At 38.4% G+C, this 57,671-nt stretch carries 52 protein-coding genes and 2 tRNA genes (1 of these 54 cut by a window edge); 22 read left to right on the top strand and 32 right to left on the bottom strand.

What is annotated here, in order from left to right; genetic code table 11:
• From ABDV71_RS13965 to ABDV71_RS13885, 17 genes are all read right to left on the bottom strand, one after another.
• Positions 1 to 325, bottom strand: partial view of an RNA polymerase sigma-70 factor gene (locus ABDV71_RS13965; protein ID WP_343533568.1) — the 5' portion only. The gene continues 266 nt to the left of window position 1, outside the view; the window shows 325 of its 591 coding nt (coding positions 1–325); its start codon is at positions 323 to 325; its stop codon lies off the left edge, out of view.
• Positions 326 to 458: 133 nt separating this feature from the next.
• Entirely contained in the window at positions 459 to 998 is a 540-nt protein-coding gene (locus ABDV71_RS13960) for a DUF420 domain-containing protein (RefSeq protein WP_343533566.1), read from the bottom strand.
• 28 nt (positions 999 to 1,026) lie between these two features.
• The gene (locus ABDV71_RS13955; RefSeq protein ID WP_343533564.1) at positions 1,027 to 1,731 is read right to left on the bottom strand and encodes an SCO family protein; all 705 of its coding nucleotides are present in this window, start codon (positions 1,729 to 1,731) and stop codon (positions 1,027 to 1,029) included.
• Positions 1,732 to 2,088: a cytochrome C oxidase subunit IV family protein gene (locus ABDV71_RS13950; protein WP_343533562.1), complete on the bottom strand. Its 357-nt coding sequence runs from the start codon at positions 2,086 to 2,088 to the stop codon at positions 1,732 to 1,734. It lies immediately after the preceding gene.
• A gap of 21 nt (positions 2,089 to 2,109) precedes the next feature.
• The gene (locus ABDV71_RS13945; protein WP_343533561.1) at positions 2,110 to 2,811 is read right to left on the bottom strand and encodes a cytochrome c oxidase subunit 3; all 702 of its coding nucleotides are present in this window, start codon (positions 2,809 to 2,811) and stop codon (positions 2,110 to 2,112) included.
• Between the two features lie 30 nt (positions 2,812 to 2,841).
• Positions 2,842 to 3,408: a cytochrome c oxidase subunit 3 gene (locus ABDV71_RS13940; RefSeq protein WP_343533560.1), complete on the bottom strand. Its 567-nt coding sequence runs from the start codon at positions 3,406 to 3,408 to the stop codon at positions 2,842 to 2,844.
• 14 nt (positions 3,409 to 3,422) lie between these two features.
• Entirely contained in the window at positions 3,423 to 4,343 is a 921-nt protein-coding gene (gene cyoE / locus ABDV71_RS13935) for a heme o synthase (protein WP_343533558.1), read from the bottom strand.
• Between the two features lie 10 nt (positions 4,344 to 4,353).
• The gene (locus tag ABDV71_RS13930) at positions 4,354 to 5,415 is read right to left on the bottom strand and encodes a COX15/CtaA family protein (RefSeq protein ID WP_343533556.1); all 1,062 of its coding nucleotides are present in this window, start codon (positions 5,413 to 5,415) and stop codon (positions 4,354 to 4,356) included.
• Positions 5,416 to 5,513: 98 nt separating this feature from the next.
• On the bottom strand, positions 5,514 to 7,385 hold the full coding sequence (locus ABDV71_RS13925) for a cbb3-type cytochrome c oxidase subunit I (protein ID WP_343533554.1): 1,872 nt from the start codon (positions 7,383 to 7,385) through the stop codon (positions 5,514 to 5,516).
• A gap of 21 nt (positions 7,386 to 7,406) precedes the next feature.
• Positions 7,407 to 8,627, bottom strand: coding sequence for a cytochrome c oxidase subunit II (locus ABDV71_RS13920; RefSeq protein ID WP_343533552.1), 1,221 nt, complete (start codon positions 8,625 to 8,627; stop codon positions 7,407 to 7,409).
• A 98-nt stretch (positions 8,628 to 8,725) separates the two neighbouring features.
• Entirely contained in the window at positions 8,726 to 9,961 is a 1,236-nt protein-coding gene (locus tag ABDV71_RS13915) for a quinol:cytochrome C oxidoreductase (protein ID WP_343533551.1), read from the bottom strand.
• A gap of 15 nt (positions 9,962 to 9,976) precedes the next feature.
• Complete coding sequence (locus ABDV71_RS13910; protein ID WP_343533550.1) at positions 9,977 to 10,564, bottom strand: cytochrome c; 588 nt, start codon at positions 10,562 to 10,564, stop codon at positions 9,977 to 9,979.
• A complete protein-coding gene (locus ABDV71_RS13905) occupies positions 10,557 to 11,093 on the bottom strand; it encodes a DUF3341 domain-containing protein (RefSeq protein WP_113648413.1) in 537 nt (178 codons plus the stop codon). Before ABDV71_RS13905 ends, ABDV71_RS13910 begins: the two co-directional genes overlap by 8 nt.
• 2 nt (positions 11,094 to 11,095) lie before the next feature.
• Positions 11,096 to 12,568, bottom strand: a complete 1,473-nt coding sequence (nrfD, locus tag ABDV71_RS13900) for an NrfD/PsrC family molybdoenzyme membrane anchor subunit (RefSeq protein ID WP_343533548.1) — start codon at positions 12,566 to 12,568, stop codon at positions 11,096 to 11,098.
• A 25-nt stretch (positions 12,569 to 12,593) separates the two neighbouring features.
• Positions 12,594 to 15,635: a TAT-variant-translocated molybdopterin oxidoreductase gene (locus ABDV71_RS13895; protein ID WP_343533546.1), complete on the bottom strand. Its 3,042-nt coding sequence runs from the start codon at positions 15,633 to 15,635 to the stop codon at positions 12,594 to 12,596.
• A gap of 49 nt (positions 15,636 to 15,684) precedes the next feature.
• A complete protein-coding gene (locus tag ABDV71_RS13890) occupies positions 15,685 to 16,977 on the bottom strand; it encodes a c-type cytochrome (protein ID WP_343533544.1) in 1,293 nt (430 codons plus the stop codon).
• Between the two features lie 255 nt (positions 16,978 to 17,232).
• Positions 17,233 to 18,213, bottom strand: coding sequence for a deoxyhypusine synthase family protein (locus tag ABDV71_RS13885; RefSeq protein ID WP_343533543.1), 981 nt, complete (start codon positions 18,211 to 18,213; stop codon positions 17,233 to 17,235).
• A gap of 190 nt (positions 18,214 to 18,403) precedes the next feature.
• On the opposite strand from ABDV71_RS13885, the gene ABDV71_RS13880 reads away from it, so the two are divergent.
• Positions 18,404 to 19,615, top strand: coding sequence for an MFS transporter (locus ABDV71_RS13880; protein ID WP_343533540.1), 1,212 nt, complete (start codon positions 18,404 to 18,406; stop codon positions 19,613 to 19,615).
• Positions 19,616 to 19,724: 109 nt separating this feature from the next.
• Here the strand turns inward: ABDV71_RS13880 and ABDV71_RS13875 are convergent, their stop codons facing one another.
• From ABDV71_RS13875 to ABDV71_RS13845, 7 genes are all read right to left on the bottom strand, one after another.
• The gene (locus ABDV71_RS13875) at positions 19,725 to 20,708 is read right to left on the bottom strand and encodes an FAD:protein FMN transferase (RefSeq protein WP_343533538.1); all 984 of its coding nucleotides are present in this window, start codon (positions 20,706 to 20,708) and stop codon (positions 19,725 to 19,727) included.
• Positions 20,709 to 20,752: 44 nt separating this feature from the next.
• The gene (locus tag ABDV71_RS13870) at positions 20,753 to 22,075 is read right to left on the bottom strand and encodes a Gfo/Idh/MocA family oxidoreductase (RefSeq protein WP_343533536.1); all 1,323 of its coding nucleotides are present in this window, start codon (positions 22,073 to 22,075) and stop codon (positions 20,753 to 20,755) included.
• A 29-nt stretch (positions 22,076 to 22,104) separates the two neighbouring features.
• Entirely contained in the window at positions 22,105 to 23,052 is a 948-nt protein-coding gene (locus ABDV71_RS13865) for an SUMF1/EgtB/PvdO family nonheme iron enzyme (protein ID WP_343533535.1), read from the bottom strand.
• A 288-nt stretch (positions 23,053 to 23,340) separates the two neighbouring features.
• A tRNA-Val gene (locus ABDV71_RS13860) sits at positions 23,341 to 23,415 on the bottom strand.
• Between the two features lie 40 nt (positions 23,416 to 23,455).
• A tRNA-Val gene (locus tag ABDV71_RS13855) sits at positions 23,456 to 23,533 on the bottom strand.
• A 64-nt stretch (positions 23,534 to 23,597) separates the two neighbouring features.
• Complete coding sequence (recO, locus tag ABDV71_RS13850; protein WP_343533534.1) at positions 23,598 to 24,323, bottom strand: DNA repair protein RecO; 726 nt, start codon at positions 24,321 to 24,323, stop codon at positions 23,598 to 23,600.
• Entirely contained in the window at positions 24,324 to 24,671 is a 348-nt protein-coding gene (locus ABDV71_RS13845; RefSeq protein WP_343533533.1) for a diacylglycerol kinase family protein, read from the bottom strand.
• A gap of 157 nt (positions 24,672 to 24,828) precedes the next feature.
• Here ABDV71_RS13845 and ABDV71_RS13840 point away from each other — a divergent pair, with 157 nt between their 5' ends.
• From ABDV71_RS13840 to ABDV71_RS13830, 3 genes are all read left to right on the top strand, one after another.
• Complete coding sequence (locus tag ABDV71_RS13840) at positions 24,829 to 27,186, top strand: MMPL family transporter (protein ID WP_343533532.1); 2,358 nt, start codon at positions 24,829 to 24,831, stop codon at positions 27,184 to 27,186.
• A 3-nt stretch (positions 27,187 to 27,189) separates the two neighbouring features.
• Positions 27,190 to 27,702: a DUF4269 domain-containing protein gene (locus ABDV71_RS13835; RefSeq protein WP_343533531.1), complete on the top strand. Its 513-nt coding sequence runs from the start codon at positions 27,190 to 27,192 to the stop codon at positions 27,700 to 27,702.
• Positions 27,703 to 27,859: 157 nt separating this feature from the next.
• Entirely contained in the window at positions 27,860 to 29,275 is a 1,416-nt protein-coding gene (locus tag ABDV71_RS13830; protein ID WP_343533530.1) for a WG repeat-containing protein, read from the top strand.
• On the opposite strand, the gene ABDV71_RS13825 is transcribed toward ABDV71_RS13830, so the two are convergent.
• The gene (locus ABDV71_RS13825) at positions 29,272 to 30,786 is read right to left on the bottom strand and encodes a WG repeat-containing protein (RefSeq protein WP_343533529.1); all 1,515 of its coding nucleotides are present in this window, start codon (positions 30,784 to 30,786) and stop codon (positions 29,272 to 29,274) included. The genes ABDV71_RS13830 and ABDV71_RS13825 overlap by 4 nt on opposite strands.
• Positions 30,787 to 30,887: 101 nt before the next feature.
• A complete protein-coding gene (locus ABDV71_RS13820) occupies positions 30,888 to 31,157 on the bottom strand; it encodes an isoleucyl-tRNA synthetase (protein WP_343533528.1) in 270 nt (89 codons plus the stop codon).
• A 280-nt stretch (positions 31,158 to 31,437) separates the two neighbouring features.
• Between ABDV71_RS13820 and ileS the strand changes: the two genes are divergently transcribed.
• From ileS to ABDV71_RS13805, 3 genes are read left to right on the top strand one after another with little or no spacing between them, the layout of a single operon-like run.
• Positions 31,438 to 34,830, top strand: coding sequence for an isoleucine--tRNA ligase (gene ileS, locus ABDV71_RS13815; protein WP_343533768.1), 3,393 nt, complete (start codon positions 31,438 to 31,440; stop codon positions 34,828 to 34,830).
• Positions 34,831 to 34,834: 4 nt separating this feature from the next.
• Positions 34,835 to 35,218: a TraR/DksA C4-type zinc finger protein gene (locus ABDV71_RS13810; protein WP_113663021.1), complete on the top strand. Its 384-nt coding sequence runs from the start codon at positions 34,835 to 34,837 to the stop codon at positions 35,216 to 35,218.
• On the top strand, positions 35,218 to 35,820 hold the full coding sequence (locus ABDV71_RS13805; protein WP_343533524.1) for a lipoprotein signal peptidase: 603 nt from the start codon (positions 35,218 to 35,220) through the stop codon (positions 35,818 to 35,820). The genes ABDV71_RS13810 and ABDV71_RS13805 overlap by 1 nt, the downstream gene beginning before the upstream one ends.
• 393 nt (positions 35,821 to 36,213) lie before the next feature.
• On the opposite strand, the gene ABDV71_RS13800 is transcribed toward ABDV71_RS13805, so the two are convergent.
• Both ABDV71_RS13800 and ABDV71_RS13795 read right to left on the bottom strand, forming a co-directional pair.
• Positions 36,214 to 36,756, bottom strand: coding sequence for a hypothetical protein (locus tag ABDV71_RS13800; protein ID WP_343533522.1), 543 nt, complete (start codon positions 36,754 to 36,756; stop codon positions 36,214 to 36,216).
• Positions 36,756 to 37,667, bottom strand: coding sequence for a hypothetical protein (locus ABDV71_RS13795; RefSeq protein WP_343533520.1), 912 nt, complete (start codon positions 37,665 to 37,667; stop codon positions 36,756 to 36,758). The genes ABDV71_RS13800 and ABDV71_RS13795 overlap by 1 nt, the downstream gene beginning before the upstream one ends.
• Positions 37,668 to 37,825: 158 nt before the next feature.
• Between ABDV71_RS13795 and ABDV71_RS13790 the strand changes: the two genes are divergently transcribed.
• From ABDV71_RS13790 to ABDV71_RS13750, 9 genes are all read left to right on the top strand, one after another.
• Positions 37,826 to 38,818, top strand: coding sequence for an SIMPL domain-containing protein (locus tag ABDV71_RS13790; protein ID WP_343533518.1), 993 nt, complete (start codon positions 37,826 to 37,828; stop codon positions 38,816 to 38,818).
• Between the two features lie 35 nt (positions 38,819 to 38,853).
• Positions 38,854 to 39,663, top strand: a complete 810-nt coding sequence (locus ABDV71_RS13785; RefSeq protein ID WP_343533516.1) for a hypothetical protein — start codon at positions 38,854 to 38,856, stop codon at positions 39,661 to 39,663.
• 59 nt (positions 39,664 to 39,722) lie between these two features.
• Positions 39,723 to 40,424 carry a DUF1080 domain-containing protein gene (locus ABDV71_RS13780; RefSeq protein ID WP_343533514.1) on the top strand — a complete coding sequence of 234 codons (702 nt, stop codon included), beginning with the start codon at positions 39,723 to 39,725 and terminating at the stop codon, positions 40,422 to 40,424.
• Between the two features lie 169 nt (positions 40,425 to 40,593).
• Entirely contained in the window at positions 40,594 to 41,304 is a 711-nt protein-coding gene (locus ABDV71_RS13775; protein ID WP_343533512.1) for an SIMPL domain-containing protein, read from the top strand.
• Between the two features lie 76 nt (positions 41,305 to 41,380).
• The gene (locus tag ABDV71_RS13770) at positions 41,381 to 41,689 is read left to right on the top strand and encodes a hypothetical protein (RefSeq protein WP_343533510.1); all 309 of its coding nucleotides are present in this window, start codon (positions 41,381 to 41,383) and stop codon (positions 41,687 to 41,689) included.
• A gap of 77 nt (positions 41,690 to 41,766) precedes the next feature.
• Positions 41,767 to 42,075, top strand: coding sequence for a hypothetical protein (locus ABDV71_RS13765; RefSeq protein WP_343533508.1), 309 nt, complete (start codon positions 41,767 to 41,769; stop codon positions 42,073 to 42,075).
• Positions 42,076 to 42,236: 161 nt separating this feature from the next.
• The gene (locus ABDV71_RS13760) at positions 42,237 to 42,839 is read left to right on the top strand and encodes a YceI family protein (protein ID WP_343533506.1); all 603 of its coding nucleotides are present in this window, start codon (positions 42,237 to 42,239) and stop codon (positions 42,837 to 42,839) included.
• Positions 42,840 to 42,863: 24 nt separating this feature from the next.
• On the top strand, positions 42,864 to 44,129 hold the full coding sequence (locus ABDV71_RS13755; protein WP_343533504.1) for a hypothetical protein: 1,266 nt from the start codon (positions 42,864 to 42,866) through the stop codon (positions 44,127 to 44,129).
• A gap of 207 nt (positions 44,130 to 44,336) precedes the next feature.
• Positions 44,337 to 44,927 carry a hypothetical protein gene (locus ABDV71_RS13750; RefSeq protein ID WP_343533502.1) on the top strand — a complete coding sequence of 197 codons (591 nt, stop codon included), beginning with the start codon at positions 44,337 to 44,339 and terminating at the stop codon, positions 44,925 to 44,927.
• Here the strand turns inward: ABDV71_RS13750 and serS are convergent.
• Positions 44,924 to 46,195 carry a serine--tRNA ligase gene (gene serS / locus ABDV71_RS13745; RefSeq protein WP_343533501.1) on the bottom strand — a complete coding sequence of 424 codons (1,272 nt, stop codon included), beginning with the start codon at positions 46,193 to 46,195 and terminating at the stop codon, positions 44,924 to 44,926. The two genes, ABDV71_RS13750 and serS, sit on opposite strands and share 4 nt — an antisense overlap.
• A gap of 108 nt (positions 46,196 to 46,303) precedes the next feature.
• Here serS and rsmI point away from each other — a divergent pair, with 108 nt between their 5' ends.
• The 4 genes from rsmI (at position 46,304) to lspA (ending at position 50,443) form a co-directional block, all read left to right on the top strand.
• Positions 46,304 to 47,029, top strand: a complete 726-nt coding sequence (gene rsmI / locus ABDV71_RS13740; RefSeq protein ID WP_343533499.1) for a 16S rRNA (cytidine(1402)-2'-O)-methyltransferase — start codon at positions 46,304 to 46,306, stop codon at positions 47,027 to 47,029.
• A gap of 54 nt (positions 47,030 to 47,083) precedes the next feature.
• On the top strand, positions 47,084 to 47,731 hold the full coding sequence (locus ABDV71_RS13735; protein WP_343533497.1) for a PH domain-containing protein: 648 nt from the start codon (positions 47,084 to 47,086) through the stop codon (positions 47,729 to 47,731).
• A 489-nt stretch (positions 47,732 to 48,220) separates the two neighbouring features.
• A complete protein-coding gene (lnt, locus tag ABDV71_RS13730; protein WP_343533495.1) occupies positions 48,221 to 49,834 on the top strand; it encodes an apolipoprotein N-acyltransferase in 1,614 nt (537 codons plus the stop codon).
• Positions 49,835 to 49,888: 54 nt separating this feature from the next.
• Entirely contained in the window at positions 49,889 to 50,443 is a 555-nt protein-coding gene (gene lspA / locus ABDV71_RS13725; RefSeq protein WP_343533494.1) for a signal peptidase II, read from the top strand.
• Positions 50,444 to 50,689: 246 nt separating this feature from the next.
• Here the strand turns inward: lspA and ABDV71_RS13720 are convergent, their stop codons facing one another.
• Entirely contained in the window at positions 50,690 to 52,330 is a 1,641-nt protein-coding gene (locus tag ABDV71_RS13720) for an NAD+ synthase (protein ID WP_343533493.1), read from the bottom strand.
• A 75-nt stretch (positions 52,331 to 52,405) separates the two neighbouring features.
• Positions 52,406 to 53,056, bottom strand: a complete 651-nt coding sequence (locus ABDV71_RS13715) for a porin family protein (protein ID WP_343533492.1) — start codon at positions 53,054 to 53,056, stop codon at positions 52,406 to 52,408.
• Between the two features lie 99 nt (positions 53,057 to 53,155).
• On the opposite strand from ABDV71_RS13715, the gene gldB reads away from it, so the two are divergent.
• On the top strand, positions 53,156 to 54,193 hold the full coding sequence (gldB, locus tag ABDV71_RS13710; RefSeq protein ID WP_343533489.1) for a gliding motility lipoprotein GldB: 1,038 nt from the start codon (positions 53,156 to 53,158) through the stop codon (positions 54,191 to 54,193).
• A 59-nt stretch (positions 54,194 to 54,252) separates the two neighbouring features.
• Entirely contained in the window at positions 54,253 to 55,065 is an 813-nt protein-coding gene (locus tag ABDV71_RS13705) for a patatin-like phospholipase family protein (RefSeq protein WP_343533488.1), read from the top strand.
• On the opposite strand, the gene ABDV71_RS13700 is transcribed toward ABDV71_RS13705, so the two are convergent.
• Positions 55,048 to 57,573, bottom strand: a complete 2,526-nt coding sequence (locus tag ABDV71_RS13700; RefSeq protein WP_343533487.1) for a phospholipase C, phosphocholine-specific — start codon at positions 57,571 to 57,573, stop codon at positions 55,048 to 55,050. The two genes, ABDV71_RS13705 and ABDV71_RS13700, sit on opposite strands and share 18 nt — an antisense overlap.
• Positions 57,574 to 57,671: the final 98 nt, after the last annotated feature.

Raw genomic sequence — 57,671 nt, 5'->3', positions numbered from 1 at the left:
CGGCTTGATCTTCCGTAAATTCATCAGCAATTTTCTGATGATGTTGCTCTAAATTCCGTTGCCTATTTATATAATTAATGGAGGAATTGATTACCGAGCGGTATAAATAGGATTTAATGGATTGAATTTGAGTAAAATCGGCTGAACGTTCCCATATTTTCAGAAAAACATCTTGGACAATTTCCTCGGCTACATAAATATCTTTTACATATTTATCGCTTTCAATGATTAGCCTCTTAAAATATTGGGTATAGAAGTCTGTAAAGGCTTTTGTATTGCCTTTTTCCAACATTAGTTGTAAACTTTCTACAGTTCCTTTGCCCACACTTCTGAATAATTAATAGTTGCTATGTTCTAAGATAAGAATTAAAGCAAAAAGCTATAGATTTTTTACAAAATCATACGCTAAAAATTCAGTTTACCGTGTTATAAAGGACTTAGAGTTGTATGATAATGCCCTAGTGTACGTAATAAGGAGAAATCATTAAATAAACAATTACTCCGGTAACGGCCACATATAACCACATTGGGAAAGCAATCTTCGCTATTTTCCTATGTTTATCAAAACGTTGGGCCAATGCCTTTACGTAAGTGATCAACACAAACGGAATGATGATGATAGATAATAAGATATGGCTAATTAAAATGAAGTAGTAAACGTATTTAATAGCCCCTTCGCCACCAAACTTTGTAGAATCAGAAGTCATGTGATAGGCTACGTACATGCCCAAGAACAATACAGATAATACGATAGCAAATTTCATCAGATTTTCGTGAAGCTTACGTTTGCCATTTTTGATAGCCCAAATGGCTACAAGTAATACCACTGCTGTAACGCCATTGATGGTAGCATAAATAGGAGGCAAAAAGCTTAGCGGCTGTACATCATATCCTAATTTTTTCAAATTAACACCAAACAACAAAGCCACTAATAGCGGAATAGCTACCGAAAGGACTACAATCCATTTGTTATATTTTTGTTCTAATGTATTTTCCATCTTTATTTAATCCTTACGCTTTATTCTTTTATCTGCCGTCTTTGATATTTCTTAGTTCTTCGGCAATGAGTACTTTAATTTCGTCGTCTAATTTAGATAAGGCTTCTTGATTGCTGGCTTCGTAGAAACCTCTGATGCGGTGCTGAGAGTCCAACAGGACAATTTTATTGCTGTACAGAAATTTCCGTTCGCTTTGAGTGCTATTGTCAACCGCATCCAATAGCAGTGAGTGTTTCACCAATTGATTTAAGGATGCGGTATCCCCTATCAAAAAGTCCCATTTCCGAGCTACCGCATTTTGTACCCTAGCAGCATTGGAAATAGCCTTAAGATCATCTTTGCTATCTACACTGATGGTAGCCAAGTGTACCATATGGTTATTTTGGTACATCTCATTAAAACCTTGCATGGCTTTCATTGACATTTTAGCACCATCAGAATTCACCTGTGTATAAAAAAGGTTCAGCACTACTACTTTCCCTTTCCATGCTTGCAAATTAACTGTATCTCCGTTTTGGTTAGTCAGGGCAAAATCATCCACTAAATGATAAATAGTATCTGGAATTTGCTTTCCTCTTACAGAGTGAAAAGTTGACGCTACCTGTTTTGGACCATAAATAGGTAAAGGTTTATATCGGTTTTTACCTTTGTCCTGTAGTAAATAATATAAAAATCCCGGTACCGCTAATATGGTGACCAGGATTAATATCTTTTTGATATGATTATACTTCATCTATACTTTTGGCATGTGCAAATGAAGATAGCCGCCTTCAATTAGCATCAATACAATAAAGTAAATGATAAAAACGAAGGAAACGGTTAGCGATAATTGCAATCCCAATTTCTCGTATTTAAGGTGCATAAAATACGCCACAATGTAAAAGGCTTTCAATAGGGTTAGCAAAATGTAAACATAATTACCAACCGATTGCGACATATGGCCTCCAGGGATTGCCCATAATGCTATAATAAACTCAATTACGGTAATGAACAAAAGGATGAAAAACACTTTCCAAATTTTGCCTTTCGACATTGAAGCATGCTCTCCGTGGCCGTGTTCTTCTGATGTATGTGTGTGATGTTCTGACATAATAAATCTCTTTAAAACTAATTAAACCAAATAGAAGAAGGTAAATACGAATACCCAAACTAAGTCTACAAAGTGCCAGTAAAGACCTACTTTTTCAACCATTAGATAATGTCCGCGTCTTTCGAAAGTACCGTTAATTACCATACATAGGATAATGATATTGATGACCACACCACTAAATACGTGGAAACCGTGGAAACCTGTAATGGTAAAGAACAAGTTAGCGAATTGTTGTGCAGATACTGCGGAGACCTCTCCATCAAAGAATTGTCCTAATTCCTTAGGGATTTGGCCCCACCAGAAACCTTCGTGGTGTAAGTGAGTCCACTCAATAGCTTGACAGCCTAAGAACATGAAACCACCGATGATGGTTGCTACCATCCACCAAATTACTTCTCTTTTAGACCTTCTGTGCCCTGCTTCTACGGCTAATACCATAGTTACAGAACTCATGATCAATATAAAAGTCATTATACCTACGAAAACCAAAGGATAACCGTGGTCTGCGAAACCAGGGATAGATTGGAAAACCAAATCCGGATCTGGCCAAGCAAACTTGCTAAATCTTTGCGCTCCATAATAAACCAATAACGATGAGAATGTGAAGGCATCTGACAACAAGAAAAACCACATCATTATTTTACCATACTCTACCGACCACGGCGAACGACCGCCGGCCCATGGGGTTGTTTTAACTTGGTCTAACTTCGATAATGAATCCATTTAATATTAGTATAATAGTTTGTTAAAAAATTAACTGTTCAAAAGTAAAAAAACATATAGATATATCCATAAGATATCTATAAAATGCCAAAATATTGAGGTAACGTCCTGACGATAGGTAGCTACCTCTGGAGAAACCTTTTTATAATTGCCTATAAGGCTGCTGGTCACAAAGCCTAAACCTGCTACAATATGTAAAAGGTGAAAACCTGATACGACATAAATTATGGAAATAGCCGCATTATTGTTCACCAATACTGCTCCAGTTTGGTAAAGGCCTACCCAACCTTGAAATTGCAATACGCCAAAAACAATACCTAAAACAAAAGTAAGCCATAATAACATTCTTTGCTTACCGGTATCGCCGCTTTTTAATGCTCTTGCAGCCATGAACAAACATACACTGCTAAGAACTAGCACGCCAGTGCTGTAGGTAAAAACTTCTGGTAAAACTAAACCATGCCCCTTACCTTTTGAGGCCATAAAAACAAGGTAATAACTGGTCCATCCGCCAAACATAATGGTAGAAGAAACCACAAACAACCAAACCACAAATTTTTTGGGTTTGAAGTTGAACGCTACGTTCTCTTGCTGCATTGTACTCACCATCTTTATACTACTAAATCAAACAATAAAATTAACTGTACCAAAGGGATGTAAAAGAATGAACAAAACATCACTTTTCTGGCACTTGCCAAATCCATTTTCACCACCAACTGATAGGCATACCAGCTGAACAATAATCCAAGTACTACTGAAACACCAGCAATATAATAGCCGCCAAAACCGTAGAAAGTTGGCAACAAACTTACTGGAATTAATATCAGTGTACTGGCAAAGGTAAAAATTGCACTAGTTTTATCTCTTTTTTTGGTTGGCAACAACCTAAATCCTGCTTTGCTGTAATCTTCATCCAAAACCCAAGCAATAGACCAAAAGTGCGGGAACTGCCATACAAATTGGATAAGGAATAAAATCAGTGCGATTTGTAAATCAATCTGCGGGCTATCTTTTGGTAGCACAAATTCTATACCTTCGCTACCTAATCCCGCAAAATAACCAATTAGCGGAGGTAACGCTCCTGGAATGGCACCTACAAAAACCGCAATTGGCGACTTTCTTTTTAGTGGCGTATAGGCAAAGGCATAAAGTAGGATGGAAAAAACGGAAAGTAAACCGGTTTCTAAGTTCAGTTTACCTAATAACCATGTACCTAAAATTCCCATGACCAACCCTGAAACCAAACCCTGTCCTGTGGTCATACGACCTGCTGGCATTGGTCTGTCTTTGGTTCTAGTCATCAACCTATCCAAATCAACCTCAATAATTTCGTTAAAGCAATTTGCTGCACCAGTCACCAAGAAACCACCTACAATCAAAATCAACCAGTTTTCCCAATTGATCCCGTCGGCCATGTCTCTTGAGATCTGAATCTTTTGAGCAATTAAAAACGTAACAGACGCAGAAAACACCACTAAGAATGTTAGTCGGAATTTTATGAGTTTTGAAAAATCTGAAAAAAACTGTTTCAATTTTTAATATTTAAGCGGCTTTATAGGTTTTCGTCCTATAAACCAACAAGTACAAATAATATTGCAGACTAAACATAATGGTCGAAAACAAAATGTGTACCGCCTGCGCATAAGGTGGTAAACCTAGGTAGGATAACAAAAACCCAGAAACAATCTGAACAATTAATGTTACCATTAGGTAGTTGGCCGTAATTAACGGCCAAGCTTTGCCGCTAAAGCGGTCAATCACCATTTTATAAACAATAAAATTGCTAATACCTACCAAAATAGCCAAGTCTCTGTGGTAAGAGAACACACTGCCTATTTTAGCTACCCACGTATTCCTTCCATTGTATTGAAGCGACTTTGCAATGCTGTCCACTGCTTCCCTAACCTCCGTTCCTAAAATAATTTGTAGAACAGAAATAACGATAGTAAACAACAAAAACCCCTTCAACCACATGATACGATACATGATTACCGTTGGTTCTTTGTGTAACTGCTTAGCGTAATTGTAGGTATAGATGGCAATTCCCAAAATAACCAGAGCCAACAGCATATGTACTGTTACTACCCATTGTGTTAAATTGGTAGATACCACAATGGAACCCAACCAAGCTTGATAGCCCACTACAAAGATATTCAACCAGCTGAGTACAATAATTCGTTTGGCCTTCTTCTTATATGCAAATGAAAAAATTGCAGTTAACAAAAGAAAGATTCCCAAGATTGCACCGGTAAGCCTGTTGACATATTCTGTCCACGTTTTTGCGGCATTAAACTCTTCATGCACCAATATAGACCGATCATTTCTAATGCTATCAGCTAGTTGATGCTTGCCCATACTTTCCAAGTATTTGGCGAACTTCTCGTTTTTCTTCTTCCTTCCTTCTACGTATTTCGTTTCGTAATCGGGAGGAAGCTGTTTTACGGAAGTAGGTGGAATATATTGATCAAAGCACTTAGGCCAGTCTGGACATCCCATACCTGAACCAGTACTACGAACAATACCTCCCGCCAAAATAACCACCAATGTGGCTATGATGGTAATTAAGTTTATTCTAATAAATCTACTTTCAGATTTAGCAATCATTGAATGTGTGATAGATTTATAAAAATAAGGTACCTGTAAATGTTAAAACACTTTGCAGATACCTTATTACATATTTTAGACAAAGTTCGGCGCAGTGCTTATTCCTTCACTGGCTTATTTGCAGCTTCCCATTCTTTTTGTATGCGCTCTGCTTCTTCGTTACCCTCAAAGTCATGAGGTAAGTTAGAGCTCATTGTTTGAGAGAAAGGAACTGTTTGAGGAATAAAATCTTCCTCGGCTCCTGGCTTACTATAGTCATATGGCCAACGGTATACTGTAGGAATTTCCCCTGGCCAGTTTCCGTGCAAATGTTCTACTGGAGTAGTCCACTCTAAAGTGTTAGCATTCCAAGGATTTTGAGGAGCTTTTTTACCTCTAAAAATCGAATAGAAGAAGTTAAATAAGAAAGCTACTTGAGCTAAAGCTGCAATAATAGCAGACCACGTTACAAATACGTTAACTGTTAACCATTTGTTCATGAACTCAAACTCGGTAAATGCATAGTAACGACGAGGTACACCATCTAAACCTAAGAAGTGTAGAGGGAAGAATACCAAGTAGGCACAGATGAAAGTTACCCAGAAATGCAAGTAAGCTAATTTAGCATTCATCATTCTGCCAAACATTTTAGGGAACCAGTGATAAACACCAGCCAACATCCCAAAAATGGCCGCAGAACCCATTACCAAGTGGAAGTGAGCTACTACAAAGTAAGTATCGTGTAAGTTAATATCTAATGAAGCATTACCCAAGAAAATACCGGTCAAACCACCAGAGATGAAGAAAGACACCAAACCAATAGCGAACAACATCGCTGGCGTAAATCTGATGTTACCTCTCCATAAAGTAGCTAAATAGTTAAAGGTTTTTACCGCCGAAGGTACCGCAATAATCAACGTAGTGATCATAAACACCCCACCCAATAATGGGTTCATACCTGTTACGAACATGTGGTGACCCCAAACGATGAAAGATAGAATAGTAATACCCATCAATGAATAAACCATCGCATGGTAACCAAAAATCGGCTTTCTAGCATTTACAGAGATGATCTCAGAAGAGATACCCAAAGCTGGCATGATTACGATATATACTTCAGGGTGGCCTAAGAACCAGAATAAGTGTTGCCACAAAATTGGAGAACCACCTTCGTTAGGTAAAATCTGAGTACCAAATACTAAATCTGATAAATAGAAACTTGTACCAAAGCTACGGTCGAATACTAAAAGTACCACACCAGCTACCAATACCGGGAATGACAAAATACCTAAAACTGCAGTTAGGAACAAAGCCCAAATGGTTAAAGGCATTTTCCAAAGGTCCATACCTTTTGTACGCATGTTCAAGATTGTACTTACGTAGTTAATACCACCCATTAAAGATGATGCTACGAAAAGAACCATACTGATCAACCACAAGGTCATACCGATTTGCGAACCAGGCATTGCTTTAGGGACTGCCGAAAGCGGTGGATAAACGGTCCAACCAGCACTAGCAGGTCCAGTTTGCGTAAAGAAAGAGCCCATCATTACTAAACATGCGGTTAGGAAGAACCAGTAAGAAAGCATGTTCAAAAATGGAGATGCCATATCTCTAGCACCAACCTGTAAAGGAATTAATAAGTTACTAAAAGTACCACTTAAACCAGCTGTTAGTACAAAGAATACCATGATGGTACCGTGAATTGTTACTAACGCCAAGAAAAAGTCTGGCTTTATTCTTCCACCTTCAGCCCATTTACCTAAAAATGTTTCTAATAAAGGAAAAGATTTGTCTGGCCAAGCAAGCTGGATCCTGAATAGGATCGATAAAAGCATTGCGATAACTGCCATAATGATACCAGTTATTAAAAACTGCTTGGCAATCATTTTGTGATCTTGACTAAATACATATTTAGTTAAGAACGTTTCATGGTGATGGCCATGTCCATGATCGTCGTGGTGTGTATCGTGTAATGATATTGTTGACATAATAAGGTTTTTCCAGTATTATTATTTTTTTAAAGCTAATTGGTTGTTTACATCTAAGGCTACCTTAGCAGCTGTAGCTGCAGTATCCGCAGGAGCTTGTTCAGCTGCTGGAGCTGCCTCAACTGGAACAGGTAATTTAAATGCCTTTCTTAAGTCGTTGGTTAAATAAGGTGTTTGTTTAGTTAACCACTCTTGATATTCCTTTTCACTTACAACTCTTACATTTTTCTGCATGTTAAAGTGGTTTGCTCCACAAATTTTAGCACACAATAAAATATAATTGAATTTAGGATCATTAAGTTTAGCCTTCATATCCTCAGTAGTAATGGTAGGCGTAAACTCAAAGTACGAGGTCATACCAGGCACAGTATTTAATTGCACCCTGAAATGAGGCATATAAAAACTATGGATAACATCTTTACTAGTCAAGATAAAACGAACTGGCTTGTTTACAGGAATTACAATTTCCTCAGCCATTAAATCATCTAAACTGTTTTTATCTGTAAAATCAATACCTAAGCTATTGGTTGCAGTAATTAACTTATAGTTTTTCTTGCCCACAATAGCATCAGCTCCCGGGTAACGAATTTCCCATAAGAACTGAGACGAAGTTACCTCAATATTAATCGCTCTATTTTTAGGATCTTCTACTTTGTAGAAAATAGATCTCCAAGTTAAGAAGCCCTTCAATACCAATAAGGTTAACACCAAAGCAGGAACAATTGTCCAAATTTTCTCAATGGTGTTATTATGAGGGTAGTAATAAGCTTTTCTCTTGTCAGATGCTCTGTAGAAATAAGCGAATGCAAAAAGAACGATGTGTGTAAGAATAAACACGATAGTAGTAATGACCAATGTTAATTTAAACATTTCATCAATACGCTGACCATGCTCAGATGCCGCTTCGTGCATATGAGAAATCATTCTACCATGAACTGAATATTCCCAATATACACCGTATAAGCCTACGATTAAGAATAGAGCAAATATTACAGCGTTTACAGTATTCCAGTTGATTCCTTCCGGCTTACCTTGCGTTTCGCGGGTTAATTCATATACTTTTAATGCTTTACCTACAATTGCAATGAATAAACATAGAAGCAAAAACATTAGCACATAAAATATTGCATTTTTATGTACCGGACCCATGTCTACAGGTTTAGCCGTTGCGGCTGCTGCTGCTTCTTGAGCAAAGGCATTAGCGCTTGAGAAAACAGTAAATAATACTGCTAACGCTGCCATTGTTTTATTAACGATTAATTTTCTTAAACTCATTTTCTTTAAAAGTAGTACGATGTACTGTAGTTATATTACTTATTTATTGTAAACCGTATTTTTTATTATAAGTGGTGGTTTAAACTCTCTTGTAAAAACGGATGGTTTTTTGCCACTAAAGGTTTTTTGCTTAATGCACTTAATACTGTATAAGTAAATAAGCCAACAAAGCCAAGTGTGATGCCGATTTCTAAAATACCGAATCCGCTACCACTTTTTGTTCCAAACTCGAACACTCCCGGCATAATCATTTGGTAATAATCTACCCAGTGGCCGCATACTACAATAATAGATACAACCAATAGGATATTTTCACTTCTCTTGTTATCGCGGTCCATTAATAATAATAGCGGAGATAAGAAGTTCAACACGATGTTAAGGTAAAACCAAAACTCGTAGCTATTGAAACGTTTGTAGAAGTAAACAGTTTCCTCAGACATGTTCGCATAGTAGATCAATAGGAATTGAGCAAACCAAACGTAAGTCCAGAAGATAGAGAAACCGAAGATAAACTGACCTAAGTTATGTAGGTGGCTATTGTTTACCCAGCTCATGTATCCTGCTTTTCTCAATAAGATAATCACGATAGCGATGATAGCTAAGGTACTTACCCACATTGAAGCGAAGTTATACCAACCGAACATGGTAGAGAACCAATGTGCTTCTAATGACATGATGTTATCGAAAGCAAAAATCGGTGTTGTAAATCCGTAGATTACTAAGAAGATACAAGAGTATTTGAAACTTTTATTGTATGAAGTTAATCCTCCCGTTAAATCTTCATTATACGACCACTTGGTTACAAAATGAGCAAAAATTGCGTAAGAACCCATAAATACTACCTGTCTGATCATAAAGAAAGGCACGTTTAAGAATACTGCTTTACCTGCAATGATGCTGTCATAATGAGGCGAGTTAGGGTCTGTCAACCCTTCTGCATGCCAGTGGTGATAAAGATTGTGTGTGTATAATCCCATTCCGGTAATAACGATTAGGATTAACGCTGCAAAAGGCAAGTTTTTTGCCATGGCTTGCGGTACACGTAATATAGATGCTGACCATCCTGCTTGAGCAACAAACTGTATTGCTAAGAAAAAGGTGGCAGACATACAAACACATGCAAAGTAATAGCCCATCAACAATAGATTGGCAAAAGTACGCTCATGTGTAATTTCGTCACTGTTAAAGAATAAGCCATAAGCTATGGTTAAGATACCAATAACGATACCAACAATACTCAGGATTTTTACTTTCCCAGTAAACTCAAATTGTTCACTTAAATTATAATGATGAGTTCCCATTTATATCTGCTTTTCTTATTGTATTTTTTGTAATTGTTGAACATACATCACCACTTTCCATCTTTCTTCTGGACTAAGTTGTGAAGCATGAGACCCCATTGCATTCAAACCATACATAATGGTATGATAAATTTTTCCAGCTGGCATATCTTTCATTAAACCACCGCGAGATGAATTTGCATCAGCGCCGTGATAAGCAGGTACACCTGAGATACCTTTATCTAATTTTACGATATGGCCTTGACCGTCGCCTTTCTCGCCGTGGCAAGGTGAGCAGAAAACAGTATAAAAATGCTTTCCTTCAAGTAGGTTCTTCTCTGTTAAAGCTAGAGGATTTACCAATGCCGCAGAAGCCTCATATCCTTCTTTAGTATTTGGATACTCATATCGGATAAAATCAACCGGATTAGTATTTGGAGGTGGCGTTTGCGACGTTGCTCCGTTCGCAAAGTTTTTATTAGGCTGATCCTGATTGTAAGCAATCGGGTCATACATATTCCTTGCGTATTCTAAACCTGTACTTTTGTTATCTCTACAGGCCGAAAGCATTGCTACAGAAGCTAGTAAGCTAAATGCTCCTAAAACAATCTTATTCTTATTCATAGCTAATATACTTCCTTTCATTATGCTTAACTTCTAAAGCGCCTGCACCTTTTAAAAGTTCATCGATTTTTTCGTGTTCTGTATTTTGTTTGGCATCAATTGCAATGACAAAACGATCGTCGGTTGCACGTAAGTCCATTACCCTTGGTGCTCTTCCTGGAAACAAATGGGTTGAGGCATAATATGAACCTACTAAACCAAATGCACAGAATAGAATGGTTAACTCAAATGTAATTGGAATAAAATCTGGCAATGCAAAGTGCGTTTTACCTCCAATGTTTACTGGCCAATCTACTACGGTAGCTAAATAAACTCCAGTAAGCATGGTTATTGTACCTGTAATTCCGAAAAAGAAAGCGGCAATATCCAATCTAGATCTTTTAACTCCCAATTTCGCTTCGATACCGTGAATAGGCATAGGGGTATAAACATCATATATAGAGATGTTGTTCTCCTGCAATTTCTTGATGCCTGTTAGCATCTCATCAGGATCTCCAAAGCTGCCTAAAATATATTTGATATTACTCATTGTTATATTTTTGCGTATTCTTCTTGTTTAACACTATCAAATTTCTCTAAAGATTCAATGTACTCTTGTACTTGCTCTTTATCTAAGTTTCCTTCTTTAATCAATTTCATCTTAGATTGCTCACTTGAGCTCTTCAAGATCATTTTAACCTCTGCAATTGCAATTGAAGGTAAAACTCTTAAGAACAATAGGAACAAGGTAAAGAATACACCGATTGAACCTACAAACACACCCACATCTACCCAAGTTGGAGAGAACATGGTCCAGCTCGAAGGAAGGTAATCACGGTGTAGTGAAGTTACGATAATTACGAAACGCTCGAACCACATACCGATGTTTACTACAATGGATAATACCCAAGTTGCAGCAATGTTGGTACGGATTTTCTTGAACCATAGTAACTGCGGAGAAATTACGTTACAAGTCATCATTAACCAGTATGCCCAAGCAAACGGACCAGCAATACGATTTTGGAACGCGTATAGCTCATATTGTGAACCTGAGTACCAAGCAATGAATAACTCTGTTAAGTAAGCCACACCTACAATCGAACCTGTTAAGATGATGATCTTGTTCATTGATTCGATATGGAACATGGTGATATAGTTTTCTAAACCTAAAACCTTACGTACAACCAATAATAAGGTTAATACCATGGCAAAGCCTGAGAAAATCGCACCCGCAACGAAGTAAGGAGGGAAAATGGTGGTGTGCCATCCCGGAATTACCGAAGTTGCAAAGTCCATAGATACGATGGTGTGTACCGAAAGTACTAGTGGAGTTGAAATACCTGCTAAGATTAATGATACTGCCTCAAAACGTTGCCAAGTTTTTACGCTACCTGTCCAACCAAATGAGAAAATAGTATAGATTTTTTTGCGAACGCCTGTTGCTCTATCTCTAATGGTAGCGATATCTGGCAATAAACCTGTGTACCAGAATAACAATGATACCGAGAAATAAGTAGAGATCGCAAACATATCCCACACTAGTGGAGAGTTAAAGTTTACCCAAAGTGAACCAAACTGGTTTGGCAAAGGAAGTACCCAATATGCTAACCATGGACGTCCCATGTGTGATACTACGTATGTTGCGGCACAAATAACGGCGAAAATAGTCATCGCCTCTGCCGAGCGGTTGATGGAGTTACGCCAGTTCTGACGGAAAAGTAATAGTACTGCGGAGATTAGCGTTCCAGCGTGACCAATACCTACCCACCATACGAAACCGGTGATATCCCAAGCCCAACCTACTGTTTTATTTAAACCCCAAGAACCAATACCAAACCAGAAGGTATAGCCTACTGAAACTACCCATAAAGTAGCTCCACATAGTGCAAGGATAAATCCAATCCACCAAGCCTTGTTAGGTTTATTTTCTACCGGAGATAAGATCTCTTCCGTAATTTGGGCATACGTGATGTCCTTTCCGGTGATTAAAGGTTCCCTTAAAATTGATTCGTTATGTCCTGCCATATTCTATATTGCTGTAAGTAATAGCTTACGCATGTACTTCTTTTGTTTCTGAATCTATGTTTCTAATTTTTGTCATGTAACCAATACCTGGCTCAACGTTGATTTCTTCTAGTACGTAGTAAGTACGCTCGCTACGTAGGGCTTTTGAAACTTCCGAGTTTGGATCGTTTTTATCACCGAAGATAATTGCGTTTGCAGAACATGCTTCTTGACAAGCCATTTTGATATCGCCATCTTTCAATGCACGTTTTTCTAATTTGGCAGTTAATTTACCCGCTTGGATACGTTGAATACACATTGAGCATTTCTCCATTACACCTCTTGAGCGAGTAGTAACATCTGGATTCAATACTAATTGCGTAAACTCGTTGTTCAAGTAGTTATCGAAACGTGAATCGTTCCAGTAGTTAAACCAGTTGAAACGACGTACTTTGTATGGACAGTTGTTTGCACAGTAACGAGTACCTACGCAACGGTTGTAAGCCATGTGGTTTAAGCCGTCTGATGAGTGTACTGTTGCCAATACCGGACATACGGTTTCGCAAGGTGCGTGGTCGCAATGTTGACACAACATTGGTTGGTGCACTACAGAAACATTTTCTAGGTTATCTAAATGAGCAATTTCTTTCTCTTTAGTTACCGCACCGTGTTGCTCATCGTTAAAGCTATAATAACGGTCAATACGTAACCAGTGCATTTCACGACGACGGCGAACCTCATCTTTACCTACAACTGGAATATTGTTTTCTACATTACAAGCTACGATACATGAACCACAACCAGTACAAGCATTCAAATCGATTGCCATTACCCAGTTATTGCCCAACATCTCGTGCTTATCGGTAGTCCACAAATCGTAAACTTTATGTTTGTGATGGTTACCTGAACCAGCAGCTGGATCTTTTAAGAAATCTTTGAAAGAAGCTTCACGAACAATGTTTCTACCTTCGAAAGAATAGTGGGTTTGTGTTTGAGCTAATTCAGACCAAGCACCTGTAGCGGTTAAAGTAGCTGTAGTAGCATACTTTAAAGTACCGTTAGCATAAGTTACAAATGGAAATGCGTTTTTACCCACATTGTTACCTGCTTTACCCGCTTTAGTACGTCCGTAGCCTAAAGCCACTGAAGCCGTACCCATCGCTTGTCCTGGTTGGAACAATACTGGCAAATCAACCGAATAACCATTTTCGCCTTTGATAGTAACCACATCAAATTCCTTGTAACCAAGTTTCTCTGCTTGTTTAGGGTTTAAGGCCAAACTGTTATCCCAAGTTACTTTGGTTACCGGGTCAGGGAACTCTTGTAAGAATGCGTTGTTGGCTTGTTTACCATCACGCATAGGTACACTTTCAAAAATCTGAAGCTCGATATCTTTCTTCAATGCTTTGCTACTTGCTACGATAGCTGCCGCTACTGCATCTAAAGATAAAGTGAAACCATAACTTCCTGCTGGTTTAGCTGCGTTAATGACTACACCTGTTTGTAAAACATCTTTCCAAGTTTTACCTGCCGCAGGTAATATATTTTTCTCCCAGTAATTACGTACGTATTGGTAGTAATCTTGTACCGGAGCATCAGCCCAAGTCAATAAACTTTGCTCTGCTTGGCGAGAGTTGAATACTGGATTAATGGTTGGTTGAACAATACTGTAAAAACCTTCATAAGTATTAGCATCGCCCCAAGCCTCTAAATAGTTAGGTGTAATAGCTACTACATCAGAAAGGTCAGCAGTTTCATCTTCCCTATCGGAGAAAGAAACTTTCAAACCAACTTTAGCTAAGCCTTCAGTGAAGGCTTTAGTGTTAATGGCATCATAAGCAGGATTTGAGTTCAAGAAGAACACTGCGCCTACTTCACCTTTGTTCATTTCGTCAACTAATAACGCAAATTCAGCATCATTACCTTCGTAACGTTTACAAGGGTTATCTAAATCGATAGTAGTACCATAGCTACCAATGGCAACGTTAATAGCGTTTACTAAAGTTTGTACAGAAACATCATTAGAGCCAGCTACAACAACCGCCTTACCTTTGTTTTGCAATAATTCTTTAGCTACTAGTTTAATTGCCTTATCAGCGTTGGTATTGTCTGGCAAACCTGCACCTGGCAAGCTAGCACCTGTAATTGCATTGTATAACGCAATTAATGCAGGTCCTTCTTCCGATAATTTCAAAGCAATACGAGTATCGGCGTTGGTACCTGTTAAACTCATACCAGCTTCAAACTGGAAGTGACGAGACATTTTTTTCTTCTCTAAAGATTTGTAATCTCTGTTTGAAGTATATTGAGCAGTAAACTCTTCACCACTGATCCAAGTTCCCAAGAAATCAGCTGCAAAGCTTACGATCAAATCTGCTTTATCAAAGTTATATTTTGGCAATACAGCTTTACCAAAGCTGTTTTCATTAGCTTTGATGATACCTGTATAAGAAACTGGATCATATTGAACCAATTTAGTAGTAGGGTATTTTGCCGTAAATTCAGTAACTACCGCTTTAGCCGATGGGCTGTTCAAACTGCTAGCTACTACACGAATTTTCTTCCCTGATGCTTGAACTTTGTTCAATTCGCCTTTTACGAATTTATCCAAATCAGCCCAAGTAGTCGGATCCTTTTTTAACAAAGGCTTTTCTAGCTTAGATACATCGTACAAATCTAACACCGAAGCCTGAGCTTGAGCATCAGTACCTCTGCTGAATAAACCAGCATTACGGTTAACTTCTACTTTAATTGGGCGACCTACCACTGTCTTCACCATTACACTGTTTCCTTTGAAAGTAGAAACATAATAGTTAGGGATGCCTGGGGTTACCTCTTCTGGTCTAACCAAGTAAGGGATTGACTTGTGTACCGGTGCTTTTTGACAAGCTGCCAAGGTTACCGCTCCTAAACCAAAACCTAAGGCTTTTAAAAAGTCGCGGCGTGGGGTAACGGTACTTAGTCCTGCTTCACTTAAAACATCTTCTATTGGAAGCGGCTCGGCAAATTCGCTTTTGTTGTTCTCAACAAACTCGGGAGTTTTATTCAACTCCTCCAAACCTTTCCAGTATTTTTTGTTGCTTTCCATTTAAGCTATATTACTGTTTATCGAACGTTCTTAACTAAAACTCTATTTATTAATAATGGCACTTACCACACTCTAAACCACCTAACAATGCTGGGGTAATTTTCTCACCTTTTTTGATTTTCTCGTGAGCAGCAATTACGTTAGCATAAAATGCGTCGTTTTTCTTATTAGAGATGTCCGCCTCTCTGTGACAGTTAACACACCATTTCATGGTTAATGGAGAATACTGATAAACTTCTTCCATGGTGTTAACAGGACCGTGACAAGCAAAACAAACTGGATCTGTTGGTTTCAAACCTGCTTCTTTACGGATAGCTTCTTCACCTACTACTACGTGTTGAGAGTGGTTAAAGTAAGCGAAATCAGGCAAGTTATGTACACGTACCCACTCAATTGGCTTCTCTTTAGTCTTATCGTAAGTTTGAGTATCTGGGTTATAGCCCAACGCGTTATAGATTTTTTGAATTTCTGGAGAAATCAAACCATCATCAGTTCTAGCTTGTACGTTTTTATGACAGTTCATACAAACATTCAAAGAAGGAATCGTTGAGTTTTTAGATTTGAATGCACCAGTGTGACAGTATTGACAGTCAATTTGATTGATACCAGCGTGTAATTCGTGGGAGAACTTAATTGGTTGAGTTGGCTGATAACCAGTGTGAACACCAGTTTCCCACATACCCATCCAACCGAATGAACCTAATACGATTACCAAACACAACACTGAGAAGAAAACAAATTTCTTGTTTTTGAATAATCCTTTTAAGCCAGTAGCTAAAGAAACATTATCCTCGTCTGTTACAACAATACCTTGTTTTTCTAGAATTAAACGCTCAAGCATTTTAACTGCTCTGCCCAATACCACTAAAACAACGATAGCTAAAACAATAATAGCAATCACACCTGCAATTGAGAGGCCTGAAGCACCTTCATCTTTAACTTCACCAGTACCTGCCGCAGCCTGTTTTTTAGGCTCTCCTACTTTTGCATAAGCGATGATATTTTTAATTTGATCATCAGTCAACGTAGGGAAAGCGGTCATCTCTGATGGAGAGAATTTAGCTGCCTCGATAGCTTGTTTGTTACCCGAAGCTCTCAATTCAACGTTGTTTCTAATCCAAGGAATCAAAAACGACTCTTCCAATTCGTTAACTTTAGGAGTTAAAGCTGGTCCAGTAGCATCGTGATCTAAGGCGTGACATGAAGCACACTTCGACTTAAATAACGTTCTTCCTTCTACAACATCTTGCGCTTTCGATACAGTTACAGTTAAAAAAGATAGTGCAGCTAATACGAATGTTGCTTTTCTAAATTTTTTAAGTCCGAATGAGATATTCCTCATAATGAGTATTTTATGCTTTATTTTGAAATAAAAATTTTAATCTAAGTGATGAATGATGATTTACCTCTCAGAAATAATTGGACAAAAGTAATCTTTATTAGGATACCAATGACATATTAATGACAGTGAAATACAATTTATAATCATTCTAAACTAATGCCTTTTTAGCCACTCTAGCTAAATAAATCAGCGATTTTTTACAAAATCGCTGACCGTATTGGGGTAAAATTTACACCCTGATATTTTGATTTTAAATTATTGTTTTAGAATCCAAGCAAACATTAATGGCGCCACGATTGTTGCATCACTTTCTACAATAAATTTAGGAGTATTGATATCTAGTTTCCCCCAAGTAATCTTCTCATTTGGAACTGCTCCTGAGTAAGAACCATAAGACGTAGTGGAATCAGAAATTTGACAGAAATAACTCCAAAATGGAATATTTTCCATCTCCATATCTTGATAAAGCATTGGCACAACACAGATTGGGAAATCGCCAGCAATACCACCACCAATTTGGAAGAAACCTATTCCTTTACCTTCTGAGTTTTTCACATACCAGTCAGCCAACCAAGCCATATACTCAATACCGCTTTTCATGGTTGTGGCTTTAAATTCATTTTTGATCACGTATGAAGCGAAGATGTTACCCATGGTGCTATCTTCCCATCCCGGAACCACAATTGGCAAGTTTTTCTCAGCAGCAGCCAACATCCAAGAGTTTTTAGGATCAATTTCGTAATACTGCTCCAAAACACCACTCAATAACATTTTGTACATATATTCATGCGGGAAATAACGTTCCCCTTTATCATCCGCATCTTTCCAGATGGCATGGATATGCTTTTGTAAACGACGGAAGGCTTCTTCTTCTGGAATACAAGTATCAGTAACGCGGTTATAGTGGTTTTCTAACAAATCCCACTCATCTTGCGGACTTAAATCACGGTAATTAGGTACTCGTTTATAATGTGAATGAGCAACCAAGTTCATAATATCTTCCTCTAGGTTGGCTCCTGTACAAGAAATGATCGCAACTTTGTCTTGTCTAATCATTTCTGCCAAAGAAATGCCCAACTCTGCAGTACTCATTGCACCAGCAAGGGTAATCATCATTTTACCACCTTCGTCTAAATGCGTTTCGTAACCTTTGGCTGCGTCCATCATAGCCGCAGCATTAAAATGGAGATAATTGGTCTCCATAAATTTCGATATTGGTCCTCTGTTAGTACTCATTTTATATTCATTTTGTTTTCGCCCGCAAAAATACAAATGATTTACGATTTTAGGTTTACGATTTATGATTTGGTTCAAAAACCTTGAAAAAGGCTCCTCATAAATTAAACGGCAAAAACACTTAAACTACTAAGTTTTTCGACTTTACAACAACAATAAAATATGTAGCTTTGCTTAAAATCCTTCGTTTATGAACGCAAACCCTCCTGATTTTAGCAAAACAAACGCAACCGTATTCCCTATTTTATTTGCGTTAAGCTTCTCTCATCTACTTAACGACACTATACAATCTCTCATTCCGGCAATTTACCCGTTGGTTAAGGATTCATACCATCTTACCTTTTCGCAAATTGGCCTGATTACGCTCACTTTTCAGTTAGCTGCTTCCTTGTTCCAACCATTTGTGGGCCTATACACAGACAAAAAGCCCCAACCCTACTCGTTAGCCATTGGCATGGGCTTTACGCTAGTGGGCCTCATCACGCTTTCATTATCTAATAGCTTTTACCTGATTTTATTTTCGGTAGCGTTGGTGGGCACTGGTTCTTCTATTTTCCATCCGGAAGCATCTAGAATGGCGCATGCCGCATCTGGCGGAAAAAAGGGACTTGCCCAATCGGTTTTTCAACTGGGCGGTAATGCCGGCAGTTCAATTGGTCCTTTGCTAGCCGCCTGGATCATTGTTCCCAAAGGGCAGTTTAGCGTTATTTGGTTCTCGGTAATTGCTTTGCTAGCCATTATGGTATTGAGCTACGTGGGTAATTGGTATAAAAATTATGTTTTAAATCGAGAAGCGAAAAAAGCGAGTGCAATTGTAGAGAAACACCATCTTTCAAAGTCGAGGGTAATTACAGCTATTGTGATTTTACTAGTGCTTATTTTCTCTAAGTACTTTTACATGGCAAGCTTAACCAGCTACTTTACTTTTTATATGATAGATAAATTCCATGTTTCGGTACAAACTTCGCAGATATACCTATTTGTATTTCTATTTTCGGTAGCTGCAGGAACATTACTTGGCGGGCCCATTGGCGACAGAATTGGCCGCAAATATGTAATATGGGTATCTATTTTAGGTGCCGCACCTTTTGCTTTGATGTTGCCACATGCCAACTTATTTTGGACAGGCGTCCTGATTGTTCCTATTGGAATGATTTTGGCGTCTGCCTTTTCGGCAATATTGGTATATGCACAAGAACTGATTCCAGGGAAAGTAGGCTTGGTAGCTGGTCTTTTCTTCGGCTTTGCCTTTGGAATGGGCGGTCTTGGTTCGGCACTAATAGGGAACCTAGCAGATAAAACAAGTATCAATTACGTATTTTCGATTTGTGCTTACTTGCCATTAATTGGTTTGATTACTGCATTTCTACCTAATATTAGCACTACTAGAAAGGCTAAATAACATAGGACATGATAAAAAAAAGCGCCAACAAAAATGCTGGCGCTTTTTTATGCCATAAAATCCAATCTACTTTGAGGTCCGCAAAACTATTAGGCGAAATCCATTGATCTTATCTTAATCCTGGAGAGACAAGCATCTTTTTAAACCCAGATGTTAAAGTATCTACAACTGTACCATCTGCCTTTTTATAGATAATGTATGCTTCTAAATCTCTTTTAGCCTTTACAAATTCAAGTGCTTTTTCTACTGGCATCAACATTAGCGCATTGTCATAACCATCTGCATCTATTGCTTTTTTTGCATAAACAGTAACGCTAATGACACCATTGTTTATTGGATAGCCCGTTTTTGGATTAATGATATGCCCGTAGTTTTTACCTTTATAAACAATGTAATTACTATAACTGCCCGAAGTTGTAATTGCGCCTTCTGTAAAAGAGACCCGATGTTTAAAATTTGCCTTTTCAAAATCGTCCGTACTAGGCCCTTCAACACCAATTTTAATGGTACTGCCATCTGGCTTTGGACCCTTGGCTCTAATTTCTCCGCCTAGCTCAAAAACATAACTTGCAATACCCTTCGCCTGCATAAAATCGGCAACCACATCTACCGAATAGCCTTGCGCAATTCCATTTAGATCAATTTCTACATGGTTATTTTTTTTACTCAGCCAGTGTTTACGGATTTTAATTTTATCCATACCCGTTGTACTCTGTAAAAAAGCGCTAATTCTGGTCGTATCCGGCGGATAATTTTGTCCCTGCTCCCTGTAAAATCCCCAAAGGCGCATCAATGGCTGAATGGTAACATCAAACAACCCATCTGTTTCTTTATTAATTTGAAACGATTTATTTAAAACGGCAGCCATGTGCCCGTCAACTTTGATTTTGGCTTTTTTATTGGCATTAAACTGACTAATGGTAGAATTTGGCCTGTATAGGGACATAGACAAATCGATAACATTTAAAATGCTATCGATTTGTGCTTTGGTAATCAAGCTATCTTTTGCAAAATAGCTGGCAGAGTATGTTGTACCTTGCGCTCGCCCTCTAATTTTAAATTCTCGCATAGGCGATTCTTGTCCTAGCGTCATAAAAAAACAGGAAAATAACAATATCGACTTTAAACTAGATATCATTAAAGCACTTTGTTTTTACCTGGCCTTGCTATAGCGTAAAGCCCATTAGCATCTGGCAATGATTTTGGCAAGGCATCCCAAGCTAATTTATCTGGGAACAGGCTATTTTCTGCGTTTAACGCATCATCCCATTTAATTACCTGGCCAGAATAGGTTGCATAACGCCCAATGATTGCTGTTAAGCAGCTTTTTGCTGCACGCTCGGCATCCCAAAATTTATATTCTCTTTTTGAAATTGCCGCAAACAACTCGTCATGCTCCGTTTGGTAAGGGTTTGCATTTCCTTTTCTATCGTGGTTATATATTTCTTTACCTTGATGGTCCCATAAAATTCCGGAATTATTGGCTGATAAATAAACTTTGCCCTTTGTACCTTGGAAAGTTTCATCAACTCTGTTTTGTGTACCTTCAAAATGGCGGCATTGACTGTAGATAACCGATCCATCTGCGTATTTCAGTTCTACCGCATGGTTGTCATAAATCTCGCCGTAGTCTTTACCTGTTCGCCAGGCCCTACTTCCGGTTCCCTGTACGGAAACTGGATATGCATTTTTAACCCAATTGGCAACATCAATATTATGCACGTGCTGCTCTACAATATGGTCGCCGCACAACCAATTAAAATAATACCAGTTACGCATTTGGTATTCCATTTCGGTTTGTTTGTCGGTACGGGGCTTTACCCAAACACCACCACTATTCCAGTAAACCTGCCCTGAAACAATATCACCAATGGCGCCATCTTGTATCCTTTTAATTGTTTCTCTATAATTGGTTTGATACCTACGCTGCAAGCCAACAACTACATTTAGTTTTTTCTGTTTAGCAATTTCAGCAGCAGCTAAAACTCTACGAATACCCGGAGAATCCACTGCAACAGGCTTTTCCATAAATACATGTTTTCCCTGCTTCACGGCTTCTTCAAAATGCATTGGCCTAAAACCCGGAGGCGTTACCAATAAAACAACATCAGCTACAGCGATCGCTTTTTCATAGGCATCAAAACCTACAAACTGGCGTTCTTTAGGAACATCAACTTTGTCTTTAAACTTTTCCGACAACAACTTATAACTATTATCTAAGCGATCCTGAAATGCATCGGCCAATGCCACGAGTTTAATATTAGATTTGGTATTTAAAGCCTGAAAAGCAGCTCCAGTACCTCTATCTCCACAGCCAATTAGCGCAACTTTAATAGTATCATCAACAGAAGAGTTAACTCCCGCCCATGAATATCCACTCATCACCATTCCTCCTGCTATAAGGGCCGAAGACTTAATAAATTTTCTACGCTCTTTTTGTATATCCTTAGTATTAGCCATAATTTTTTATGTGTTTTGGTTTAGTTTTCTTAAAAATCCTTGATTGGTGGTTTATTATAATAAGCATCTATCTGCTCCTTGGTTGGTTGTACTAGTGGCCTAACCAGCCTAATTCCAATAAATGGTGCTTCTGGAAACCACCAATTGCTTTTAGGTATTTGAGGGTCAATTTGTTTCCACGCAGGATCTGAGGTTGCCCTTGCGGCAGAACGGAGGTATTTGGCATCATCTTCATAAGAACCTCCACGAACAACTAAGGGATATAATTTATCCGCAATTGCTACTGGGTTCTTCGCATTTTCCGAACTGGCATAAAAATCTGTGGTATATTGATCATAGGTCCATTCAGCTACATTACCGTACATATCATGCAAACCCCATGCGTTAGGTTTTTTTAGCCCAACCGGCTGTGTTTTCTTCTCACTGTTGTCTTTGTACCACGCAAACTCTTTCAATCTTTTCTCATCGTTACCGAAACTAAATTCTGTGTCAGTACCTGCCCTACAAGCGTACTCCCATTCAGCTTCTGTAGGCAATCGATAAAAAACACCTGTACGAACATACAGCCATTTACAAAACTGTATGGCACTGTATTGAGTCATAGCGAGCGCTGGGTAGTTTTGTTTTCCCATACCAAAGGTCATATCTAAATATGGTTTAGTTGGGCGGGTAACGGCATCAATTTCTGCCGACACATTTGTACTGTTGCTTTTCTCGTAGTCTTTATATAGAAATGGCTCAAAAATATCCCAGGTTACTTCTAGCTTGCTCATCCAAAAAGCATCTAGCTTTACTTTGTGAACCGGAAGTTCGTCTGCATTACCATTCTTGCTGCCCATCGAAAATTCGCCTGCGGGGATAGCCTGCATATCGAATGTAAGTTTGGTCCCGTTAATTTTTTGCTGATAATTTTTGTGCTGTTGGGCTTCCAATTGAAAGCAGATCAACACCAATCCTAGCAAGAATTTATATTTCATAATCATAAAATTATAAAAAGAAAACATAATTAAAAGTGGGGCCAACAAGGCTTGCTATTTAAGTTGAATACTTTGCAAATTGAACTGATAAATTCAAACAATACCATAGCGCCACACTAAGGAAAATATAAGGATATAAGTAGAAAACATAGCTTAATGTGAAGGATACCGGGTTCAAACCCTCCCGATTTGCCATTGAGAGGGTTTGAACCTGTGCGAAACCGTTTTTTTTGCTTAAACTCTTTAAAAACAAAAAAGCCTTACCAGCAGAACTAATAAGGCTTAATGTGGAGGATACTGGGTTCGAACCAGTGACCCCCTGCTTGTAAGGCAGGTGCTCTGAACCAGCTGAGCTAATCCTCCGGGTTTTAATTGAAATTGCTTACTATCCTGTAAACTTTTTTGGTGGAGGATACTGGGTTCGAACCAGTGACCCCCTGCTTGTAAGGCAGGTGCTCTGAACCAGCTGAGCTAATCCTCCAATTCCGTTTGGGAATGCAAATATAGCGTTATATTATTTCATTGCAATTCTTTTTTTATTTTTTTTAGGAAAGAACTTCTTCAAGTATTTGATGTGACTTTATTTGCCCAAAGGAAGCTGTATGCAATTGATAGTAAATCAATATTTTATCTAAAACCAATCGCCTGTAGGCATTTGAAAATTTAATTTCATTAATTTTTTCAAAAGGTGTGTTTAATAGCTGCATCAAAGAATTTCCATCTACATCGGCAGTAAAATAAGGATGCATCGGAGCAACCGAAGTAAAGCTTCCTTCCTGCAAATCGAAATATTTTTGGTCAGCCCTAGCCTGAGCTTGCGGAGCAAAGCCTAAGAAACGTGTCAATTTCATCAAAAACGACAAATGGAAATTTACACTCAACTCTTCGGTTTCATCAAACCAACTAATGGCATGATAAAGATACTCGAACAATTGCTCATCCACATGTTGCTGTCTAATGCTTTTATAAAGTACCTCATTTAAAAACTGAACGATGGTATTTTTAATCACCTCATAGGGAATACTTTTGAATATGGGCACTGGCCTAGCTTCAGACACCCTTTGTATCTGTGTGTTCTGTTTATAGTAAACGACCATGTCCAACAAATGAAGTGGCTGCAATACATTCATCGGGATTTTAGCTTTGGGCTTTTTCACTCCGTTAATTAGGTACGACTGTATGCCGAACTTTTCGGTAAACATTTGCACTACCACACTGCTTTCGCTATAAGTAGTTACTCTCAACACTATCCCTCGGGTTTTATGCAGCATTTAAAATATTTTGGGCACGAAAATAATGAATGCAACGAGTAATGCGATCAAAGCGGCCACCAAAACTGCTCCAGCGGCAATATCTTTCACTAAACCTGCTTTCACATTAAATTCTGGCGATAACCAATCGACCAAAACTTCAATGGCGGTATTAATTAGCTCAGTAACCATCACCAAACCAATACAAATTACAATAGCCAACCACTCTCCTTTTGAGACCTCGAAGTACCAACCTGCCGCAACAACAAGTAACGCAGCAATGAGGTGGAATATGAAATTCGGCTGTGTGACCACCGTATGGGACAATCCTTTGGCCGCAAACTTAAAACTCTTCAAAAACCTATTCATTAAAAACGGAAGTTATTGAACTTTAAAGTTACTTCATTTTTTAAACAACATTTACAGCAAAACTTCTGTTTGTATAAACAAGAACCTTCCATAAATAGCCTGGTTATTTTGTAATCCATCATTTTTATGCGTTCTTTACATTTTTTTATAAATCTATATGTGGGTAAAACTATCTAATGCTATTTTAAAAAATCGCGTTCTCCTTATCCTTTTATTTATTGCCATTACCATTTTTATGGGATGGCAGGCCAAAAACATCAAGCTTTCTTATGCAGGAAGTAAAATTCTGCCACTAACCGATTCGGTTTTCATCAAATACAATGCTTTTAAAAAGCAGTTTGGTGAAGATGGCAGCATTGTAGTGATTGGTATTAAAGATGATAAAATCTTTCAAAAAGATACTTACAACAAATGGGCGAAGCTTTCTAATGAACTACAACAACTTAAAGGCATTAAAGGCGTACTTTCCATCGGTAAGTTTTTTGAACTGGAGAAAGACACCGTTAACCAAAAGTTTACCGTAAAACCACTTCCAGGCAAAATCATTACCACCGATGCGGAAATGGACTCGCTAAAAAGCAAGTTAAACCAACTGCCTTTTTACAAGGGCCTTTTATATCACACCGAAACTAACGCCACCTTAATGGCAGTTACTTTCGACCAGAAAATCCTCAATTCTGCAGCTAGAAACCCTATCCTGAAAGAAATAGAAGAAAAAGCATTGGCTTTTGGAAAAAGCGAGAACATAGACGTACACCTATCAGGATTACCTTATATCAGAACGGCAACCAGCAAGCTCGTTTCTAACGAATTCGTGCTTTTCCTTGGCTTATCCATTCTAGTTTCCGCCTTAATATTGGTCATCTTTTTCCGTAGCTTTTCAGCTGTGTTTTTCCCAGTACTAGTGGTGATCATGGGAGTGATTTGGAGTGTGGGCACCTTGGTGCTATTTGGCTATGAAATCACCATTTTAACAGGATTGATTCCTCCACTGATTGTAATTATCGGTATCCCGAACAGTATTCTGTTACTGAACAAATACCACAATGAGCTTAAAAAGCATGGCGATAAACAAAAAGCATGGAGCATTACTGTAGAAAGAATTTCGGTAACCACTTTAATTGCAAACATTACTGCTGCCATTGGCTTTGGCGTACTTTACTTTACTGGAAGTGAGCTGTTGATGCAATTTGGAAGTGTAGCGGCATTAAATGTAATGTTTACCTGGCTAATGAGTCTGTGCTTAATCCCTGCTATTTTTAGCTATCTACCTGCTCCAAAAAACAAAACACAAGGAACACACGAACCAAATTTCCTAGACAGGCTATTAGCCAAAACGGATAAATTGGTGCAACATAAAAGTGCTTCGATTTATATCGTTACCATCATTTTAACTGTTGTTTCATTGATTGGCGTTTATCGCATCAATGTGAACGGCTATGTGGTGGACGATTTACCGAAAAGCTCTAAAATATTGACCGACCTGAAATTTTTCGAGAAGAATTTTGAAGGCATTTTACCGCTGGAAATTAGTGTCGACACCAAACGCAAGAATGGCATTTTAAGCCTATCATCGCTCAACAAAATCGACAAATTGGAGCAGATGATTGCTGCTTATCCAGAGTTTTCTCGCTCTATTTCGTTGAACACGGGATTAAAATATGCCACACAGGTATTCTATAATGGCGACACCTCATTTTATCGCCTACCTTCAGATTTTGAGAAGAATTTTATTTTAATCTATGCAGCAAATTCTGGTAAAGGAAATGGAAATATGCTCACCAATTTTGTGGACAAGGACAAACAAACGGCACGTGTAAGTTTTCAGATGGCGGATGTTGGCTCTAAACGTTTAGACCAATTGTTGGAAGAACTGAAACCAAAAATCGATTCTATCTTATCCCCAAAACGTTTTAACGTGACCTTAACCGGCTCTAGCATTATTTTCTCTAAAGGAACTGACTATCTATTGGAGCATTTATTTGAAAGTATTGGTTTAGCTATCGTGTTGATTTCATTATTACGTCTGGCACAGTTTAGAAGCCTGGGCATCATGTTCATTTCACTGCTACCGAATGTAGTTCCGTTAATTATTACCGCTGGACTGATGGGATTCTTTGGCATTCCGTTGAAACCGTCTACCATATTGATTTTCACCATTGCTTTTGGATTGGCTTCTGACCAGACCATCTATTTCTTAACCAGATACCAACAAGAGCTTAACCTTACCAACTATAGCGTAAGCAAGGTAATTACCGATACCATCACCGAAACGGGAGTAAGCATGACACACATTGCCCTAATCCTATTCTTTGGCTTTGGCATTTTTACGGCCTCTACTTTTGGGGGGACTGTAATACTAGGTTTCTTATTGTCCATTACCTTAATTGTTGCTTTGGCTTTTAACCTTACCTTATTGCCTGCTTTAATGCTTTGGTTAGACAAGAATAAAAAGCGTAAAAAACTATCTGAAGCAGAGGTCGCAAAGAACTTGGAGAATTTGGACGACCATTAACAAATGAACTTCCTAACTATATCGTATTTAAGTGAAGGTAACGAGCGACAACAGTCAGCCTACCAAACGCTCGTTACTCACCAGATATTAGAAAAACTTGAAGCTTACGCACCAATTCTCACCGGTACCATTCCTATCCTCATCGATATTGAGAACAGTGACCTCGATATCATTTGCCACTGGAAAGATCAACAAGAATTTTTGGCAACATTAACTAATTTGTTTAATTCAGAAAAGGAATTCCAAATCGGCACCCAAGCTGACAACAGTGTTGTTTGTAATTTCAAGCTAGATAATTTCGAAATTGAAGTCTTTGGTCAGAACATCCCAACTCAACAACAAAACGCTTATCGGCACATGCTCACCGAACATCAAATCTTACAAGAAAAAGGAGAAGATTTTAGGTTAAAAGTTGTTGAGCTTAAACGCAAAGGCTATAAAACCGAACCCGCATTTGCAAAGTTGTTAGATTTAATCGGAAATCCTTACCAAGCTTTATTAGATTTACATCATTAATCAAGCTATTTTAGCAACTGTTTATAATTCACTACGCATGTTAAGCTCACTTTCAAAACTTGTTTTCATTTTACTTTTTTTGTTTAATCTCAAGTTGCAGGCTCAAACATTTATCCCTGACGAGAATGGTTATATCTCCAACCCCAAGTTTAAAGAAATGCTCAAAGCAAAAAAGTACTTATTGGTTGGAAGATATGATACATTGCAAAGAAAGCCCTTACTCATAGCGGCACAAGCTATTTACGATAGTAAGCCAGGCTTTATAGATCTTCATGGCAAATTCACTCCAAAAAATGAGATGAAAGAAGTCTATAGTTATGGTGGAGCAATGGGATCAATAGGCATGGGAATGCCGGAACCTCGTGAAATTGAATACAGAAGAAACGACCCTTACCAGCAACTCAACATCAACGGCAAATTAGGGACGTTCCACAAAACAAGCAACAAACAAGGATTAACACCCATATACAACAATCTGCAATACATTGACAATCAACTTTTAATCACAGAGAAAGATGATAAATTTGGGATAGCCAAAAGTGATGGTACAACAATAAAAGTGCCTCAATATGAAAGTTTATCTATCTTCGATAGCTACAACAACAGAAAGAAACACCCGTTACTCCTAATAAAGCAAAATAAAAAATTGGGGCTTATTGACTACGATGGACAAATGGTTTTACAACCGGTTTACGACGCTTTAGCCTTTCATCCAGGAGCCGACAACGGTAATTTAATCTTACTAACAATAGACAAAAAAAAGGGTCTGGCCAATACTAAAGGGCAAATATTGCAAGTTCCAACTTACGAACAGATTAGTCCCATAGCTCACGGACTTTTTTTAATTACTAAACAAGAAGAACAGGAAAAAAAATACGGACTTATGGATACCATGGGCAGAACTGTCGTAGCTCCTGTCTATAGTGAAAGACTTCAGTTTCTGTACGAGCAAAAATTGATCAAATTTAATGAAGGAACTAAGTCGAAACCTAAAATTGGTTTAATGAACCTTCAAGGAAAAGTACTCATTAATGCCGACTATCAAGAATTCCTACATTTTACAAAACAAATGGTGGTGATAAAAAAAGGAGACAAACTTGGTGCTACAGGCCTAGATGGCAAAGAGATAATTCCAATAGACTACGAACACTTGTTCACACCATCGACAAGCCCTTTCATTGTTATCGAAAAGGAAAAAAAATATGGATTAACAGATTTGAAAGGGAAAATCTTAATACCAATAAAGCATGATGTGATAATGCCTGTAAAAAATGGAACAGCCATTATCAGCGATAGCGATAAGTGGAGTAGAATAAACTTAAAGACGAAGGAAATCACTCCAATGAGTTATGACGAAATTGAGTTATATACAGATTTCTTAGTAGTAACCCAAGGAGGCAAGATGGGTGTAATAGACCTAGAAGGCAAGGTACTTTTCCCTATAAAGCACGATAGGATTAAAAATGCCTCACAAGCAATACGACAAGGTTTTATCACGATAGAAAAAAATCATGAAATTTACACCGTTGACCGTTACGGTAACGAAATGCGAAGAAACACCATTGACTACTAATTCTTAAAGTAGAGAAACCCTTTGGGATCAGCAAAACCTAACACCTTTCCGTTAGCATCTTTTAATTCAAAAACCATATAACGACCAATAGAAAGCTTTCTCGACACAGGGTAAGGAAATTTAGGTTCGATTTTTTCTTTATACATGTCTAGATAGCCATGCTTACCTTTGTGAACAATATCAAAACTAAGAAATGATTCACTAGGATTAATCCGATCGTATCTAACTGGAAAAATAAATTTCCCTTCACTATCAGTAACCCCATAAAGATTATCTTTTTTGATAATCCACATTGCATTAGAAGCCTGCGGTCTAATAATTTGGTCGTAAATAATCGGTAAGATCTCTACGCCCTGTTCATCTATTACTCCCCAATAAACAGCATTAGTTGTTGATGATGTTTTACTTGCCAAGAAATAAGGTTTGCTTTTTGCAGATGCTTTGAAATAAATTAACTCATCATAAACCGCGGGCACTACTCTACCGTCAACATAGACTCCTTTTTTGCCTTTATAGCTATAATGCAAATAGTTCTGATAAATATAAATGGTATCGGTTGCTTTTGTCCAATAGTTATCCGTTGTATGATACACTCCAAATCTTCCAGACTTATAATCGCTTAAGTAAGCAGTATCTGCTTTCAAGTCAATAACCAAGGTATCATATTTGGTTTTATTTTCGCGGTATCTAAGGGTCATCGTAACCTGAGACCAACCCTTAGGGCTACTAATTATTTTCTTTTCAAACATTAAATTGTTGCCTTTACCACTATCCATTCCCCCATAACCACTCGAACCACGATACAAAGCATCGGTTCCTTCGCCCACTTCTGGCATTACACTAAGTTGTTTAACATCATACATTTGAGTAACAGTATTGTAAGGCAACTCGAAATAAGTTCTTCCCCCTTTTTCTGTTTTATACACCGTCGCAAACAATTTCCCCTTGTGTTCATACATAAAAACATGAGCTATATTTTTAAACAACCATTGGTTAATCACCTGTTTCTCCGGATCGTACCAAAAAGCTCCCGAACGGTTGTTATTTGCCCTAGTCTGGAAAACCATATGCTGAAGTCTTGTATTGGACGAGACCTTCTCTATCTGCATAATCGAATCTGGGAACAGTACCTCACCTTTGAGATTACGAATAATGAGCCTAGAGCCGCCCACAGTCGGGTCATCATTGATCTTTCTATATTCTGTGATAAATAGAGAATCAATAATTAGCCTATTGTATAGTGGAGCAAGTAAGGTTTTAGAACCTATCAGAAGACCGTACTTCTTGTTTTTTCTGGTAATAAAAAAGGGGATTACTTCTTTACTCTTTCTTTTTTTGACACCTCCATCCTCAATTTCATCGTAAACTGGAGTTAGCTTTATGATGCCGTTGGTATCGGCCAAACCCCAAAGCTTACCTAAACGATACGGGATAAACTGTTGTTGCGCAAAAGCGTGACAAGTGCTAAACAATAGCGATACAACAAATGATATATATAGTATTTTCTTCATGAAAGCAGTTAAAGGCTCGAATATACCAATTCCCTAACTACCTATCAAACCTTTGACTTAAATGCTAAGTCTAATTTCTTAATAGCCAATCAGAACGTCGCTTAACTAGCTATCCCGCTCCCAGTTTCAGGAACTGGTTCCTTTGCAGCAGGCTTAAGCTCTACATGTTTACCATCTTTATCTGCTTTAGTCGCAAATAATATCGGATAGATAAAAATTAATGCTCCTGCAATAAATAGCACTCCAGAAATGGCCAATACAACTTGGCTTCCGCTTACTTTATAAGCCTCCATGATTTTGGCGGCAATAAGTGCCGTAATCCCCAAAGCTATTGCTACAATAGCTTTAGTTAGCTTCAGATTTTTAATCATAACTTATTGGTTTCTTACCCTTCTTTGTTGCAATATGCTTAACACAACAAAGATGAGCCCAATAAGTTCTAAAACCATGCTTAAAAAAAGTACTCCTAGTGTTATATTTTCGTTGCTATTCTTTAACAACAGTGCTAAAGGCATCAACAATACCGCCCCCAGCATACAAAAAAGCCCTCTTTTCAGAAATTTATCCATAAAACTATTTCAGCCTCAAAACTACCATTATTCATTCTAAAATCTTAACTTTGCAACCTTTAATTTTTGAGATACTTGATTGATGTATAGGGAATTTAAACAGTTAGAACTAGCGAAAATAGGTAAAGAAATACTAGAGTTTTGGAAAGCGGAAAACATCTTTGAAAAAAGTATAGACAGCAGACCAAAAAACAAACCTTTCACTTTTTACGAAGGACCACCTTCGGCAAATGGTATGCCTGGCATTCACCACGTGATGGCCCGTGCGATTAAGGATATTTTCTGCCGTTATAAAACCCTAAAAGGATATCAGGTAAAACGCAAAGGGGGTTGGGATACTCATGGTCTTCCAATTGAGCTTGCTGTGGAGAAAAAATTAGGTATCGTTAAAGAAGACATCGGAAAGAAAATTTCTGTAGACGAATACAATGCCGCTTGTAAAGAAGAGGTAATGCGCTACACTGATGTTTGGAATGACCTTACCGAAAAAATGGGTTACTGGGTTGATTTGCAAAACCCTTATATCACCTATAAAAACGAATATATCGAAACCCTTTGGTGGATTTTAAAACAACTTTATAATAAAGGATTTCTATACAAAGGCTACACCATCCAACCTTACTCGCCAGCAGCAGGTACAGGTTTAAGTTCACACGAATTAAACCAACCTGGCACTTATCGCGATGTAAGCGACACCACTATTGTAGCACAGTTTAAAGCCATTGCAGATACGCTACCTTCGTTTTTACAAGGTTTTGGAGAAATCCATTTCTTAGCTTGGACCACTACCCCTTGGACCTTGCCAAGTAACACCGCTTTAACCGTTGGGCCAAAAATCGACTATGTATTGGTAAAAACTTTTAACCAGTACACCTTCGAGCCCGTTAAAGTGATATTGGCAAAACCTTTAGTGGGCAAACAATTTGGCGGAAAATTTTTCCTAGCGGAAGATGAAGAAGCTTTTGCAAACTACAAAGCCGAAGACAAAAAAATCCCTTATCAAATACTAGCCGAGTTTGTTGGTGCTGATTTGGTTAACATTAAATACGAACAACTTTTACCATTAGCGCTACCTTACCAAAATGCAGAGAATGCATTCCGTGTAATTAGCGGCGATTTTGTAACCACAGAAGATGGTACTGGTATTGTTCACACTGCTCCTACTTTTGGTGCCGATGATGCTCGTGTAGCTAAACAAGCTAGCCCTGAAGTTCCTCCTTTGTTGATTTTAGACGACAAAGGCAATGCCGTTCCTTTGGTTGACCTGCAAGGTAAATTTGTAGCTTCATTAGGTGAGTTTGGTGGCAAATACGTAAAGAACGAATACTACACTGAAGGTCAAGCACCAGAAAAATCAGTGGATGTAGAAATTGCTATCCGTTTAAAGGAGGAAAACAAAGCCTTTAAGGTAGAAAAATATGTACACAGCTATCCACACTGCTGGAGAACTGACAAACCCGTGCTTTACTATCCATTAGATAGCTGGTTTATTAAAACCACTGCCGTTAAAGAAAAAATGGCTGAGTTGAACAAAACAATCAACTGGAAGCCTGAAGCTACCGGAACTGGACGTTTTGGCAACTGGTTAGAAAACTTGGTAGACTGGAACCTTTCTCGTTCTCGTTACTGGGGAACACCGCTTCCAATTTGGCGTACTGCTGATGGTTTGGAAGAGAAATGTATTGGTTCTGTGGAGGAATTGAACAACGAAATTGCGAAGGCAATTGAAGCAGGTTTAATGCCAGCTGGTTTCGAGCTCAAAGACATGCACCGCCCTTACGTAGATGATGTATTTTTAGTGTCCTCTAAAGGAGAAAAAATGACCCGCGAAACCGACCTTATTGACGTATGGTTTGATAGCGGCGCCATGCCTTATGCACAATGGCACTTCCCTTTCGAAAACAAAGAAGAATTTGAAAATGCCTACCCTGCTGATTTCATTGCAGAAGGTGTTGACCAAACTCGTGGCTGGTTCTTTACCTTACATGCCATTGCGGTAATGTTAAGCGAAACCAGTGATGAAATCAAAGCCATCAACGAGCGTGTAAACAACCCAGGGATTGCCTTTAAAAATGTAGTATCAAACGGATTGGTATTGGATAAAAACGGCAACAAAATGTCTAAACGTTTAGGCAATGCCGTTGACCCATTTAGCACCATTGATACTTACAGTGCCGATGCTACGCGTTGGTACATGATCAGCAATGCATCACCTTGGGATAACCTGAAATTTAACCTAGAAGGATTAGATGAAGTACGTCGCAAGTTCTTTGGAACCTTGTACAACACCTATTCTTTCTTTGCCTTATATGCCAACATCGACAAGTTTGAGATTGACTTGAACAATCAAACTCCTGTGGCACAACGCAGCGAATTAGATCGTTGGATTTTATCGCTATTGCAAAACCTGATTGCCGAAGTTGACGAAAGCTACAACACTTACGAGCCTACCAAGGCCGCAAGAGCTATCCAAAATTTTGTTGATGAGCATTTAAGCAACTGGTACATCCGTTTATCTCGTCGTCGTTTCTGGAAAGGCGAAATGACTGAAGATAAAAAAGCAGCTTACGAAACATTGTACACCTGCTTGACCAACATCGCGCAGCTGATGTCGCCAATTGCACCTTTCTTCTCAGACTGGTTGTATCAAAACCTAACTGAGATTTTACCTGCTACCGCCAAATCAGAATCGGTACACTTAACCATTTTGCCTGAGGCCGATTTATCATTGGTAGACAATGCTTTGAACGAACGCATGGAGCTGGCTCAAAACATTTCTTCGATGGTACTATCACTACGTAAGAAAATGGGCATCAATGTACGTCAACCGTTAGCTAAAGTATTGATCCCAATTTTGGACGATAACTTTAAAGATAAAGTAGAACTGGTGAAAGACCTTATCCTATCTGAAACCAATATTAAAGAAATTTCCTATATTACCGACGCCGCAGGTTTCATCAAGAAAAAGGTAAAACCAAACTTTAAGGCTTTAGGTGCAAAAGTTGGGAAGGATATGAAAATGGTGACCGAAGTCATCAACAACATGAGCCAAGAAGACCTTGCCAAATTTGAAAAAGAAGGCAGTTTCTCAATACCTGATACGAGCTACTCGATACTTTTATCAGATGTAGAGATTATTGCCGAAGATATTCCAGGATGGCAGGTTACAAACATGGGCAGTTTAACCGTAGCATTGGATGTTAACATCACTACAGAGCTTAAACAAGAAGGTTTGTCACGCGAATTGGTAAATAGAGTGCAAAACCTGCGCAAGGAAATGGATTTTGAAGTAACCGATAGGATAACCGTAAGTTTACAACAGGATAACCTGATTACACCTGCGGTATTACAAAACAAGCATTACATTTGCACCGAAATTTTGGCCGACGATATATTACTGTCGGAAAAACCGCTTAACGGAAACAAAATAGTAATTGAAGATGTTGAACTTGAAATTTTGATTGCCAAAATATAACCATATGGAAAAAACTGAGAAAACACGTTATTCTGATAGCGAACTACAGGAATTTAAAGAGCTGATTTTAGAGAAATTAAAAAGCTCTAGGGAAGAGTTACAATCGTTAACTTCATCATTAAGCAATCCGAATTCTAATGGCACAGAAGACACTTCTGGTGCTTACAAAACCTTGGAAGATGGCTCTGCTACCTTAGAAAAAGAACAAATCAATCAGTTGGCTGCACGTCAACGTAAGTTCATTGATAATTTGGAAGCCGCATTAGTGCGTATTGAGAACAAAACTTATGGCATTTGCAGAGAGACAGGTAAACTCATCCAAAAGGAACGTTTACGTGCGGTACCGCATGCCACGCTAAGCATGGAAGCTAAATTGAAACAAGGTTAATGAAAGGCTATACAAAACCCTTACTTTTAATATTTATCGTGCTTTTGGTCGACCAAGTTTCTAAAACTTGGATAAAAACCCACATGTACCTAGGACAAGAGTATAAGGTCTTAGGCGATTGGTTCATTATCCACTTTACAGAAAACAATGGAATGGCCTTTGGCTTAGAGTTTGGTGGCGAGTTCGGGAAACTGGCATTATCCCTATTTAGAATTATTGCAGTGGGCGGTATCGGTTACGGACTTCATTACCTAATTCAACGCAAATACCATCGTGGCTTAATCCTAAATGTAGCCTTGATTTTTGCAGGCGCTTTGGGCAACATCATCGATTCTGTTTTTTATGGCCTGATTTACGGCTACGAAACTTTGTTCCATGGTCGTGTGGTTGATATGCTGTACTTCCCGATTTTGAAAGGCACTTTCCCTACTTGGTTTCCAGTTTGGGGCGGCGAACCTTTCGAGTTTTTCAGACCAGTATTTAACCTTGCCGATGCAGCCATTTCTGTGGGTGTTATCACCATCTTGATTTTCCAAAAAACCTATTTTAAGGAAGAAGTGAAAGATGAGATCGGCATTAATAATGAAACTGTAGAAGACTAGGGAGATTGACGATTGTAGAGTTACAATTTTAGATTTCCGTTTTGATTATAAAAACCTTACAACAAATTGTTGTAAGGTTTTTTTTTTGAGATGTCGTCATTTCGAGCGGAATGCAGTGTAGCTGGGAACCGAAGCTCAACGAAGTTAAATCTTTGGATTTGCTCAGATTAAATAGTTCAAAGATTTTCGACAAAGTCGAAATGACGTACTATGAACGGTAACGGAACAAGTCCGAAGGGCTGATATAATTCTAGAATATAGGGTTAGCTAATAAACCACGAAGTGGTGATATAATTTTGTTAGATAATGTTCTTTTTAATTCCTCTTTCATAACATTCCCAAAGATTTGGCTTCGCAAGGTCGAAATGACGTTATAAACGCAAGCCTGCACCACTATTGTATGCGTCCCAAATATAGTTCCCAAACATTTTTTGTCGTGTCCCCAAAGGTTTTGACTTCGCTAGATAAGTAAACCGTCTGGGTTAATGATAACGAACGAGCAACCTTATTATCTAAAATTTGAACCTCATAAGCTGTTTGCCAACTATCAAAAAGAATGGGTCCATCTTCAAATCTCAACAGCTTAAACTTTAAATGTCTTTTCTTAAGTTGCTCGATAAAAGAAGATAGCTTAATTTCATTTTTAGCATTATTTAAGAAATCTGGCAGCAAGATATCCTTCCCCTTAAAAAGAAGGTAGATATTTTTCTCCACTTCTTTTTTTAAATCTACAGAGGCTGCCGTATCCGAAAGCAACTGGAAATACTGGTACAAATCTTCTACTTTTCCTTTGGCATTCTCCTGATAAGCCGCCAAGACTGGGGCAGCAAAAGTTGATTGTAAGCCCCTAGCCCCCGTCTCTTTTTTACTAGCCTGTTGTGCCTTTATAAAAAGACAACAGATCATTAAACCTACTGTTAAAAAAGTTCTAAGCATTATTGATTAATTCTTATAAACTGTATCACCCCATTTTCGTCACTTCTCAATTCTACTATTTTCATTCTTTTTATAGAAACAGTAGGAACAATTAGCTTTTGGGAAAACTCTTCTTTATTAAAGTATTCAGCACCTAAATCATCTTTCAACATAACAATTACTTCCAAGTCATCTGATAAAATTTTATCGAGCTGCACTTTACGTGTCTGCCAATCTTTAATATCAGAAATCATAAAAGCCTTCAACATCATCGCATAATCGTTAGGCTGTAAATCAATCTTTGTGATTGCCGTATCGCTATAAGAAATATGAACCACTTTCTTTTTATAAAAGGGGCTTACAATTTCCAGCGTCGTATTTCGCTTTTGTAGGCCATCTACTTCAATGGCCCCATTTTTAACCTTTAATGTTTTCTTTAGCGAATCCTGTAATTGATAAACTTTAACCTCTTCACTATCCACCTGTTGATCATTATATTGATTCTTTATTTGTAATAACCGTATTTCTTTAGCAGGTTTTTTGGTGATGAAAAAAACCAGAAGAGCACAGATTACTAAAGCGGTCAATCCTATTCCAAACCGAAGCAACCAATTGTTTTTTGGTGAAGATGGGGCCTTCATCCCTTTTTTGCACTCAAACTTAAATTCATCCCAATTAGAATACCCCACAAATGTCGACAAGATGTCCAACATATCTTTTCTAGGGATCTTCTCATTTCGCTCAGGCTTTAGATGAGTGTAGATCCACTTCTCGCTGACAGACTGTTTACAAACATTTTCTATCAAAACGATTAATTTCTGGATATCAAGCGAACTGAAGGTTTTCCAGCTTCCAGTAAAAAATGGAAAATGCTCTTTATAAGTCTGGAGCACTTTGCCTTTTAATTCCTGAAACAAATCCAAATCGGTCATTTATCGATTATCGAAAGTATTTAGAAGCTGCTTTATTTTACTGTAAAACCACTGTAAATGTAGTAAAAAACTTTACAGTGAAGTGCAAGCGGTTTTACCAAGACAATCTTACTTAAGCGCCATAAAATTGCCTCATAAACATTAAAAAATTTAAAATTATGAAAGCAAAACTGTTAATCGCATTAGTCACTACCTTATTCTTTTTAAGCCAAGTCCATGCTCAAATTAAAGGCAACGCCAATTACAAAAGTGGAAATGTAAATTATGGAGACAACTTTTATCAGATAAACAGAGGTAGCACCATAAAAACCACTACCAGCTCACGAGATGAAATGATGGTAGTAATAAAAGGTATTTACAATGAAAAGGCCTCGTCGTTTATTGCAACTTTTGGGATTCTACAATCTGGGAAAACTGCGGAAGAAACCACCAACCTTATTGACGAAAGAATTCAGAATGTAATAAGAGACTTAAGCTCATTCAATAAGGAAATTGAAATTGCTACAGATATGATTTCCTTCGTTCCTAGCTATAACTATGCTGTAGAAAAGAAAATATTTAATCCCAAAACCTATAATGAAAAACCTGCCGGCTTTGAGCTTAAAAAAAATCTCATCATCAAATATAAAAAAGGTAGTGATTTCGATAAAATCATGTCTGTATGTAGCAAAAATGAAATCTACGATTTAGTAAAGGTAGACTATATAACGACCAACTATGATACGATCAAAAGTCAGATGCAGAAAAAAGCGTTGGAAGTATTCAAAGAGACGACAGCAAACTACTCCATGCTAATGAATACTGACCTAAACAAGAAAGAAAAAATACTACAGGAGGGTTTTAACATTAGCTATCCAACAGAAAATTACAGACAATACCAAGCTTATGCAGCAACCCATCCTAGTTTCGAGAACAGTAGCGAAGTAAATGACATTAAGAAAAACACTACTCAGTATTTTAACGGTGCACTTTTGAGAGAGCATAACTTTATCTTCAATCCAGAAATTACTGAACCAAGCATACAGGCTTTTTACGAAATCACCATTACCATAAAACTTAAAGAAGACCAGCTTCCAAAAAACACTATTGTTAAGGACAATAAGTACTATGTGATTACCGCAACCGGAGAAATTAAACGATTGGTTTTATAACAGTTCTATCAGTATTGCTAACTTAAGCTCCAAATATGAAAACAAACATTATAACTTTCATTGTGATAGCAATGGCCGTGATTTCCTGCAACGGCAATCAAAAAACCAAGACCCCACCTAAACAAGATACAATCGATCAATTAACCAATGAAAATCAACCAATAAATACAGTTAATACTCAACCTACAACTGATTCTTTGTTCTTGAAAAAGTACGAATGCAAGATTAAGAAAGAATTTGTTGAAAACGCCAAAACTTTAACTGAAGAACAGCTAGATAGTATTTTTAACGAAACATTTCCTCGCATCATTGATACCAAGATTACTTATTCACCAGATAGTACATTTAAAATCTTCACGTTCACGATGGAAGATTGCGGAGCCCGCTGTAATGTATTTTATTATTCTTGGTTACACTTCAATTTAAAAAAGCAAGAAAAAGCACAACGTTTAGAGACCCAATTTAAAGCCATAGACTCCATTTACAAAATAGAAGAAAATAAATTCTTAATCGTTGATCGAGAGGTGGGAGCACAGCATGATGTAACCTGTTTAAGCGCAAGTCTAATTTCTTTTGCCCAAAACAACATCAAAATACAAACTGTAAAGCGCAAATTAAATAAGGATCTTTCCTTTTGTGACCAAGAAAACGAAACTCCAAATGAAAAAGAACCATTTATTAAATACGACAGCAAGAAAAAACGACTTATTTATTCTTTCAGGAGTTACAATTTAAAACAAGATGGTATTGCTGATACAGTTTGGCAGGGTCAAATGAAATATTTAGGAAATAATTTTGTGTTAGAGAAAGAAACATTTAGAATAGCAACACCCGGGAATCAATAATGTGCGTTTATTTTTCCTTATAAATCCTAAACCTTACATTTGATAAAAGACCAAATTATATGTTCAGCAAACAAACCTTTCTTATTTGCCTATTTTTAGTAAGTATCGGCTATGCAGTAAATGCCCAAAAAACTAAGTTATTCAACGGTAAAGACTTAAAAGGCTGGCACGCCGACGTCCCCGCAAAAGATAAAAATCCTGATACTCCTGCCTCTTTTATTGTCCGCGATGGGAAGCTGGTCAGTATGGGCGATCCCAGAGGGCATCTCATCACCGATTCTGTTTTTTCTAACTACCGATTAGAAGTTGAATATCGATTTGCAGGAAAACCTGGAAACTGTGGTGTTTTGATTCATGCTTCAACTCCAAGAGCATTGTACAAAATGTTTCCAAAATCGTTAGAAGTGCAAATGCAACATCAAGATGCTGGTGATTTCTGGTGCATCGAGGAAGATATTACCGTTCCCAACATGGAAGAAAGACGTGGTCCGAAAGAAACTTGGGGCGTTAGTGCTGGCAAAGCAAGGCGTATCAAAAACCTGACAGATGGCTCGGAAAAACCTTTGGGCGAATGGAACAACATGGTCATCGAATGCTTCTTAGACATCGTTAAAGTTTGGGTAAATGGTGTTTTGGTAAACGAAGGGACCAACTGCACGGCCCAAAAAGGCCAAATTGCTATACAGGCCGAAGGAGCCGAGGTGGAATTCAGAAAACTTGACCTTACTCCCATTGATCCAAAGCTTAAATCCATCAGATAAAATCCGAGTGACTTAATGTTCAGGTTTTTGAAAAAAACAGAAATAATATTTTAAAATAATTCCCTCATTTTTTGAACTTTGGCTCAATTTTAGCGCAAAGCAGGAAAATTGTTTATGGATTTGATACAACATTTACATCTAACCTATAAACACACAAAAATTTGAAATTATGAAACGATTATTTGCAATAGCTTTATTAGCTTTCACCACTCTATCTACTTTTAATGCATCAGCTCAACAAGTTGATCTAAGAAGAAAAATTACCGTTACTGGAACTGCAGAAACTGAAGTTACGCCAGATATCATCTACATCAACATCTCCTTAAAAGAATATTTGAAAGATGGCAACAGTAAGAAAAAAGTAGATATTACTACTTTGGAAACGCAACTTTTTAATGCTGTACAAAAAGCAGGAATTGCTAAAGAGAATTTAACGATTAACAATTTAAGTAGCTGGAATTATCAAACCGAAAAAAGGAAAAATCCAGACTTTTTAGCCAGTAAACAATATCGTTTAAAAGTGAGCGATTTGAATAAATTCAACCTGATTTTAGAAGGTGTTGATGCCAAAGGAATCACTAACACCTATGTAGAAAGCTACGATTACAGCAAAATAGAAAGCTTGAAAAAAGAGCTAAAAGTGAAAGCTTTATTGGCTGCCAAAGAAAAAGCTGCTTACATGGTAGAAGCCTTGGGAGATAAATTAGGTAATGTGCTAGACATTCAAGATGTAGGCGACAATGGAGGTATGATGGTTCCACAATACAGAAACTACGCGATGAAAGCCGAAATGTCTATGGATGCAGGTGCTGCTCCAGAAATTGACTTTAAAAAAATCAAATTGAGCTTTACCGTAAACACCGTTTTCGAGATTAAATAATTTATTTTTAATAATTTTGTGAACCTATCATCGTAATGGTTGATAGGTTCTTTTTTTATCCATAACTAACACATACATGAAAAAACTGATTTACTTGTTCCTAGTTCTTGTTACGCTAACCACTACCGTTAATGCCGCTCCTACAAACGATGATAAACCTAAAACGGAGTTAACAATTGAGCAGAAGGCCGAGTTGGAATATATTACCAAACGTGTAGAGGAAATTAAGGCTATCGATAAATCGACCCTGACCAAGGCGGAAAGAAAAGCGCTTAGAAAAGAAGTAAAAGAACTGAAAAAACGTTCAGATTTTCTAAGTCAAAACATTACACTTTCTTTAGGTGCCATTATCATCATCTTATTATTGCTTATCCTTATTCTTTAATTTTAGCAATTAGGATTTACGATAGAACTTTTTTTAACATGAGTTGTTTATAGCATTGTAACTATAAACTAAATCGCATGAAAAAAATTATCTATCCATTAATGTTATTGATGGCATTAACATTTAACCTAAATGTAGCCCTTGCCGCAAATGATAAACCTAAAACGGAACTCACTCCCGAACAACGGTTAGAGCTGAACAGAATTACGTCCAGAGTGGAAGAAATTAAAGCGATGGACAAATCAAATCTTAGCAGAGAGGAACGTAAGGAGCTGCGCAAAGAGCTTAGAGAGATGAAGAAAAAAGCTAAAGCCATAGGAGGCGGTGTTTACCTATCCGTTGGAGCAATTATCATCATCATTTTATTATTGATTCTTATCTTATAAGATAGAACATGATACCGTTAAAAAGCTGGGATTTACGTCCCGGCTTTTTTTTGTGCGTTTAATCACCCCCATATATAAGGCACATCAATTTATGAAATGAGCCATATCACGTACCAGCCTCCTATTTAGCCAGACCTTTATAGTATTAAAACTTGAATGCTATGAAGACTTCTAAAACCTTCTGGATTGTCCTGGCCATCCTTCCGTTTTTTGCCTTAGTAGGCAAAGCGCAAACCGCCAAACTAAATTTAAAAGAAAGCTCAATTTTGGTAAAAGGCACTTCCTCTTTACATGATTGGCGCTGCAAGACCGAGCAAATTACGGGCGATATTTCCTACAAAGCTGATGCCCTCACTTTAAAAGACATTCCCACTTTAGACTTGCAATTGATAGTTAAATCAATGCGGAGTATTAAGGAAAACGGAAACTACTATGAAAGCGGCATGGATAAAAACATGTACAAAGCATTAAATGCAGAGAAGTTTCCAAAAATCACTTTTACGTTGATCGACATTAGCAATATAAAGGCCAGCGCAGGCAAAGCCGAATTTGTAGCCAAAGGAAATTTAACCATAGCAGGTAATCAAAAAGCCATTAGCTTCCCCGTAAATGCTACGCTTACCGCTAACGGAATTGCTTTTAAAGGCACTACCTCCTTCAAAATGACTTCCTTCGGTGTAACGCCTCCAAGAGCCTTATTGGGCACTATTAAAACTGGTGATGAAATTACCATTGAGTTTAATGCCGCTTTTAAAAACAACTAATTACTACACGCTAAATCAATTAAAATGAAAAGACTTTTACTCGCTGCAGTTTTTGTTACAGTAGCTGGAACTGCATTTGCACAGCAGAGCAAAATTGCCAACATGAGGCCCTACGATAAATCAGGCATCAACATGTTTGAAACCCCAAAAACTGATACCGTTCCGTTTGATGATGTAAAAGTGAGAATTGGTGCAGGTTTTACGCAACAGTTTCAGGCCCTAAAACACAGCAATAACTCCACATCTACCACTCAATTGTACAACTTGCGCAGCGGCTTCAACTTGGCCACAGCCAACCTTAACATCGATGCACAACTGGCCAAAGGGATTAGGTTAAACTTGATTTCTTACTTATCAGCCAGGCACCACCAAGAAACTTGGGTAAAGGGAGGCTTTGTACAGATTGACGCTTCACCTATAAATTCGGAGTTGCTAGACAATGTGTTTAAATATGTAACCGTGAAAATTGGTCACTACGAAGACAATTATGGCGATGCTCACTTTCGCAGAACCGACAACGGACACTCTTTATACAATCCGTTTATTGGAAACTATATTTTAGACGGTTTCACCACAGAAATTGGTGCCGAGATTGATTTCCAAAAAGATGGCTTTTTGGCTGTAGCTGCCATCCACAATGGTGAAATTAAAGGCGAAATTTCTGATGCGCCAACTCGTAATCCATCTTTCATTGGCAAAATAGGTTACGACAGACACTTGAACAACGATTTAAGGGTACGTTTGACAGGTTCTGTTTACCACAACAATGGTGCTGCTGCCAATACTTTATATACTGGTGACAGAGGTGGCTCAAGGTATTATTTAGTGATGGAAGCTGCAGGGGCCAACGCAAAAGACGCCGCTTGGTCAGGTAATTTACGCCCAGGTTTCAGCCGTCAGGTAACTGCCTTTATGATCAACCCTTTTATTAAGTACCAAGGTTTAGAGTTATTTGGCACACTTGAATTTGCTAAAGGGAAAGCCATTAACGAAATCAACAAAAGAGATGTTAATCAGTTAGCCGTGGAAGGTATTTATCGCTTTACTAAAAACGAAAACCTATTTGTAGGCATGCGCTACAATACCGTTACCGCCGACATGCTGTTTGGAACAGCAACCCAAGAAGTAAAAATTAACCGAGTACAAGCAAGTGCAGGCTGGTTCGTAACCAAAAACATGGTGGTTAAAGCTGAATATGTTAACCAAAAATATAATGACTTCCCTACTTCCAATCTATTATCAGGTGGTAAGTTCAAAGGGATGATGTTTGAAGCCAGTGTAGGATTTTAGTTAGTTAATAGTTGAATAGTTATGGTTTGAGCCGCTCTTTAGGTTTAGGGGCGGCTTTTTTCGTAAAACGACAAACTGATATTTATTTCCTCCCCCTACCCCTCTAGAGGGGGATACATGGCGCTTAAGTATGCGATTTACATATCCCCCCTTTGGAGGGGGCAGGGGGAGGATGATTGAACATACTGATTACCACATTCTAAAACCATGAGCACATTTCCCCATCACTTACTCAGCATCCTCTTGCTTCTCTTCATAAAATTGGCAGATGCACAAGAATACCAGCTCCAACTTTTACCAGAGAGCAGTATTTTGATTAAAGGCAATTCTAACATCAATAAATTCACCTTTACCTACGAGAAATTACTCAAACCTAACAGCAGTATCAATGTAGAGAAAAGCAGGAATAGCCTCACCTTAAAAAATGCCAGAATAGATGCTGAGGTTGTAGCCTTTAGCTCGGGCAGTAATTTAATGGACCGCGATTACAGAAACATGATGAACTATCGAACGTTCCCCTACATCAGCATCGTGATACATCAGATCAACTTCCTCAAAACCTACAATGAAAATAATGGCACTGCCGAAGCCATCGCTAGCATCAGCATTGCGGGCGAAAAACGATTGGACACCCTACAGTTCAATTACGCCAAAACAAAAGAAATTTATCGTTGCAATAGTTTACACCAACTTTCACTTAGGGATTATAAAATAAAGCCCCTCAAAAAAATGATGGGGCTTATTTCATTAAAAGATGTATTGGCAGTAGAAATGATTCTCTACCTTAAAATAGATTAATCGATGATATCGAAACCTGTGTATTTTCTCAAAACCTCTGGAATAACAATTCCCTCAGGAGTTTGATAGTTTTCTAAAATTGAAGCCACAATACGAGGTAAAGCCAAAGCACTTCCGTTTAAGGTATGTGCCAATTGGGTTTTTCCTTCTTTTCCTTTAAATCTTAATTTTAAACGGTTACTTTGATAGGTTTCAAAGTTTGATACCGAAGAAACTTCTAGCCAACGTTGTTGAGCGGCACTCCAAACCTCCATATCGTAAGTCATGGCCGAAGTAAAGCCCATATCGCCACCGCATAAACGTAATACACGATAGTGTAAGCCCAATTGCTGCAATAACGACTGCACATATTGGCTCATGTCTTCCAGCGTTTCGTAAGATTTATCAGGATGGGTAATTTGCACCACCTCTACCTTATCAAATTGGTGCAAACGGTTTAAGCCACGTACGTGGGCACCGTAAGAACCTGCTTCCCTACGGAAACAAGGCGTATAACCAGTATTTTTGATGGGAAGGTCCTCTTCTTTCAAAATCACATCACGGTACAAATTGGTCACGGGTACTTCTGCCGTAGGAATCAAATACAAATCATCCACTCCAACATGGTACATCTGTCCTTCCTTATCAGGCAATTGTCCGGTACCAAAGCCCGAAGCCGCATTCACCAAGTGAGGCACTTGCATTTCTTTGTAGCCAGCAGCAGTAGCATGGTCTAAAAAGAAATTGATTAACGCACGTTGTAACCTTGCCCCTTTTCCTTTATAAACAGGGAAACCAGCTCCAGTAATTTTAGTACCTAATTCAAAGTCAATAATATCATATTTAGCGGCCAGCTCCCAATGTGGCAATGCACCTTCTGGTAAAGCCGTTGGCTCGCCATGCGTTAAAACTACCTCATTGTCATCAGCACTGCTTCCAGCCTTTACCAAATGGTATGGTAAATTAGGCAACTGTACAATTAACGATTGTTGCTTTTCTTCTACTTCGTTAAGCTTTTCGGTCAATACTTTAATATTCTCCTTATGAGATGCCGTACTTGCTTTGATGGCTTCTGCTTCTTCTTTTTTGCCACTGCGCATCAATTCGCCGATTTGCTTGGCAGCTGTGTTTGCCTCTGCCAACAGATTATCCAACGAAACTTGAGTGGAACGACGTTCCTCGTCAACGGAGATGATTTGATCTACCAATTCAACTTGTTTAAAATGACGAACGCCTAATCGCTCTAAAACTTTCTCTCTATTTTCGCGGATATAGTTAACTTGCAGCATTATTTTAATTTTTCACAAAGATAAGATTGAATTACGAATTACGAGTTACGAATTACGATTTTACCTACTAAAATCTAAAATCGTAAGTCTAAAATCTAAAATTAGGAAATGAGCGGCAGATTATACATTGTACCTACACCTATTGGCAACCTAGAGGATATGACTTTTAGGGCAATACGCATTTTAAAAGAGGTAGATTTAATTTTGGCCGAAGATACGCGCACCAGCGCTCCTTTGTTGAAGCATTTTGGAATTGACAAGAGAGTATTTGCCCATCACCAACATAACGAACATAAGGCTACCGCCGAAATCATTAAGTTTTTAAAGGAAGGGCAAAACATCGCCTTAATTTCTGATGCAGGAACGCCTGCCATCTCCGACCCAGGGTTTTTCTTGGTTCGGGAAGCGCTAAAACACGAGATAGAAGTAACCTGCTTACCAGGAGCAACCGCTTTCGTGCCTGCATTGGTGAACTCTGGCCTCCCTAATGACCAATTTGTTTTCGAAGGATTTTTACCTGTTAAAAAAGGAAGACAAACCAGATTAAAGCTTTTGGCGCTGGAAGAAAGAACCATGATTTTTTACGAAAGTCCGCACCGATTACTGAAAACATTGACTGAATTTGCGGAGTTTTTTGGAGAAGATAGACAAGTTTCGATAAGTAGGGAGTTAAGTAAGGTATACGAAGAAAATGTACGTGGCACGGTAATGGAAGTAAAATCACATTTTGAAAACAATATTTTAAAAGGAGAATTCGTAATTTGTGTGGGTGGGAATGAGAATAAGGATAAAGGAGTAAAGAACAAAGACAAATACAAAAAATTAGACAGTTAACTGGCACAACGAATTGCCTATTTGACACGCTATAACAAAACCGATAAAAGAAAAATGATTAACATAGATAGATTTTTGGCCGATGAACAAGACCCAAAGGCCGTTGAAAAAGTAGCAGGAAAGCTAAACGATTTATTAACCAGTGGCGAAGAAATTTTGTACCTAGCTGTACAGAAAAAACCTGCTGTAAACCTTCTTCCTGATTGTATTGCCATTAGCAACAAAAGGATTTTTTATTGCTCACCAAGCAATTTGGGCTTAACCATGAACTTTAAGGATATTTCGTGGAAAAACATTAAAGAAGTGTCTTTTAAAGAAGGTCTTTTAGGTTCTAAGTTTATTTGCGTACCACAATCAGGCGAAAATATTGTAACTGATTTCATTCCTAAAGTTCAGGTTCGTAAGCTACACCAAGCAGCAAACCAACAGCTAGAGGAATATAAAGAAATGTTGAGGCAACAAAAATTGGAAGAAAACAGAGCTTCAGCCTCTTCGTTCAACATGCCTACCCCAACTGCTACACCAGTAATTGAATTGCCTATTGAAGAAGCAATTATAATTCCTGAAACTACTGTGGTAGAGACCAGCAAAGAAGACGAGATTGAGCAAAAACTAGTTAAGCTAAAAACTCTATACGACAAACAGCTGATTACCCGTGAGGAGTATGAACACAAAAAAGCAGCTATTTTAGATAGCATGTAGGTTTATTATCTTGCCGTCATTTCGATACGAAATGACCGAGAAGCAGCTACGGAGTAAATCTGTAACGAAAAGTACACCTAGATATCCTTACGTTCAATAGTGCATCATGCTGAATTTATTTCAGGATTCTTATGGATTGAAAACAATAGGTTAAAACTGATGCTGAAATAAATTCAGCATGACATAATAGGAATGTAATTGCAAACAAAGAACTAATGGAACTTAGCGGGTGCATTTATATTTTAACCAATTACACCCACGAAGTTTGGTATATAGGGGTTACGTCGGATTTGTTTTTTAAGGTAAAAGAGCATAAAGAAAAAGTTCACTTAAATTCTTTCACCTCGAAAAGCAGCTAAAAAACTGGAAGATGAGTAGTTCCGTTAATTAGTGCGTCATCCTGAATTTATTTCAGGATCATTGCGGATTGAAAACAATAGGTTAAACTGCTGAATAAATCAGCATGACGCAATAGGAATATAATTGCAAATGACAAAAAAAACAATACTGCTCGCATTAGCGAGCGCCTTCATAATGTGGTTGGCGTGGCCGCCACACAATTGGCTAGCACCACTACTTTTTATTGGGCTTGTACCTTTGTTAATCGCCATTAACAACATCAAAACCAATTCTGAAAAGAAAACTGGCAAAAAGATATTCCTTACCGCAGGACTTTGCTTTTTAGTTTGGAACACGGCCTCTATTTACTGGGTATTTAACTCCATTAACGCGGTAAATACTGGTTTTGTAGGCACTATTATTTCACTGCTAGTATCGTTAATCCCGTATGGGCTAGGTGCGCTACTCATGACTTTCGCCGTTTGGATGTACTACCGATTGAGTACCTATACCAGCAAACCTGTTGCCTATGCTGGACTAATTGTTTTCTACATCAGTATGGAATACCTGCACCAAACTTGGGATTTAGCTTTCCCATGGATGACCTTGGGAAATGGCTTTGCAGGTATGCATCAAATTGTGCAATGGTATGAAGTTACAGGTGCTTATGGGGGTTCGCTATGGATTTTACTTAGCAACATTTTGGCATTTGAAGCTTACCAAAAAATCAAAAACCAAAAGCAGTACAAACTGGCGGGAATTTGGATGTTGCTTTTACTTTTACCGATCGGATATTCTATTTACCAATATAAAAATTACGAAGAGAAGAGCATTCCCGTAAACGTAGTGACCGTTCAGCCAAATATTGACCCTTATGAAAAATTTGGTTCCATATCGGCTAATGAGCAATTGAACATATTGACACACCTATCGGATTCTATTGGACAAGCCAATACCGAATACTTCATATGGCCAGAAACAGCTATTCCAAATTATGCTGATGAAGAACGCATCAGAACCAATCCAGACTTTTTAAGGGCCCAGCAATTTCTGTCAAAATACAAAAATGGCACACTGATTACGGGTATTGAAAGTGTTAGGTTTTACAATGATAAAAAAACACTTTCGGCCAAAGCAAATCCTAACGGGGGTTATTATGACAATTACAATGCAGCTGTACAAATAGAAAACTCTGCATCGGTAGCTTTTTACCATAAATCCAAGTTGGTACCTGGCGTCGAGAAAATGCCCTTCCCTAAGATCTTTTCGTTTTTAGGCCCTGTTTTCAGCAAACTTGGCGGCAGTGTTTCTGGCTGGGGATGGCAAGAAGAACCAGGTGTTTTTTATGCTTATAGTGGTATTGGTGTAGCGCCCGTAATTTGCTATGAATCCATTTGGGGCGATTGGGTTGCTGGCTCAGTTAAACAAGGAGCACAGTTTATTGCCATCATTACCAACGACGGCTGGTGGGGCAATACTTCTGGCAAAGACCAGCATTTACTGTATGCTAAATTACGTTCTATTGAAACCAGAAGATACGTAGTAAGATCGGCCAACACGGGTATCTCTGGCTTTATTAACCAACGTGGCGATGTGGTGCAACAATCGAAATGGTGGACACGCACCGCACTAAAGGCAGACATCAACCTTAACGACCATATTACCTTCTATGTAAAACATGGCGATGTCGTGGCAATAGCAAGTAGTATTTTAGCGTTATTAGCGGCAGGATTCATCCTACTGAAGAAATGGTTTTTAAAATAATATTATAGCCTCAGATACACAGATAAAATTGAATTAAAATCAATTCGCGCATCTGTGGCTAATCCTATCAAACAAGAAATGATTAACCAAAAGAAATCTATCAAATTTGCTTTCCTTTTAATAATCGTTGCTCTTAATTTGGGCTGCGATCAGGTTTCGAAAGTAATTGCACGCAAAAGCATAGAACCTTATGAGCAGATTAGCATTATTAAAGATCGTTTTACCTTAACCAAGGTAGAAAACACCGGAGCTTTCTTGAGTGCCGGCAGTAACCTGCCCGATTTTGTAAGGGTCATTTTATTGACGGTGATGCCCGTTTTGGTATTAGGCTATGGCTTATGGTTTCTGTATAGTAACCGAAATTTACCCCGAATGATGCAAATAGGCATTTGCTTTTTAATAGGAGGCGGTATTGGAAACATCTACGATAGAATTGTGTACGGTTCCGTTACTGATTTTCTACACATGGATTTTGTCTTGTTTAAAACAGGTATTTTTAACATGGCCGATGTTTCTATCATGACAGGTATAGGATTACTCCTACTACAAACTTTGTTAGCTAAAAAAGAAGAAAAGCAGTTAGCAAATAATCAAGAACCTACAGCTTAGTTTACCAGAGTTAAATAGCCCCGATAAGAGCGAGCACATAGCCCAAGTTTACGCAGGGCGAAGTAAAGCGGATAGCGGGACTACAGGTCAATAGCAGCAGGGCAATTGCGCTTCTAAAACATCAAAACTTGCTAACCATAAATATGCTCCTATCTCCATTGCAGGGATAACCGAAGCGTAGCGAGCTCATTGCCCAAACACCAGGCAACTATCAATAGATGCCAATGCACAAAGAGGGTACTAAGCCTAATCCATATACTTGCCTACAATAGGCATGCGGCGGCCCATTCCAAAAGCTTTTGGCGAAACCCTTAAAATTGGCGGGGTTTGGTAACGCTTAAATTCAGCAAGGTTCACCATGCGTAAAATACGTTTCACCAACGGCTCATCAAAACCCTGCGAAATAATTTCACGGGAACCTTTTTTGAGTTCGATATGCTGGTAAAGAATTTGATCTAAAACATCGTACTCCGGCAACGAATCGGAGTCCTTTTGGTCAGGACGTAGCTCGGCAGAGGGTGGTTTCACAATCGTATTTACAGGAATAATTTCTTGGTCTTTGTTGATGTATCTAGCCAAATTAAACACTTGCGTTTTGTACACATCACCGATTACACTAATAGCTCCACACATATCGCCGTACAAGGTTCCATAACCTACGGCACACTCGCTTTTGTTAGAGGTGTTGAGCAAAATATATCCAAATTTGTTAGACATGGCCATTACCACAATGCCGCGACAACGAGCTTGGATATTTTCTTCGGCTAGATTAAAAGGCAAGCCCTCAAAAGGTTTGGCCAACATGCTGTCAAAAGCATCAGCAGCTGCTGCAATAGGAATAATTTCGTGTTTGCAACCAATATTATTCACCAAATCCAAGGCATCCTTAACAGAATGATCGGTAGAATATTTAGAAGGCATCAATACTGCCATTACATTTTCGGCACCCAATGCCTTGCATGCCAATGCACAAACCACGGCCGAGTCAATACCTCCAGACAATCCTAAAACAGCTTTCTTAAAACCAGATTTAGCGAAATAATCCTTAATGCCCAAAATCAATGCATCGTGTATTTGTTCAATGTCTGAAACACGCTCGGCAACAGGATATTTATTTTTAACATTCTGCACTTCATCCAAATCAAATAGCTGAAGATCTTCTTCAAAATACTTCATTTCGGCCTTCAGTGATCCTTCTTCGTCGAACACCAACGAGCCACCATCAAAAATGATCTCTGTTTGTGCCCCTACTTGGTTCACATAAAACAAGGGCAATCGATATTTCTTGGCATTGTCTGCCAAAATTTTGATACGGTCTTCGTCATGTCCATAGTCAAAAGGCGAAGCAGCGATGTTAATCATCAGATCAGGTTGTTGCTTGATCAATTCATCCATCGGGCAGGAAACATACAAGGGATTGTCATTAATGTTCCAAAGATCTTCGCAAATAGTGAGCGCAATTTTCTTTCCCTTAAATTCTACACAATCAAATACTGTGTTAGGTTCAAAATAACGATACTCATCAAACACATCGTAAGTAGGAAGCAATGCTTTTTTGACCACTTGTTTCACCTTACCATCTGCAATAAAATAAGCGGCATTGAACAAATCTTTACCCTCGATCACAGGGTTTTTAATAGGCAAACCCACAATACAGGCAATGCTATGGCAATGCTCGGCTATTTGTTGTACAGCCTTTTCGCAAAGCGATATAAAATCTTCATACTCCAGAAAATCACGAGGCGGATAACCGCTAATGGCCAACTCTGCAAATACCACTACATCGGCCCCTTTGGCTTTTGCCGCTGCAATATTTGCAATGATTTTTTCCGTGTTGTTTTCGAAATTCCCAATATGGTAATTAAGTTGTGCCAGTGCTATTTTCATGGTCTATTTTATGCTATAAATATAAAAAACAAGCCTCGTTAAGGCTTGTTTGGTTGGAATAGAATTTAGCGTTTGTTAAAAAAATACGCCAATGTTCAGTGCAACATAATGATTTCGAATAGATTCGTTATTTTTTGCAATATTAGTTAAGCCGTTGTTATAGGTTAAGCCAGTCAATAAGCTGGTTTTTCCACTTAAACGGTATTCCATCCCACCGCCAATAATCATTCCCGCTCTTAAAAATTTAGTGTTCCCGGTTGCTTTGGTATCCTCGGCATATACGATATTACCGCTTTTCACATCCTGTCTAGCACCAATGCGGATATCAGCCGTTAAGCCAAATTGGCCATACCATTTCATGCCATCATTTTCGTCAGTTTTCAACTTAACAGACAGTGGAATCTCAATATATTGCATCTTAAACTTTACATCATATTCAGCAGAATTAGTGGTCGAGCTAGAAAGCAAACTAAAAGGTTCATAGTTCAGGATTGTTGCCTTACCATTAATAGTGGTTACGGTTAAGCCCGTAGCAAAGCTGTAGTTTTCGGCAAACTCAAAGTCGCTCATTAAGCCGTAGCTAAAACCAGTACTTACGCCATTACCTTTTCCATTTTCTACTTTCAGAAATCCAAAGTTAGGGTGTGCGGTAAGTCCTAATCTTACTTGCGAAAAAACTTGCGTAGTGGCCATAATAAGTAACGATGCTAAAAGTATTCTTTTCATGAACAAAGATTTTTGTTGTTTTCTAAAATTGTTAGGGATACATCATGATTTTGTAAATGATGATGGTTTCCTATTCCGTAGTTTATATATTTGTTATCAATGATACAGCTATTGAAACTTCGCCAAAGTTATTTATTTTTTTTGTGCGCTACCCTATTTTTTTCGTGTACTAACAGCGACAAGCCCGATGTAAGCAAAATTGATCTTGCTATAAAAGTAGAAAGATTTGACCAAGATTTATATCAGCATCGAGGAAAAGACATTAAATTAACAGACAGTTTGCTACACAAAAAATACGGTGCATTTTACGAAGACTTTATCCATAAAATGGTGGGTAACGATAGCTATACGAGTCTAGAAGTACTACAAGGGATTTATGAAGACACCGCGTATACCGACCTTAATAAAGAGGTAGATAGTGTGTTCCCCAACCTTAATAAGATTGAAACTGATTTAACCCAAACTTTCAAATACATTAAATACTATTACCCAAAAGCTCCTGTCCCTCGCTTTATAGGTTTCCTGTCGGGTTTTGCTTACCAAACACCCATTGGAGATGACTACGTAGGTATTGGCTTGGATATGTTTTTAGGCAAGGACAGCAAATTTTATGGTGCATTGGTGAAAAGCATTCCATTGTACATGTCAAGACGATTTACTCCAGAATACATTGTACCTCGCGTAAGTGAATATTACGTGCGTGAAAATTTATTTAAGGAAAGGGATGAAGATCGCAGCTTATTAGCAAAAATGGTTTACAATGGTAAGATATTGTACTTTATGGATCAAATTATGCCCGATAATATGCCCGACAGTGTTAAAATTGGCTACACCCAAAAACAACTGGATTGGTGCAAGAGTTTTGAAACCGAACTCTGGGCCTATTACTTAGAAAGCAATTTACTTTACGAAACAGATTACACTAAAATACAGGTATTTTTAAGTGAGGGGCCATTTACTCCTGGGTTAGGAGAAAGGAATGAATCGGCACCAAAACTTGGCGTATGGACAGGCTGGCAAATTGTAAGGAAATATATGAAAGAAAACCCAGAGGTAACCCTACAACAATTGATGGCCGATACCGACGCACAAACTATTTTAACCAAATCAAAGTATAAGCCAAAACCAAGCAAATAATTAGCTGATGCAATGATGCGCTAATTATCCAATTAATAAAAAATTACATTAACACACACATGAAAATCGGGATTGTATTAAGTGGAGGCGGAATAAGAGGCATTGCCCATTTAGGCGTGCTGAGTGCCCTAAAGAAAACAGGAATTAAATTTGACCATATTGTGGGCACTAGCGCAGGTTCAATTGCGGGTGCTTTTTATGCGGCTGGCATCGACCCCGAAGAGGCTTTCAATATTTTCATGAAAACCCGATTAATTAAATTTGTAAGGCCTGCATTAGGCTCCTTGGGCTTGGTGAACATTGAAAGAACGGGAGACATTTTTAAAGAATATTTACCTGCACATCTTGAAGATCTAAAAACACCATTAACCATTTGCACGACTAATTTCAGCGAAGGCAATGTGGCTTATTTTAGCAAAGGACCTTTAATTAGAGCCATTCATGCTTCGTGCTGTATCCCAGGGGTATTTAAACCGATCATGATTCACGATCAAATGCATGTAGATGGAGGTGTACTGAACAATTTTCCTGTAGAGCCACTTTTAAACAACAGCGATTATATCATTGGCTCAACCTGCAACCATTTAAAACCGGTTGACAAGATCGTAGGGATTACCCGATTAATGCAAAGAGCAGCCATCATGTCTATCAATCATGATATGGAGAGAAAATCGAGGTTCTGCAACCTGATGATCGAACCTAAAGGAATGGGCGAAATCAACACTTTTGATACTAGAAAAGCGGAAACGATTTATTGGCTAGCTCATGAAGAAGCGTTGAAAACTATCAGAGACAGTGAAAGCTTTCAGCAACTTCTTACCGCACAAAGAAACCCTCAATTAGGTTTTAATAGCTCAAACACGGCCCATTAATGGATCGGTAAAGCTAGTGCTACCTGTTTCAATATGGCCAGCAAACTGCTGGTAAAAGGAGTCGTTGCCCTGTACTTTAACTTCAATATCGTACCAATGGTGGCTTTTAGTGACATCGATTAATAACGTCCCTTTTGCGCCAACAGGCAATTCCTTCTTTACTGGAGCTTGTCGGTACGATTTATCGTTAACCTGCACCGTTAACTGCTGACCTGAAGTATTGGTCAATGCAATTAGCACTCTACCTGTTGGCCTTTTGGTTAATCTATTTAGCTCGGCCGAAAACTCAACTGATAGAGGATCACTTCCATTACCTTTGAAATTTCTGAAAAAGCCGTTCGGACCATGTAACCTCAAGTCGTATTTTCCATCTTCAAACTTTTGCAATGGCCATTGATAGCCGATTTCATCTCCCGCTTTAACCGCGAAAGACCAGTTTCTACCTACTTCAGCTACTTTATCCGCTTTATAACTTAAGGGAGAATATACATTGAAAGGCGCCCCTACAGAGCGATCGGCAAAAACCTGGTTACCTGCCACCATTTTTATTGCAAACGACTTTTTATCTGCACTTAGGCGTCCCGTGGCCTCCAATTGATAAGGCAAGGCCGATGCCTTTCTAATCCCTTTTTCTTGCGGAGCCATCAAGTCATCAAACCTTGTTTCCTTTTTTACCTTGTCAATGGCAGCCGCATCCAACTCCGTGAAATTGCCGGGCTCTTTTTTAAACTTGGCATTATGGATTAGGGAAATAAATTCATTTCTATCTTGAAAAGGCAAATTTTCCTTGCCTACACTAAACGGCTCAAAAACAGAAGTTAAATCTCCACAAATGGTACGACGCCAAGCGCTAATGTTATCTAGTTTGATGTTCTTTTTGTATTTCTTATTGAGGAAGTTTTCCAAAAATTGCAGGGTAGATGTATGGTCAAAAACTTCGGAACACACTTTGCCACCTCTACTCCATGGCGAAGCTACTAGCATTGGTACTCTAAAACCCAAACCTATTGCCGCTTCCCTAGCTTGTTTTTGCGGAACACCATGTGCCACTTCATGCGCCAAACGTACCTGCTCAATTTCGGTATCTATCCTTGTGGAAACCTTTCCTGTATCTGGCTTGGAGTAATCCGGTATAGAAAAAGGCACTACATGGTCATAATAACCGTCGTTTTCGTCATAAGTCACAATAAAAATGGTCTTTTTCCAAACCTCTGGATTTTTGGTTAAAATGTCCACAATTTCAGAAATTAACCACGAACCATACCATGGCGCACTAGGATGGTCTGAAAAGTTTTGTGGACCAGCCAACCAAGAAACTGTTGGTAATTTTCCTTCGTTCACATCTTTTCTGAATTGGTACAAAATATCTCCCTTTGGCACCACCAGTTCTCGCTCCACACCATTATCCTTATGTTTCAAAGTAGCTGTTTGTCGGTAATTTTTATCTCCTCTATTCACCACAAAAGCCCTATTAAAAAGCTCCTTTTGCTCGGCATTAAGTTTTGCAAATTGGGCTTCGCCCCATTGGTTCAGCTCTTTAGTGGCATTTTCTAAAACAGTTGTCTTATCAGCTACACTTTTGGCTATTTTCTTTGCTGCTTCTTCACTCGAAGGGCTTTCCTCCTGTAATTTGGTAATTTCTACAGGCAGCGTTTCTACCTGCTTCTTAAGGTTCTCTACATATTTATCTTTAAACTTCACGTTGTAAGCCTTAAAGAACTCCAGCAAGTTGCAGCCAAAGTTAGCCAACCATGAGCGTTCCTCTCCTTTAAAACCACCGCCACAACTGGTTTCGTTTTGGTAGAACTTCCAATTGATTTGGTTTTCCTGCAATAGCTCGGGAAATGTTTTCCAGGTATGCTTGCCATAGGCGAAATTTTCATTCCTGATATTAGCCTTAGGCAATCCATTTTCTTCATTACTGATTTTACCTGTCCAAAAGAATGAACGATTAGGCGTAGTGCTGGTCATGGCCGAACAGAAGTTATGATCGCATACCGTAAAGGCATCTGCCATGGCATAATAAAAAGGCAAATCCTCACGGGTATAGTAGCCCATGGTTAGGGGCATGTGGGCATATTGCTTATTCCCAGATTTTTTGGCCAATAGCCATTTGTCATATTTACCTTGGTTATAAGCATCAACTTGACTCGCCCTGGAATGTGGCAACGAGCCCATCCAAGTTACCTTGGTATCTTTAATATTCAAACGAAAGGGAGCGTAAGTTTTACCAAGTGCGTCAGTTTGAAACCATACGGGTTTTTGGTCGGGCAGGGTAACAGCCCTAGGGTCATTAAATCCCCTCACGCCCTGCAAGCTCCCAAAAGTATGGTCAAAGGAGCGATTCTCTTGCATAAGAATTACTACATGTTCTGCATCATAAAAAGTGCTCCCGTCTTTAGGATCTATAGCTAGCGCCTTTTGGATGGACAATGGCATTGTATTAGCTAAACCCGCAGCCCCAGACAATAACAACGACTTTCGCAAAAATTCCCTTCTACCGTTCATTTAGTTTTATTTGATTTCGATTTATTTCCTTTATGCAAGTTAAGACTTTATTGTTTAGAGAAGTTTAACTCCACGTTAAGTAACATTCGTTTTACAAA

It is taken from the genome of Pedobacter sp. (genome assembly GCF_039594775.1).
In the GTDB taxonomy this organism is placed as follows: domain Bacteria; phylum Bacteroidota; class Bacteroidia; order Sphingobacteriales; family Sphingobacteriaceae; genus Pedobacter.
Note: the sequence above shows the minus strand (reverse complement) of the source record. Positions and strands in the feature narration are given on the sequence as shown.

Bases quoted from the DNA above. Each gene is read 5' to 3' on its own strand.
- ABDV71_RS13960 (WP_343533566.1), bottom strand. From the start codon at position 998: ATGGAAAATACATTAGAACAAAAATATAACAAATGGATTGTAGTCCTT.
- ABDV71_RS13955 (WP_343533564.1), bottom strand. From the start codon at position 1,731: ATGAAGTATAATCATATCAAAAAGATATTAATCCTGGTCACCATATTA.
- ABDV71_RS13950 (WP_343533562.1), bottom strand. From the start codon at position 2,088: ATGTCAGAACATCACACACATACATCAGAAGAACACGGCCACGGAGAG.
- ABDV71_RS13945 (WP_343533561.1), bottom strand. From the start codon at position 2,811: ATGGATTCATTATCGAAGTTAGACCAAGTTAAAACAACCCCATGGGCC.
- ABDV71_RS13940 (WP_343533560.1), bottom strand. From the start codon at position 3,408: ATGCAGCAAGAGAACGTAGCGTTCAACTTCAAACCCAAAAAATTTGTG.
- ABDV71_RS13930 (WP_343533556.1), bottom strand. From the start codon at position 5,415: ATGATTGCTAAATCTGAAAGTAGATTTATTAGAATAAACTTAATTACC.
- ABDV71_RS13925 (WP_343533554.1), bottom strand. From the start codon at position 7,385: ATGTCAACAATATCATTACACGATACACACCACGACGATCATGGACAT.
- ABDV71_RS13920 (WP_343533552.1), bottom strand. From the start codon at position 8,627: ATGGCAGCGTTAGCAGTATTATTTACTGTTTTCTCAAGCGCTAATGCC.
- ABDV71_RS13915 (WP_343533551.1), bottom strand. From the start codon at position 9,961: ATGGGAACTCATCATTATAATTTAAGTGAACAATTTGAGTTTACTGGG.
- ABDV71_RS13910 (WP_343533550.1), bottom strand. From the start codon at position 10,564: ATGAATAAGAATAAGATTGTTTTAGGAGCATTTAGCTTACTAGCTTCT.
- ABDV71_RS13905 (WP_113648413.1), bottom strand. From the start codon at position 11,093: ATGAGTAATATCAAATATATTTTAGGCAGCTTTGGAGATCCTGATGAG.
- nrfD (WP_343533548.1), bottom strand. From the start codon at position 12,568: ATGGCAGGACATAACGAATCAATTTTAAGGGAACCTTTAATCACCGGA.
- ABDV71_RS13895 (WP_343533546.1), bottom strand. From the start codon at position 15,635: ATGGAAAGCAACAAAAAATACTGGAAAGGTTTGGAGGAGTTGAATAAA.
- ABDV71_RS13890 (WP_343533544.1), bottom strand. From the start codon at position 16,977: ATGAGGAATATCTCATTCGGACTTAAAAAATTTAGAAAAGCAACATTC.
- ABDV71_RS13885 (WP_343533543.1), bottom strand. From the start codon at position 18,213: ATGAGTACTAACAGAGGACCAATATCGAAATTTATGGAGACCAATTAT.
- ABDV71_RS13880 (WP_343533540.1), top strand. From the start codon at position 18,404: ATGAACGCAAACCCTCCTGATTTTAGCAAAACAAACGCAACCGTATTC.
- ABDV71_RS13875 (WP_343533538.1), bottom strand. From the start codon at position 20,708: ATGACGCTAGGACAAGAATCGCCTATGCGAGAATTTAAAATTAGAGGG.
- ABDV71_RS13870 (WP_343533536.1), bottom strand. From the start codon at position 22,075: ATGGCTAATACTAAGGATATACAAAAAGAGCGTAGAAAATTTATTAAG.
- ABDV71_RS13865 (WP_343533535.1), bottom strand. From the start codon at position 23,052: ATGAAATATAAATTCTTGCTAGGATTGGTGTTGATCTGCTTTCAATTG.
- recO (WP_343533534.1), bottom strand. From the start codon at position 24,323: ATGCTGCATAAAACCCGAGGGATAGTGTTGAGAGTAACTACTTATAGC.
- ABDV71_RS13845 (WP_343533533.1), bottom strand. From the start codon at position 24,671: ATGAATAGGTTTTTGAAGAGTTTTAAGTTTGCGGCCAAAGGATTGTCC.
- ABDV71_RS13840 (WP_343533532.1), top strand. From the start codon at position 24,829: ATGTGGGTAAAACTATCTAATGCTATTTTAAAAAATCGCGTTCTCCTT.
- ABDV71_RS13835 (WP_343533531.1), top strand. From the start codon at position 27,190: ATGAACTTCCTAACTATATCGTATTTAAGTGAAGGTAACGAGCGACAA.
- ABDV71_RS13830 (WP_343533530.1), top strand. From the start codon at position 27,860: ATGCTCAAAGCAAAAAAGTACTTATTGGTTGGAAGATATGATACATTG.
- ABDV71_RS13825 (WP_343533529.1), bottom strand. From the start codon at position 30,786: ATGAAGAAAATACTATATATATCATTTGTTGTATCGCTATTGTTTAGC.
- ABDV71_RS13820 (WP_343533528.1), bottom strand. From the start codon at position 31,157: ATGATTAAAAATCTGAAGCTAACTAAAGCTATTGTAGCAATAGCTTTG.
- ileS (WP_343533768.1), top strand. From the start codon at position 31,438: ATGTATAGGGAATTTAAACAGTTAGAACTAGCGAAAATAGGTAAAGAA.
- ABDV71_RS13810 (WP_113663021.1), top strand. From the start codon at position 34,835: ATGGAAAAAACTGAGAAAACACGTTATTCTGATAGCGAACTACAGGAA.
- ABDV71_RS13805 (WP_343533524.1), top strand. From the start codon at position 35,218: ATGAAAGGCTATACAAAACCCTTACTTTTAATATTTATCGTGCTTTTG.
- ABDV71_RS13800 (WP_343533522.1), bottom strand. From the start codon at position 36,756: ATGCTTAGAACTTTTTTAACAGTAGGTTTAATGATCTGTTGTCTTTTT.
- ABDV71_RS13795 (WP_343533520.1), bottom strand. From the start codon at position 37,667: ATGACCGATTTGGATTTGTTTCAGGAATTAAAAGGCAAAGTGCTCCAG.
- ABDV71_RS13790 (WP_343533518.1), top strand. From the start codon at position 37,826: ATGAAAGCAAAACTGTTAATCGCATTAGTCACTACCTTATTCTTTTTA.
- ABDV71_RS13785 (WP_343533516.1), top strand. From the start codon at position 38,854: ATGAAAACAAACATTATAACTTTCATTGTGATAGCAATGGCCGTGATT.
- ABDV71_RS13780 (WP_343533514.1), top strand. From the start codon at position 39,723: ATGTTCAGCAAACAAACCTTTCTTATTTGCCTATTTTTAGTAAGTATC.
- ABDV71_RS13775 (WP_343533512.1), top strand. From the start codon at position 40,594: ATGAAACGATTATTTGCAATAGCTTTATTAGCTTTCACCACTCTATCT.
- ABDV71_RS13770 (WP_343533510.1), top strand. From the start codon at position 41,381: ATGAAAAAACTGATTTACTTGTTCCTAGTTCTTGTTACGCTAACCACT.
- ABDV71_RS13765 (WP_343533508.1), top strand. From the start codon at position 41,767: ATGAAAAAAATTATCTATCCATTAATGTTATTGATGGCATTAACATTT.
- ABDV71_RS13760 (WP_343533506.1), top strand. From the start codon at position 42,237: ATGAAGACTTCTAAAACCTTCTGGATTGTCCTGGCCATCCTTCCGTTT.
- ABDV71_RS13755 (WP_343533504.1), top strand. From the start codon at position 42,864: ATGAAAAGACTTTTACTCGCTGCAGTTTTTGTTACAGTAGCTGGAACT.
- ABDV71_RS13750 (WP_343533502.1), top strand. From the start codon at position 44,337: ATGAGCACATTTCCCCATCACTTACTCAGCATCCTCTTGCTTCTCTTC.
- serS (WP_343533501.1), bottom strand. From the start codon at position 46,195: ATGCTGCAAGTTAACTATATCCGCGAAAATAGAGAGAAAGTTTTAGAG.
- rsmI (WP_343533499.1), top strand. From the start codon at position 46,304: ATGAGCGGCAGATTATACATTGTACCTACACCTATTGGCAACCTAGAG.
- ABDV71_RS13735 (WP_343533497.1), top strand. From the start codon at position 47,084: ATGATTAACATAGATAGATTTTTGGCCGATGAACAAGACCCAAAGGCC.
- lnt (WP_343533495.1), top strand. From the start codon at position 48,221: ATGACAAAAAAAACAATACTGCTCGCATTAGCGAGCGCCTTCATAATG.
- ABDV71_RS13720 (WP_343533493.1), bottom strand. From the start codon at position 52,330: ATGAAAATAGCACTGGCACAACTTAATTACCATATTGGGAATTTCGAA.
- ABDV71_RS13715 (WP_343533492.1), bottom strand. From the start codon at position 53,056: ATGAAAAGAATACTTTTAGCATCGTTACTTATTATGGCCACTACGCAA.
- gldB (WP_343533489.1), top strand. From the start codon at position 53,156: ATGATACAGCTATTGAAACTTCGCCAAAGTTATTTATTTTTTTTGTGC.
- ABDV71_RS13705 (WP_343533488.1), top strand. From the start codon at position 54,253: ATGAAAATCGGGATTGTATTAAGTGGAGGCGGAATAAGAGGCATTGCC.
- ABDV71_RS13700 (WP_343533487.1), bottom strand. From the start codon at position 57,573: ATGAACGGTAGAAGGGAATTTTTGCGAAAGTCGTTGTTATTGTCTGGG.